At 67.3% G+C, this 43,075-nt stretch carries 37 protein-coding genes (1 of these 37 cut by a window edge); 22 read left to right on the top strand and 15 right to left on the bottom strand.

All coding sequences use genetic code 11. The annotated features are described in order from the left end of the window. Positions 1-115 precede the first annotated feature (115 nt). Complete coding sequence (locus ACX9OT_RS11835) at positions 116-661, bottom strand: GNAT family N-acetyltransferase (RefSeq protein WP_004150340.1); 546 nt, start codon at positions 659-661, stop codon at positions 116-118. A gap of 95 nt (positions 662-756) precedes the next feature. Then, the gene (locus ACX9OT_RS11830) at positions 757-1,614 is read right to left on the bottom strand and encodes a 23S rRNA (adenine(2030)-N(6))-methyltransferase RlmJ (RefSeq protein WP_024958156.1); all 858 of its coding nucleotides are present in this window, start codon (positions 1,612-1,614) and stop codon (positions 757-759) included. Positions 1,615-1,649: 35 nt separating this feature from the next. On the opposite strand from ACX9OT_RS11830, the gene creB reads away from it, so the two are divergent. The 7 genes from creB to ACX9OT_RS11795 all read left to right on the top strand — a co-directional run bounded on the left by creB (position 1,650) and on the right by ACX9OT_RS11795 (position 9,464). Further along, complete coding sequence (gene creB, locus ACX9OT_RS11825) at positions 1,650-2,375, top strand: two-component system response regulator CreB (RefSeq protein WP_107433386.1); 726 nt, start codon at positions 1,650-1,652, stop codon at positions 2,373-2,375. 3 nt (positions 2,376-2,378) lie between these two features. After that, positions 2,379-3,839: a two-component system sensor histidine kinase CreC gene (gene creC / locus ACX9OT_RS11820; RefSeq protein ID WP_459002207.1), complete on the top strand. Its 1,461-nt coding sequence runs from the start codon at positions 2,379-2,381 to the stop codon at positions 3,837-3,839. Positions 3,840-3,920: 81 nt separating this feature from the next. Then, positions 3,921-5,240 carry a cell envelope integrity protein CreD gene (creD, locus tag ACX9OT_RS11815; RefSeq protein WP_134952231.1) on the top strand — a complete coding sequence of 440 codons (1,320 nt, stop codon included), beginning with the start codon at positions 3,921-3,923 and terminating at the stop codon, positions 5,238-5,240. 10 nt (positions 5,241-5,250) lie between these two features. Then, the gene (locus ACX9OT_RS11810; protein WP_189719856.1) at positions 5,251-5,661 is read left to right on the top strand and encodes a hypothetical protein; all 411 of its coding nucleotides are present in this window, start codon (positions 5,251-5,253) and stop codon (positions 5,659-5,661) included. 142 nt (positions 5,662-5,803) lie between these two features. Further along, positions 5,804-7,381 carry a M20/M25/M40 family metallo-hydrolase gene (locus tag ACX9OT_RS11805; protein WP_049424552.1) on the top strand — a complete coding sequence of 526 codons (1,578 nt, stop codon included), beginning with the start codon at positions 5,804-5,806 and terminating at the stop codon, positions 7,379-7,381. A gap of 153 nt (positions 7,382-7,534) precedes the next feature. Then, a complete protein-coding gene (gltX, locus tag ACX9OT_RS11800) occupies positions 7,535-8,938 on the top strand; it encodes a glutamate--tRNA ligase (protein WP_049399599.1) in 1,404 nt (467 codons plus the stop codon). Between the two features lie 34 nt (positions 8,939-8,972). Then, the gene (locus ACX9OT_RS11795) at positions 8,973-9,464 is read left to right on the top strand and encodes a Fur family transcriptional regulator (RefSeq protein WP_004150412.1); all 492 of its coding nucleotides are present in this window, start codon (positions 8,973-8,975) and stop codon (positions 9,462-9,464) included. A 32-nt stretch (positions 9,465-9,496) separates the two neighbouring features. On the opposite strand, the gene ACX9OT_RS11790 is transcribed toward ACX9OT_RS11795, so the two are convergent. The 5 genes from ACX9OT_RS11790 to ACX9OT_RS11770 form a co-directional block, all read right to left on the bottom strand. Continuing rightward, on the bottom strand, positions 9,497-10,150 hold the full coding sequence (locus ACX9OT_RS11790; RefSeq protein ID WP_459002203.1) for a hypothetical protein: 654 nt from the start codon (positions 10,148-10,150) through the stop codon (positions 9,497-9,499). A gap of 75 nt (positions 10,151-10,225) precedes the next feature. Next, complete coding sequence (locus tag ACX9OT_RS11785) at positions 10,226-11,386, bottom strand: HlyD family secretion protein (RefSeq protein WP_459002201.1); 1,161 nt, start codon at positions 11,384-11,386, stop codon at positions 10,226-10,228. Between the two features lie 10 nt (positions 11,387-11,396). Continuing rightward, positions 11,397-13,070 (bottom strand): MFS transporter, encoded by a 1,674-nt coding sequence (locus tag ACX9OT_RS11780; RefSeq protein WP_164079473.1) that lies wholly within the window; start codon positions 13,068-13,070, stop codon positions 11,397-11,399. Next, the gene (locus ACX9OT_RS11775; protein WP_459002199.1) at positions 13,070-13,636 is read right to left on the bottom strand and encodes a TetR/AcrR family transcriptional regulator; all 567 of its coding nucleotides are present in this window, start codon (positions 13,634-13,636) and stop codon (positions 13,070-13,072) included. The genes ACX9OT_RS11780 and ACX9OT_RS11775 overlap by 1 nt, the downstream gene beginning before the upstream one ends. A 229-nt stretch (positions 13,637-13,865) precedes the next feature. Then, the gene (locus ACX9OT_RS11770; protein ID WP_329810577.1) at positions 13,866-16,076 is read right to left on the bottom strand and encodes a TonB-dependent receptor; all 2,211 of its coding nucleotides are present in this window, start codon (positions 16,074-16,076) and stop codon (positions 13,866-13,868) included. Between the two features lie 135 nt (positions 16,077-16,211). Here ACX9OT_RS11770 and ACX9OT_RS11765 point away from each other — a divergent pair, with 135 nt between their 5' ends. Further along, positions 16,212-16,625 carry a MerC domain-containing protein gene (locus ACX9OT_RS11765; protein ID WP_008264835.1) on the top strand — a complete coding sequence of 138 codons (414 nt, stop codon included), beginning with the start codon at positions 16,212-16,214 and terminating at the stop codon, positions 16,623-16,625. A gap of 110 nt (positions 16,626-16,735) precedes the next feature. Further along, the gene (locus ACX9OT_RS11760; protein ID WP_004150462.1) at positions 16,736-16,915 is read left to right on the top strand and encodes a 30S ribosomal protein THX; all 180 of its coding nucleotides are present in this window, start codon (positions 16,736-16,738) and stop codon (positions 16,913-16,915) included. A 110-nt stretch (positions 16,916-17,025) separates the two neighbouring features. Here ACX9OT_RS11760 and ACX9OT_RS11755 read toward each other — a convergent pair whose 3' ends face one another. The 3 genes from ACX9OT_RS11755 to ACX9OT_RS11745 all read right to left on the bottom strand — a co-directional run bounded on the left by ACX9OT_RS11755 (position 17,026) and on the right by ACX9OT_RS11745 (position 20,665). After that, positions 17,026-18,276, bottom strand: a complete 1,251-nt coding sequence (locus tag ACX9OT_RS11755) for an alkaline phosphatase family protein (RefSeq protein ID WP_125895774.1) — start codon at positions 18,274-18,276, stop codon at positions 17,026-17,028. 422 nt (positions 18,277-18,698) lie between these two features. After that, positions 18,699-19,190 carry a methylated-DNA--[protein]-cysteine S-methyltransferase gene (locus ACX9OT_RS11750; RefSeq protein WP_012510484.1) on the bottom strand — a complete coding sequence of 164 codons (492 nt, stop codon included), beginning with the start codon at positions 19,188-19,190 and terminating at the stop codon, positions 18,699-18,701. Further along, entirely contained in the window at positions 19,187-20,665 is a 1,479-nt protein-coding gene (locus ACX9OT_RS11745) for an AlkA N-terminal domain-containing protein (protein WP_459002195.1), read from the bottom strand. The genes ACX9OT_RS11750 and ACX9OT_RS11745 overlap by 4 nt, the downstream gene beginning before the upstream one ends. Before the next feature lie 429 nt (positions 20,666-21,094). Here ACX9OT_RS11745 and ACX9OT_RS11740 point away from each other — a divergent pair, with 429 nt between their 5' ends. The 4 genes from ACX9OT_RS11740 to ubiM all read left to right on the top strand — a co-directional run bounded on the left by ACX9OT_RS11740 (position 21,095) and on the right by ubiM (position 24,522). Then, positions 21,095-22,258: a COG3904 family protein gene (locus ACX9OT_RS11740; RefSeq protein ID WP_459002193.1), complete on the top strand. Its 1,164-nt coding sequence runs from the start codon at positions 21,095-21,097 to the stop codon at positions 22,256-22,258. 58 nt (positions 22,259-22,316) lie between these two features. Further along, entirely contained in the window at positions 22,317-22,862 is a 546-nt protein-coding gene (locus tag ACX9OT_RS11735; RefSeq protein WP_032128358.1) for a DUF4019 domain-containing protein, read from the top strand. Positions 22,863-22,873: 11 nt separating this feature from the next. Further along, positions 22,874-23,263 carry an MAPEG family protein gene (locus ACX9OT_RS11730; protein WP_071228465.1) on the top strand — a complete coding sequence of 130 codons (390 nt, stop codon included), beginning with the start codon at positions 22,874-22,876 and terminating at the stop codon, positions 23,261-23,263. A gap of 80 nt (positions 23,264-23,343) precedes the next feature. After that, a complete protein-coding gene (ubiM, locus tag ACX9OT_RS11725) occupies positions 23,344-24,522 on the top strand; it encodes a 5-demethoxyubiquinol-8 5-hydroxylase UbiM (protein WP_121503863.1) in 1,179 nt (392 codons plus the stop codon). A gap of 25 nt (positions 24,523-24,547) precedes the next feature. On the opposite strand, the gene ACX9OT_RS11720 is transcribed toward ubiM, so the two are convergent. Then, positions 24,548-24,769, bottom strand: coding sequence for an RNA-binding S4 domain-containing protein (locus ACX9OT_RS11720; RefSeq protein ID WP_010486399.1), 222 nt, complete (start codon positions 24,767-24,769; stop codon positions 24,548-24,550). Positions 24,770-25,035: 266 nt separating this feature from the next. Between ACX9OT_RS11720 and ACX9OT_RS11715 the strand changes: the two genes are divergently transcribed. The 6 genes from ACX9OT_RS11715 (at position 25,036) to ACX9OT_RS11690 (ending at position 34,656) form a co-directional block, all read left to right on the top strand. Beyond that, complete coding sequence (locus ACX9OT_RS11715) at positions 25,036-26,982, top strand: DEAD/DEAH box helicase (protein ID WP_032128355.1); 1,947 nt, start codon at positions 25,036-25,038, stop codon at positions 26,980-26,982. Between the two features lie 227 nt (positions 26,983-27,209). Continuing rightward, positions 27,210-29,633, top strand: coding sequence for a putative bifunctional diguanylate cyclase/phosphodiesterase (locus ACX9OT_RS11710; protein ID WP_049424576.1), 2,424 nt, complete (start codon positions 27,210-27,212; stop codon positions 29,631-29,633). A 109-nt stretch (positions 29,634-29,742) separates the two neighbouring features. Continuing rightward, positions 29,743-31,407: a sensor domain-containing diguanylate cyclase gene (locus ACX9OT_RS11705; RefSeq protein ID WP_459002188.1), complete on the top strand. Its 1,665-nt coding sequence runs from the start codon at positions 29,743-29,745 to the stop codon at positions 31,405-31,407. Between the two features lie 34 nt (positions 31,408-31,441). Next, positions 31,442-32,164, top strand: coding sequence for a pseudouridine synthase (locus ACX9OT_RS11700; protein ID WP_049424580.1), 723 nt, complete (start codon positions 31,442-31,444; stop codon positions 32,162-32,164). Between the two features lie 144 nt (positions 32,165-32,308). Beyond that, positions 32,309-33,379 carry a sensor domain-containing diguanylate cyclase gene (locus ACX9OT_RS11695; protein ID WP_180844843.1) on the top strand — a complete coding sequence of 357 codons (1,071 nt, stop codon included), beginning with the start codon at positions 32,309-32,311 and terminating at the stop codon, positions 33,377-33,379. 116 nt (positions 33,380-33,495) lie between these two features. Beyond that, positions 33,496-34,656, top strand: a complete 1,161-nt coding sequence (locus tag ACX9OT_RS11690; RefSeq protein ID WP_180844844.1) for an AAA family ATPase — start codon at positions 33,496-33,498, stop codon at positions 34,654-34,656. Between the two features lie 30 nt (positions 34,657-34,686). Here ACX9OT_RS11690 and ACX9OT_RS11685 read toward each other — a convergent pair whose 3' ends face one another. From ACX9OT_RS11685 to ACX9OT_RS11675, 3 genes are read right to left on the bottom strand one after another with little or no spacing between them, the layout of a single operon-like run. Further along, entirely contained in the window at positions 34,687-35,634 is a 948-nt protein-coding gene (locus tag ACX9OT_RS11685; RefSeq protein WP_049461762.1) for a DMT family transporter, read from the bottom strand. A 34-nt stretch (positions 35,635-35,668) separates the two neighbouring features. Continuing rightward, positions 35,669-36,499 (bottom strand): DUF72 domain-containing protein, encoded by an 831-nt coding sequence (locus ACX9OT_RS11680; protein WP_459002185.1) that lies wholly within the window; start codon positions 36,497-36,499, stop codon positions 35,669-35,671. Then, entirely contained in the window at positions 36,496-36,939 is a 444-nt protein-coding gene (locus ACX9OT_RS11675) for a VOC family protein (RefSeq protein WP_032128347.1), read from the bottom strand. Before ACX9OT_RS11675 ends, ACX9OT_RS11680 begins: the two co-directional genes overlap by 4 nt. 110 nt (positions 36,940-37,049) lie before the next feature. Here ACX9OT_RS11675 and ACX9OT_RS11670 point away from each other — a divergent pair, with 110 nt between their 5' ends. The 3 genes from ACX9OT_RS11670 (at position 37,050) to agp (ending at position 41,915) form a co-directional block, all read left to right on the top strand. Next, positions 37,050-38,609, top strand: coding sequence for a serine hydrolase (locus tag ACX9OT_RS11670; RefSeq protein ID WP_121503858.1), 1,560 nt, complete (start codon positions 37,050-37,052; stop codon positions 38,607-38,609). Between the two features lie 199 nt (positions 38,610-38,808). After that, a complete protein-coding gene (gene smrA, locus ACX9OT_RS11665) occupies positions 38,809-40,641 on the top strand; it encodes a multidrug efflux ABC transporter SmrA (RefSeq protein WP_459002182.1) in 1,833 nt (610 codons plus the stop codon). 44 nt (positions 40,642-40,685) lie between these two features. Next, positions 40,686-41,915, top strand: a complete 1,230-nt coding sequence (agp, locus tag ACX9OT_RS11660; protein ID WP_459002180.1) for a bifunctional glucose-1-phosphatase/inositol phosphatase — start codon at positions 40,686-40,688, stop codon at positions 41,913-41,915. Positions 41,916-42,057: 142 nt separating this feature from the next. Here agp and ACX9OT_RS11655 read toward each other — a convergent pair whose 3' ends face one another. After that, positions 42,058-43,075, bottom strand: partial view of a DUF885 domain-containing protein gene (locus tag ACX9OT_RS11655; protein ID WP_459002178.1) — the 3' portion only. 791 nt of this gene lie beyond the right edge of the window; only the last 1,018 of its 1,809 coding nucleotides appear in the window; the start codon falls outside the window, past its right edge; it ends in the stop codon at positions 42,058-42,060.

Genomic DNA, 43,075 nt, shown 5'->3' with positions numbered 1-43,075 from the left:
GGACTTCGATCCGGCCATGCTGAAGGTGGGTCAAGCCTGCTTCCAGCAGGCTTGACCACGAACATAGGATCTCGACTGTTGAAGCATGCGTCGCCGGGCACGCCCGGCGCATCCTTCAGTTGTCCAGCTCCAGCACCATCCGCACCAGGCCTTCGGCACCGGTCGGGTGCGGGACCGGCTTGAAGCCCAGCGAGGCGGCCAGCTGCTTCATCGGCTCGTTCTCGGCGGCAACGTCGCCGTACAGGCGGTCCAGGTACTTGCCGCGGCCCCACTTCACCAGCTTGCGCATCAGCTGCCGGCCGAGGCCCTGGCCTATCAGGAAGCGGCTGATCAGGATCGCGTACTCGGCTTCACGGGTACCGGGGATGATCGAGGCCCGGGCGACCGCGCCGACCACCGCTTCGCCAGCGGGCAGGGATTCGGCAGCGACCAGGGTGATCTCGGTCTTGGGATTCGGGTGGGTCAGGCGCTGGGTGGTTTCCGGCGACAGCTCGGTCACCGCCTGCAGGAAACGATCACGGATTTCTTCCGGCCCGAACAGGCTGAACGCCGCTTGCAGCGGCGCGCCATCTTCCGGGCGGATGGGGCGGATCAGCAGCTCGTGGCCGCTGGGAGCCTTGAAGATCTCATGCCAGGGCGGCATGCGGTTGCGAGTGGCCATACCGGGTGATTCCTTGGTGGTCCATCGATTGTGGCATCACCGGGGCTGCATTCCGTGAACGAAAGGCTCACGGCGGTACAGCCTCGTGAAGGCCGTTATTCGGGGGCTTTGAGCCAATCCAGGCGGGTGCTGGCCCCGGGTTCGCCCAGGTGCTGGCGCAGCGCCGGCAGGGCCGGGCCAACCACCCGGTCGAACTGCCAGGGCGGGTTGAGCAGCAGCATGCCGCTGCCGTTGAGGCGCAGCGGCGAGTCGTCCGGGCGCACCAGGAACTCGATCGTCATCGCCGACTTGACCGGCAGGGCGGTGGCCTTGCGCAGGAAGTGCAGGATGGTGCGGCGCTGCTTGATCGGGAACCAGACGGCACACGTGGCCTGCGGCCAGCGCGCCAGGGTTTCGGCCAGGGCGGCCAGAACGGCCTGGTATTCGGCGTCCTGGGCCTCGTAGGGCGGGTCGATCAGGACCAGGCCACGGCCGATCTTGCTGCCGTTGAACTTCGGCGGCAGCAGCGAACGCAGCAGCGCATAGCCATCGCCCGCCCGCACGTCGACACGGCTGTCATGGGCGAACAGAGCCTTCAGCGTGGCCGTTTCGGCTTCCTGCAGCTCACAGACCGCCATCCGGTCCTGCGCGCGCATCGCCTGCGCGCTCAGCAGCGGCGATCCCGGGTAGTTGGTCAGGGCGCCCACCGGATTATCGGCCTGCACCGCCTTCAGATAGCGCTCGACCACCTCGGGCAGCTTGGGCTGGGCCATCAGCCGCATGATCCCGGATTCAGCCTCGAGGGTCTTGCGGCTCTCTTCGCTGGCCAGCAGGTAGCGGCCGGCGCCGCCGTGGGTGTCGAGCACGAAGAACGGGCTGTCCTTGCGCTTGAAGCTGTCGATCAGGGCCAGCTGCACGATGTGCTTGAGCACATCGGCATGGTTGCCGGCATGGAAGGCGTGGCGATAGTTCATGGGCGGCAGTGTACGGGGCGGCGGCCGCAGCGGCTATGCTGCGCGCCATGACAGCTCCCGTTGCCCATGTCCTGGTGGTCGAGGACGAAGCCGCCATCGCCGAAACCGTGCTCTATGCGCTGCGCAGCGAAGGCTATGCCGCCAGCCATTGCCTGCTGGGCGGCGAGGCCCTGCAACGGCTGCAGGACGGAGATATCGACGTGGTGGTGCTGGACGTGGGCCTGCCGGACCTGGGCGGTTTCGAGGTCTGCCGGCGGCTGCGTGCGCAGGCCGGGCCGGCGGCGCAGCTGCCGGTGATCTTCCTGACCGCGCGCAACGACGAAGTGGACCGCGTGCTCGGCCTGGAACTGGGCGCCGACGACTACATGACCAAGCCGTTCTCGCCGCGCGAACTGGTGGCAAGGGTGCGTGCGCGCCTGCGCCGTGCGGCGCCGGTCGTCGCAGCGCCCAGCGCCGATGCGGGCTGGCAGGAGCATGGCGCGTTCGCCATTGACCGCGAGGGCCGGCGCATCCGCTTCCGCGGCCATGCGCTGGACCTGACCCGCTATGAGTACGCACTGCTGGAAGCGCTGCTGCAGCGCCCGGGTGCCATCCTCAGCCGCGCGCAGCTGATGGACCGGGGCTGGGACAGCAGTGCCGACAGTGCCGACCGCACCGTCGACACCCATGTAAAGACGTTGCGCGCCAAGCTGCGCGCGGCCGGTGCCAGCGACGACCCGATCCGCACCCACCGTGGCCTCGGCTACGCGCTGGAGGTCTAGCCGATGCGCCTGGTACTGAAGCTGTTCCTCGGCTTCTTCCTGATCACCGGCATCGCCGCGTTCTTCGTGATGCGCGTGTTCGTCAACGAGGTGAAGCCCGGTGTGCGCCAGGCGATGGAATCGACCCTGGTCGATGCGGCCAACGTGCTGGCCGAGATGGCCGCCGCCGACGTCAAGGACGGCACCATCCGCAGCGGCAGCTTCACCCGCAACCTGGCCAAGGCGCGGCAGCGCGACCTGAAGGCGATGGTCTGGCGTTTCCCCAAGCGCTCGCTGGATTACCGGGTGACCATCACCGACGCCAAGGGCATCGTCATCTACGATTCGCTGGGCCGTGATCTCGGCCGCGACAACTCGCGCTGGAATGATGTCTACCGCACCCTGCGCGGTGAGTACGGCGCACGTTCCAGCCCCGAGATTCCGGGCGAGGAAGGCGATACGGTGATGCATGTGGCAGCGCCGGTGTACGACCCGGCCGACGGCCGCACGCTGATCGGCGTGCTCAGCCTGGCCCAGCCGAACCGCAGCATCGATCCGTTCATCGCCGCCAGCCAGCGCGCCATCATCGAGCGCGGTGCGTGGCTGATCGGGTTGTCGGCGCTGGTCGGCGTGCTGGTGACGATGTGGCTGACCACCGGCCTCGGCCAGCTCAGCCGCTATGCACGCGCGGTCAGCGCGGGCGAACCGGTGCCACCACCACGGCGCCGTCGCGACGAGATCGGCGATCTCGGCCAGGCGCTGGAAACGATGCGCCGCAAGCTGGAGGGCAAGGCCTACGTCGAGCAGTACGTGCAGTCGCTGACGCACGAGATGAAGAGCCCGCTGGCGGCGATCCGCGGTGCCGCCGAGCTGCTGCAGGAGCCGCTGCCGGAAGCCGATCGCGTGCATTTCGCGCGCAGCATCGTCGACCAGCAGGAGCGGCTGACCGAGACCATCGACAAGCTGCTGGCGCTGGCCGAAGTGGAACAGCACGGCTGGCTGCAGACCCGCGATCCGATCGCGCTGCCGGCATTGCTGGCCGATGCGGCGGCCGCCGCGCAGGTGCGTGCGCAGGCGGCCGGCGTGCAGGTCCGCATCGGCAACGTGCCCGACCTGCGTGTGCAGGGCGACGGCTACCTGCTGCGGCAGGCACTGCACAACCTGATCGACAACGCGATTGCCTTCTCGCCAGCCGGCGCGGAGATCGCGCTGCAGGCCGAGGTGGACGGGCAGGGCGTGCGCCTGCAGGTGGCCGACCGTGGCGCCGGCATTCCCGACTACGCGCGTGAGCGGGTGTTCGAGCGCTTCTATTCGTTGGCCCGCCCCGGCAGCGGGCGGCGCAGCTCCGGCCTGGGCCTGCCGTTCGTGCAGGAGGTCGCGCGCCTGCATGATGGGCGCGCCAGCGTGGATATCCGCGAGGGCGGCGGCACCGTGGCCAGCCTGTGGCTGCCTTTGGGTGTGCCAGGCCAGCGCCCGCGCCGCTGACTTCACACTCGCTTCAAATTCGCCACAAACCCTGCTCACCGCGGCGGTCCATCCTGCAGCCCTCTCCAACGAGGATGGACCATGAAATCCCTGAAGATGCTGCTGCGGTTCGCCATTGTCGGCGGGCTGATCCTGCTGCTGCTGGTGCCGCTGACGATGATCCGCGGGGTCATCAACGAACGTAGCGCGTACCGCGACGAGGCCTTCTCACGGGTGGCCGACAGCCGCGCCGGTGCACAGCAGCTGGTGGGCCCGGTGCGGGTGGTGCCGTGGGTGGAACGCAAGCAGGTTGAACTGGTCGACCCGCTGGGCGTCAAGAAGACCGAGGTGCAGGTCACCGAGGGGCACTGGCTGCAGATGCCAGCGTCGCTGGAGGTGGGCGGCGAGATGCTGCCGAGCCAGCGTGAGGTCGGCCTGTTCAAGGTGCCGGTATACAGCTGGAACGGCCAGATGAAGGCGACGTTCGCTGCAGACGACTATCCGGTGAAGGCCGGCCGCAGCTACGGCCAGCCGTATGTGGCGGTGGGCATTTCCGATGTGCGTGGTCTGGTCGGTACGCCGAACCTGCGCGTGGATGGCAAGCAGCTGCGCCTGCTGCCGGGGGTTGGTGCGGCCAGCGAGGTGGGGCGAGGCCTGCATGCGCCGGTGGCCGGTTTTGCTGCGGAACAGGGCGGCACGCTGGCTGCCAGCACCGTCGAACTCGAGCTGCGCCTGGATGGCAGTCGCATGCTGTCGGTGGTGCCGGTGGGCGATGACACCAAGATCGCACTGCGTTCGAGCTGGCCGCATCCGTCGTTCAGCGGCGCCTTCCTGCCCAACGAACGTCGCGTCGACGCACAGGGCTTCGATGCGCGCTGGGCGGTGTCTTCGCTGGCCTCCGATGCACAGCGACAGCTGCGCAATGATGGTTCGGTCGAGTCGCAGGCGGTGACGGTGTCGCTGGTTGATCCGGTCGATGCCTACACCCAGGCCGACCGTGCCTCGAAATACGGCGTGCTGTTCGTGCTGCTCACCTTCGTCGGCTTCATCCTGTTCGAGCTGATCAGGTCACTGCGCATCCACCCGCTGCAGTACCTCATGGTGGGCCTGGCGCTGGCGATCTTCTTCCTGCTGCTGATCAGCCTGTCCGAGCACATCGCGTTCTGGAAGGCCTACCTGGTTTCGGCGGTGGCCTGTATCGGCCTGCAGGCGGTGTACCTGGCCAACGTGCTGGGCCACTGGAAGCGCGGCCTCGGCTTCGCTGCGCTGCTGACCGTGTTGTATGGCGCGCTGTATGGCCTGCTGGTGTCGGAGAACAACGCGCTGCTGATGGGTTCGCTGCTGCTGTTCGTGATCCTGGCGCTGGCGATGTGGGTGACCCGCCGGGTGGACTGGTACGCGCTTGGTGCGGAACTGAAGTAAGGAGTACGCCATGGGCTGGCGCCAGGGATTGCGGCAACGGGCACGGCAGGGGATTCCGGCCCTGCTGGAAGTGGATGCACTGCTGCAGGCACATGGCGTGCTGGCGGCCCTGCCGGGGGCACGGATCGCCCCCGGCCTGGTCCGCTTCCAGCTGGCGGCGGTGACCTGCGAGGGATTGCGGGGTCAGGGATTGCGCTGGCTGCAGGGCGCGCGGCAGGGACGCGGCGCGGTGGCAGGCCGGGTGCCGCGCTACCGGCCATGGAAGGCCGGGGCGGAGGCGCTGGCCGAGATCGGCATCGGCGGCCTGCCCGAGGACTGGCCTGCGCATGCGGCGGTGTACGGCTGCAGCAGCATCGACCGGCGGCACTGGTTGCTGCTGCTGCCGGAACGGGCGCAGTTGTGGCTGGGATGGAGTGGATGATTCGGTTGTTCATCCACGCCTGGTGTGGCTCTACTGTCGCTGTCCATGACCGATGGGACGGTATCGGCGCGCCCCTGCTGGCTAGACTCGATGGGTTGATGATCGAGCCGAAGGGCAGGGGTGCGATGTGTTGAAGTGGGGCATGCTGGCCGCAGCGCTGGCGATGGGTGGCAATGCAGGCGCGCAGCAGCGCGAGCCGGTGGACCTGGACATGGTCAGCCGCATCCGCCAGGAGGCCTTCCACCGTTCGCAGGTGATGGACACCTTCAGCTACCTCACCGAACGCATCGGCCCGCGACTGACCAACTCGCCGGCGATGGGCCGCGCCAATGCCTGGACCCGCGGCAAGTTCAACGAATGGAAGCTGGACAACGTCCACGACGAAGCCTTCGACGACTTCGGGCGCGGCTGGGAGTTCACCTCGGCCAGCGTGGAGATGCTGGGGGACCGTGTACAGCCGCTGCATGCACTGCCGAAGGCGTGGACGCCGGGCACCAAGGGACCGGTTGAAGGCGAACTGGTGCAGGTCGAGATCAAGAAGCCCGAGGACATCGAGAAGTACCGCGGCAAGCTGCGCGGCAAGATCCTGCTGCTGGGCGAGGCGCGCGAGTACAAGCGCGGCACCGAGGCGGATTCGCACCGCCACGACGCCACCTCGCTGGAGGGCCTGCAGGAGTTCACCCTGCCCAAGGACAAGGACGCCACCGCCGAGCGTGCGAAGCGGGTCAAGGAATACCAGGAACGCCAGCAGCTGGCGACCAGGGTCAATGCGTTCTTCGTGGAAGAAGGCGCGCTGGCCTCGATCAGCATCAGCAGCTGGGACAACGGCATCATCCGCGTTGCCGGCGGCGGCTCGCGCAAGGCCGGTGAGTCGGTGGGCATTCCCGAGCTGGCGATGATCAGCGAGCACTTCAATCCGCTGGTGCGCGCGCTGGAGGCCAAGCAGACCGTGCGCTTGCGCGTGGATGTGGCTGCGCGCTTCACCGACGAGGCCGACCAGCCCGGCTACAACACGCTGGCGGAGATCCGTGGCAGCAGCAGGCCCGATGAAGTGGTGATGATCGGCGCGCACCTGGATTCCTGGCACAGTGGTACCGGTGCGGCCGACAACGCGGCCGGCGTGGCGGTGATGATGGAAGCGATGCGCATCCTCAAGGCCACCGGCGCCAAGCCCAGGCGCACCATCCGCGTGGCGCTGTGGAGCGGCGAGGAACAGGGCCTGATCGGCTCGCAGGCCTATGTGGCCAAGCACTTCGGCCGTTTCCCGGAACCCACCGACCCGGCGCAGAAGGCGCTGCCGGCCTCGCTGCGCGAACCAACCGGCGCGCTGCAGAAGACCCGCGACTACGGCAAGTTCCAGGTCTACTTCAACATGGACAACGGCTCGGGCCGCTTCCGTGGCATCTATGCACAGGAAAACCTGGCGGCGATGCCGATCTTCGAAGCCTGGCTGGCCCCGTTCCATGACGTCGGCGCTACCACCGTGGCCACCCGCAACACCGGCAGCACCGACCACATCAGCTTCGACCGCATCGGCCTGCCGGGCTTCCAGTTCATCCAGGACCGGCTGGACTACTTCACCAATGTCCACCACAGCCACCTGGACACCTGGGACCACGCCGAACCGGAAGACCTGAAGCAGGCCGCGGCCATCGTCGCCTCGTTCGCCTACAACGCCGCAATGCGCGAGCAGTCCTTCCCGCGCAAGGTAGAACCGTAAAAGGGGACGGAGGGGATTAAGTCGTTTCTCCCCTCCGTTTCCGGGTTGCAGGCCCAGCGGCTGGGCAATCGCGACTTAATCCCCTCCGTCCCCTTTTTCCGTCGGGGGCGGCGGGCTGGTAAAATCGGGGGATTCCCGTTCCTCGAGCCGTCCATGACCTGCCGCACCCGCTTCGCCCCCAGCCCCACCGGTTACCTGCACATCGGCGGTGCCCGCACCGCGCTGTACTGCTGGCTGGAGGCCCGCCACCGTGGCGGCGAGTTCGTGCTGCGCATCGAGGACACCGACCGTGAACGCAGCACCCAGGGCGCGATCGACGCGATCCTGGAGGCGATGGAGTGGCTGGGCCTGGACTATGACGAAGGCCCGATCTACCAGACCGACCGTGTCGCCCGTTACCTGGAAGTGGCCGAGCAGCTGGTGGCCGACGGCAAGGCCTACTACGCCTATGAGACCCGCGAAGAGCTGGACGCGATGCGCGAGGCCGCCATGGCCAGGCAGGAAAAGCCGCGCTACAACGGCGCTGCACGCGAACTGGGCCTGCCGCGCAAGGACGACCCGAACCGCGTCATCCGCTTCAAGAACCCGCTGGAAGGCACGGTGGTGTTCGACGACCTGATCAAGGGCCGCATCGAGATCGCCAACAGCGAGCTGGATGACATGGTCATCTTCCGCCCGGACGGCTACCCCACCTACAACTTCGCGGTGGTGGTGGACGACTGGGACATGGGCATCACCGAGGTCATCCGCGGCGACGACCACATCAACAACACCCCGCGCCAGATCAACCTGTACGAAGGCATCGGCGCGCCGGTGCCGAAGTTCGGCCACATGCCGATGATCCTCGACGAGCAGGGCGCCAAGCTGTCCAAGCGCACCGGCGCGGCCGACGTGATGCAGTACAAGGACGCCGGCTACCTGCCCGATGCGCTGCTGAGCTACCTGGCCCGCCTGGGCTGGTCGCACGGTGACCAGGAGCTGTTCAGCCGCCAGGAGCTGATCGACCTGTTCGACGTGAAGGACTGCAACTCCAAGGCCTCGCGCCTGGACATGGCCAAGCTGGGCTGGGTCAACCAGCACTTCCTGAAGACCGAGGACGTGGCCGCGATCGTGCCGCACCTGGTCTACCAGCTGCAGAAGCTGGGCCTGGACGTGGCCGCCGGCCCCGCCCCGGAGGATGTGGTGATCGCCCTGCGTGAACGCGTGCAGACCCTGAAGGAAATGGCCGAGAAGGCCGTGGTCTGGTACCAGCCGCTGACCGAGTACGACGAAGCGGCGGTGGCCAAGCACTTCAAGGCCGGTGCCGAAGTGGCGCTGGGCAAGGCCCGCGAGCTGCTGGCCGCCCTGCCGGAATGGACCGCCGAGTCGGTGGGCGTCGCCCTGCACGACGCGGCCGCCGCGCTGGAGATCGGCATGGGCAAGGTCGCCCAGCCGCTGCGCGTGGCCATCACCGGCACCCAGGTCAGTCCTGACATTTCCCATACCGTGTACCTGGCCGGCCGCGAGCAGGCCTTGAAACGCATTGATGTGGCCATCACCAAGGTAGCAACGGCCTGAGGCATCCTTGCCAGGCCCGAACCGGAGAACACGCATGCCCGCCAAGACCGCCACTGCCTGCACCGCCCCGCACCACCACGTCCACGACGCATCGGATTTCGTGGCGGTGGTCGAGCGCGTCTCGCGCGAACGCGGGCTGCGCCTGACCCCGATCCGCGCCAACGTGCTGAAGCTGATCGCCGAGGCCGGCAAGCCGGTCAAGGCCTACGAGCTGCTGGAATGGGTGCGCAACGGCAAGGGCGTGGGCGCTGATGCCCCGCCCACCGTGTACCGTGCGCTGGACTTCCTGATGGCCAATGGCTTCGTGCACAAGCTGGAATCGGTCAATGCCTTCGTGGCCTGCCACCATCCCAGCAGTGCCGCGCACTCGGTGCCGTTCCTGATCTGCAACAGCTGCCACAGCGCGGTGGAGCTGGAAGACCGCGAGATCGTCACCCAGCTGGAGAAGCGTGCCAAGGAGCTGGGCTTCCAGCCGCAGGCGCAGACCCTGGAAGTGCACGGCCTCTGCGCGCGCTGCGCGGGCTGAGTCGCGGCGCGTACCCGGACTGGGCCGCTCGCTCAGTGCCGGGCGGCGTGCTCTTTCAGACGCTTCAGGACGCTGCGCTGTGCGTCGACCAGTACAGGGTCGTCCACCCGCAACTGCTCGACCCAGGCGAGCGCTGGTACCGGGTCGGCATGGCGCACGAAATACAGTGCCTGCGCCAGGAAATGCACATTGGGCACCCTGGCGTCCCAGATGAGCTTGGCGATACGCAGCATCGACGCCTGCATGCCGGGTGTAACCTCAACGCCGGTCTTCCCTGAAAGCGCGGTATTGAGGCAGTAAAGCGCCTGGCAGGGCAGATCACGCGGTGTGCCCGCACGCGACCAGTCAGCGCGTTCGGCAAAGTCCAGCAGGACGGCAATGGCTGCGGGGCCACCCACATCGGCCAGTGTGCCGAGCGCGAACACTGCCAGCTGGGGGTCACCCAGCATATCGCGCAGGCCTTCAACGCCCTGGCGTCCCCAGGCGGTACAGGCCTTGGCCCAGCCGCCGAACGGTACGACCCGGCTACCATCGCCCAGCAGGCCATCATCCGGCCAACCGTGCAGTATCCGCAGCCGCTCAATCTCCTCGCCACCTTCGGCGCCGTGCTCCTGCACGAAGGCGATCAGATCTTCCGCTTCCAGCATGTCCTTGGCCGCCCGCTTGGCCAGTGTCGTGAATTTCATCGTCTTCCAGCGATCCTGATACAGATCCGCAACGGTAGCGGATCAATGGGGTGAAGGCAGTCAGCAGCCTGCACCCTAGTCCATCGGCTTGGACCGCGTATCCACCCGCACGATCACTGACATGCCGGGCCGCAGCTGCTCTGCCAGCTTCTGACCTTCATTGATCGATATCCGCACCGGTAGCCGCTGCACCACCTTGGTGAAGTTGCCGCTGGCATTGTCCGGGCGCAGCACGCTGAATTCCGACCCGGTGGCTGGGGCGATCTCCTGCACGCGGCCGCGCAGCACCTGGCCCTGGAACGCGTCCACCGAGAACGTGGCCGGCTGGCCGATCGCCATGCCCCAGGTCTGGCCTTCCTTGTAGTTGGCCACCACCCACAGCGTGTCAGGTACCAGGAACAGCAGCTGCGAACCGGCGGCGACGTACTGGCCCACGCGCACGCTGGCTTCGCTGATCTGGCCGTCGCGCGGTGCGTGGATCACCGTGTTGGCCAGGTCGATGCGCGCCAGCTCCAGCTGCGCCTGCGCGCTTTCCACCTGGGCCTCCAGGCTCTTGCGCGCCACCTGGGTCGAGACCAGCGTTTCCTCGGCGATGCGGATCTGCGCCTGCGACTGCTGCACGCTGGCCTGTGCCGAGGCCTGGGTGGTGCGGAACTTGTCGCGGTCGTTGACCGACACCAGTTGCTGCGCAGCCAGTTCCTCGTAGCGTTTCAATTCATTGCGCGAACGCTGCAGCTCGGCCTGGCCGGCCGACAGCGTGGCGTGCGCCGAAGCGATCTGCGCACGATTCTGTGCCTGCGATTGGTCCGAGTTGGCCAGTGCCGCACGTGCGCTGTCCAGCGTTGCCTGCGCCTGGGCGACACGCTGCGTGTAGATGCGGTCATCGATGCGCAGCAGCGGCTCGCCCTCCCTCACGTGCTGGAAGTCCTTCACCAGCACCTCGGTCACGTAGCCGTTCACCTGTGGCGCCATCACCGTGATCTGCCCGCGCACATAGGCGTTGTCGGTCACCATCACGCTGCTGGTGAACGGCCACAGGTGCCAGGCGCGCAGGATCAGCGCGATGCCCAGCAAGGCCACCACCACCATCACCACCACGCTGCGCGCGCTGGGCTTGAGGTACTTCGGCGCGGCAGCCGGTGTCGCGGGCGTGGGCGCAGGCGCCGCATCGGTCGGCGGCGGTGGAGTGACGTTGTCGGCGTCGATGTCGTCGGGGCGGGGCGGGACGGGAGGCATGGAGGAGGACTCAGCGGGGCGCGGCCGGCGTGACCGCAGCGGGGGAAGTGGGGTGGCGCTTGCGCCATTGCTTGAGCACGGCGGTGCGCAGCGACAGCAGCAGCAACCAGCCCAGGAAGCCGATCGCCAGCCAACCGCTCAGCGTGAACACATCATTGAAGCCACGCACGTTGGCTTCGCGGCGCGTGGTCTGCGCCAGCTGCGCGCTGCCCTGCGCGCTGCGCAGCACCGGGTCGGTGATCTGTGCGCTGTACAGCTGCTGCTGGAGGCGCAGGCGTTGTGCCACCACCGGGTCGGCCGGGTCGAGCTGGCTGGTCAATGCACTGGAGTACAGCTGCTCGCGGTGCAGCTGGAAGGTACCCAGCACCGCCGAACCGGCCAGGCCGCCCAGCGTCTGTGTGATCGACAGCGTCACCAGGAAGGTGATCATGTGGTCCACACCCTGCTTCAGCGCCGCGGAAATGCCGAGCATGATCAACGGGCCCATGAACATGCCGGCACCGACCGAGGCCAGGAACTGGCTGACATAGAAATCGTGCGGTCGATCCATGCTGGTGCGGTGCTGATCGAAGAAGGCGGCAGCGCCGAGCAGCAGGATCGCCATCAGCAGCTGCGCGATCAGCCGCTTCGGGCCGAAGGTCAGCGAGGCACCGGCGATGCCGGTGACCACGCCCGCGAGGATCACTACGAACAGCGGGCGCATCTGGTCCGGGCCCATGCCCAGCGTGCGCATCAGGTTGACCACGCCATAGGACTGTTCGGTGGTCAGGAAGCGGATCAGGAACGCGCCGACGATGAAGTGCAGCACCGGCAACTTCGACAGCCAGCGGATCTGCAGCAGCGGATTGCGCCGGTAGTGTTCGATGATGAAGGCAGTGGTGGAGAGCACGATCGAGGCGACCAGCGCCCAGCCCAGCCATGGTGTGTTGAGCCACCAGCGGGTGTAGCCCTGCGCCAGTACGATCACCAGCAGGGCAACGGCGGGGGCGAGCAGGGCGAAGGTGAGGAAGTCCAGCGGCTCGAAGGCTTTCACCTGGATGCCGGGCGGCAGCTTCAGCACCACCACTGCCGCGAACGCGCACAGGGCCAGCCCGGCTTCAAACGAGTAGAGCTGGTGCCACTGGCCGGTATCGACCAGGCCCGGCGAGACGATCCAGGCGATCGGCACCGCCAGCTGCGAGAGGCCCACGCCAACCACCAGCAGATTGCCGGTGAACCGTCGTGGCAGCGCCTGCAGCATGTACAGCGTGCCCAGTGTCGAACAGGCGGCGCCAGCGAAGCCGCTGGCGGCACGGGTCAGCATCGTGGTCTCGAAGCTGCCAACGAACAGGTGCAGCACCGCCAGTGCTGCGTACAGGCCCAGGCCGATCTCGGCGAACAGGCGGATGCCGTACTGCTGGCGGAACTTGAAGGCCAGCAGGTTGGCCGTGACGTTGACCATTGCATAGGCCGCCACCAGCCAGCTGCCCTGGGTCGGCGTCAGTGCCAGCTGGCCCTGCAGGAAGGGCAGGTTGGCGGTGACCAGTGCATTGCCAAGACCGCCGGTAATCGCCACCAGCAGCGACACCAGTGCATAGGCCACGCGTCGATACGGTGGGTGCCAGGGCATCGACGCCGAACCGGGCATGGTCGGCTTCTCGTGCTCCTCCCAATCCGGAACCGGCTTCAGATACGGCTGGACCATCAGCGGGCCTCGCTGGTTGCTCGCTGGAGACCCCCGCGCAGCAGCTGCAGGGCACGCCCGGCCAGGTGGGCGCGCTCGTCGCGGGTCTTGCCGCGCAGGGCTGCGCCCAGCATGCCCGAGATCAGTGAAATGTCCGTCTTCTCCAGGTCGGCACGGCACAGTCCGGCGGCCTTGGCACGGGCGATCGGTGCTTCCAGCAGATCGCGCACGGTCTCGCGCGCGGTGCGCATGGCTGGCACGTCCGAATCCACCGCGCGCCAGTAATCGGCCAGTGCCGGCGAATCGATGATGCGCTGGGCCATGCCTTCGAACACCTCGAACAGGGCATCGTCGCGGTCGCCGAGCTGCTCGACCTGGCGCCGGATACGGTCGACCGTACGTTGCAGCAGTGCCTGGATCAGCGCGGTGCGGTCGGGGAAGTTGCGGTACAGGGTGGCGCGGCCCACCTGGGCGCGTTCGACCACCAGGTCCAGCGGGGCGGTGACACCGTGTTGGCCGAACACATGATCGGCGGCGTCGAGGATGAGGGCACGGCGGGCAGCAGCATCGGCACGTTGGGCAGTCATGGAGTTATTTTCGGACAAAAGTGTCCGATTGGCGAGACTTTGAGTGACGGGATTGTCCGCTTGTTGTGGTACGCACATCTTTGTGACGAATGCGTGATGGATGCTGCACAAAGAGATGGGGGCCAGAAGGCCCCCATCGGATCTGCTTGCATTGGATCCACGCCATGCGTGGGCTAAGGCTGGGGTCAGAACCCATTCCTCTGGAATGGGATCCGACTCCACTACGCGATCAGAAGAACGCGCGGATGCCGAATGCGACACCACGGCCCGGCAGCGGCGAGTAATCACGCAGCAGCGAGGTATGCGGACGCACTTCGCGGTTGGTCAGGTTGCTGCCATCCAGGAACACTTCGTAGCTGTTGCTCGCGTTGCGATCCCAGCGGTAGGCCAGATGCGCGTCGACCAGGGTGTAGCCGTCGCTCGGCGCTTCGTTCTGGGCGACATCCTTCTGGCGGCTGTAGCGGACCGCACCGACCGAGGCGCGCCAGCCGTCCTTCGACCAGCGCAGGTCGGCGCCGACGCGGGCCGGGGCGATGCGCGGCAGGTAGCCGGTGTTGGCCAGCTCCACGCTGTAGTTGTGGTTGTGGTCGCCATGCGGCACGGCGATGTCGAGGTTGCGGCTGCCGTTGCCATCCAGCTTGGCCTTCACGTAGTCGCCGAACACGCGCAGGTCCCAATCACCGGCGCCGCCTTCGAACAGGTGCACCAGCGCTTCGGCTTCGGCACCGCGGAACACCGCATCCTGCTGCGTCCAAGCGCGGACCGGCAGGCCCTCGGTGACGCCGGTGTCGGCCAGGTAGATGAAGTCCTTGAACCTGGTCTGGTAGACCGACGCGGAGAAGTCCAGGCGTTCGCTGTGGGTGTGGATACCCAGTTCCACGCGCTGGCCGCGCTCGGTCTTCAGGTTGGCGTCGCCGATTTCCAGCGAGCGGGTGGCGATGTGTGCGCCGGCGGCATACAGCTCTTCGTTGGTCGGTGCACGCTCGGAGCTGTCCACGCCGATGCGCAGGTCGACGGTGTCGTTGAGCTTCCAGATGCCGGCCGCAGACAGGTTGGTGGCGCCGAAGGTGCGGCGGCGATAGTCGCCGGTCGGGTCCAGCTTGACCTGGTCGTGGCGGCCGCCCAGTTCCAGCTTGAACGGGCCGAACTGCTTTTCCTGCAGTACGAACAGTCCGATGTTCTTGGTGCCGGTATCCGGAACGAACGCCTCTTCGCCCTTGGCACCGAAATCACTGTTGCCGAACTGCAGGCCGAACGCGCCGTCCCAGCCGCCGATCTGCTGCTGCACCGCTTCCAGGCGCGCCTCGATGCCACGGTTGGTAAAGCGGGTGGACGGCGTGCCGGCTTCCAGCTCCACGTGTTCGTAGTCGGTGTAGGCCACGCGTGCATTGATGTTCTTCAGGAACGAGACCGGGTTGTAGATGCCGGCCTTGGTCTCGAAGCGGTTCTGCACCATGTCGATGCGCACGTCATGCTCGTCGCCGCCTTCCTCTTCATCGCCATGGTCGTGGCCGTGGTCATGGCCATGATCATCGCCATCGGCATGCACGTGCGCGCCATTGGGAATGCCGTAGTTGGTGCGGTAGGTGCTGGCTGACAGACCGAAGTAGCCGCCGTCGCCCAGCCACGTTGCGCCGACGCCGCCGGCGCGGGTACGGATCGAACTGTTGTCCAGGCGGCCGCGGCGCGGTTCCTCGCCCTCGGCTGCATCGTGATCATGGTCGTGATCGTGGTCATGGTGGTCTTCAAGACTGTCGATCACCGCGTAGCCGGGAATGCGGTAGTCGTCGCCATTGCGCACCAGACCATCCACGTGCAGCACGACATTGCCGCTGACACCATCGAGGCGGAACATGCCGCTGCGTTCGTTGTTCACCGAGTTGCCGCGCAGTTCGGCACGGCCGCTGAGCGGGCGCTCCGGCAGCTCGCGCGCGATGCGGCCATCGACCACATTGACCGCGCCACCGATGGCGCCGCTGCCGAACAGCAGCGTGGCCGGGCCCTTCAGTACTTCAATCTGGTCGGCCAGGAACGGCTCGATGCTGGTGGCATGGTCGGCACTGACGGTGGAGGCATCCATGTTGCCCATGCCATTGGACAGCACGGCCACGCGAGGGCCTTCCTGGCCGCGGATGATCGGGCGGCCGACGCCAGGGCCGAAGAAGGTGCTCTGCACGCCGGGCAGTTTGGCCACGGTATCGCCGAGGGTGCCGGCCTTCTGCTCGTCCAGGCGCTCACCGGCCAGCACGTCCACCGGGCGCGCCAGCGATTCGGCATCGCCCTGCAGCGGCGACGCGGTGACCTGCACCGACGACAGTTCAGTCAGGTGGCGGTCACGATGGGAATCGTCTTCGCTGGCGGCGAAGGCAGCGGTCGGAAGCAGGGCGGTCAGGGCCAGGGCGAGGGAATGCGGCTTCAACCGCGGGGTACGGGCGGGCATCGGTGGGTCCTTTGTTACACTGTATCAATCGCTGGGCGCACGAATCCCGTCAGCGGGACAGGGGGAGGGAAACCGTGCGGGTCGGGGAGGGATGTTATATTATTCCATAACGATTCGCCGACCCTGCTGGAAGTCATGTCCCTGTCCTCACGCCTGCGCCACCTGCTCGACCGTTTCGGCGCCACTGGTTCGATGCTGTGCGCGGTGCACTGCGCGGTGATCCCCGTGCTGCTGGCCGCGGCGCCGTCGCTGGGCCTGTCGTTCTGGCTGAGCGATGGGGTGGAACAGGCGCTGGTGGTGTTCGTGACCCTGCTCGGATTGTTCAGCCTGGTCTGGGGCTACCGCCGGCACGGTGCGCTGCGTGCGCTGGGCTTCCTGATTCCCGGCCTGGTCGCGTTGTGGGCCGGCGTGCTGTACGACCCGCTGCACCACAATGCGGTGCCACACGCGGTGGTGATGACCATCGGCGGCCTGCTGGTGGGGGTCGCCCATCTGGTCAACCTGCGCCTCAACCACGGTCACGTGCACGACGCCAGCTGCGCGCACTAGGCGCTCCGTGATAGGATTTTCGATCGTGCGCGGGGGCGCCCAGCAAGGCGGCCCCGCCGAACCCGTGTCAGTACGGGGTAACCAGATTTCACATTTGAGGAGTTGAAGACATGGGTAAGGGTGACCGCAAGACCGCCAAGGGCAAGCGCTACAACGCCAGCTACGGCAACGCCCGTTCGCACACCGCGAGCAAGGTCGCCGTAGGCGCCGCTGCTCCGGTTGCCAAGAAGACCGTGGCCAAGGCTCCGGCGAAGAAGGCTGTGGCGAAGAAGGCCGTCGCCAAGGCCTGATCCGGCCTGGACCGGTTCAACGAAAAACGCGGCGCCTGGCGCCGCGTTTTTTTGTGCTCGTCGTTCCGCTTGCTGCGTTCGCCGGGCCATGCCCGGCGGAAGACGTACGATCAGCGCAGGGTTTTCTTCAGCGTTTCCGGATTGCCGTCGTTCGGTGCGGCCGGCACCTGCAGCAGGTGCGCCAGCAGCGGGTAGACGTCGACATTGTCGAAGCCATCGATCACCAGGCCCTGGCGGAACGACGGGCCGCTGGCCACGAATACCGCGCGCATGGAGGGCAGGGCATTGTCGTAGCCATGCGAGCCACGATCCTGATGGTCTCGCTTGGCGATCTTCTCCTGGTGCAGGGCATCCCAGCCTTCATCCATCATGCAGACAATGGCGGGAATGCGCGGGTGGGTGCCGTAGTGCAGGCGCGGCGGCAGGTTCTCTTTCTTCCAGCACTCGTAGTGCGCGTGACGACCGAGCAGGGCGCGCTCGGCTGCGGCTTCGTGACCGGCCAACGGCGCAAAACCCACCGACTGGCCCTGGCTGACGTTGCGAGCGATGGCCGGGGCGGCCATTGATTCGGTGGAGATCACCTGGCCGACCGGGACGCTGGCCATGCCATGGTCGGAGACCACGATCACGTTGGTGGTCGCGGCCAGGCCGCGCTGCTGCAGTCCATCGAGCACCTGGCCGACGATCTGGTCGGCGCGCACGATGGCGTCGGCGTACTGCTTCGATTCGGGGCCGTAGTTGTGGCCGGCCTTGTCCACGTGCTCCATGTACAGCGTGGTCAGGCGGGGGGCGTCGGCATCGGTCTGTGCAAGCCAGTCCAGCACGGTGCCCGCGCGTTGTTCCAGCGGTTCCTTGCCGTCGTACACGCGCCATTGGCTTGGGCGCACACCGCGGATTTCCGATTCACTGCCCGGCCACGAGGTGGTGGCCGAACGCACCCCGGCGTTCTCGGCGCCGACCCAGATCGGTTCGCCGCCCCACCAGCCGCTGGTGGTGACCGCCTCACGGTTGCTCAGCTCGAACCGCCCTAGGGCTTCATCGTCCATGCTGTTGTTGACGATGCCGTGGTGGTCCGGGCGCAGGCCGGTGACGATGGTGTAGTGGTTGGGGAAGGTCAGCGACGGATAGGACGGGGTCATCCAGCGTGCACGCACGCCGCCGTCGATCAGGCGCTGCAGGTTCGGGGTCAGGCCGCGGTCCAGCGCATCGGCGCGCAGTCCGTCGATCGAGATCAGCAGCAGCTTCGGCGGCGCAGCCGCAGCGACAGCGGTGGGAGCGGAGGCGGAAGGGGCGGGCGCGGTGGTGCAGGCGGCCAATGGCAGCAGCAGCGCCAGCGCGCAGGTCAGGCGTACGGAAGTCATCCGCCCATGATAAGCCGGTGCAATGACGCGCCCAAGACACGCTGCGCCGAAGGGCGCAGCGTGTCCGCGCATTTTTCCTTATCCCCGCGCCTGTCGGCGCGCCCCCTTCAACAAGAAGGGGGCTTTTCTCCAGACATGTTCCCGATGCTTCCATCCACGCATGGCGTGGATCTACCGTGTCGACCAAGGTCGACACCTACCAGCAGCCGCGTAGTGCGCCGTCCCGACAGATCGCAGGAACCTGTCGAAGGCGGGGTGGGTCCGGTTGCAGGGGCGTGAGCGCCATGGATGGCGCGACCGAGCTTACAGGGACGTACTTGCAGCGTCCCCTGCAACCGGACCCACCCTGCCTCCGCGCAGGAAGCCCGCTGTTGCTGTTGCTCTAGCCTCTGCGGGTGCCGGGCGCAGCCCGGCCAGCCCTCTCAGGCGAACAGCGGGGCCTGGCGTTGTTCCAGTCGCAGCAGTGCGGCCTTGGTTTCCAGGCCGCCACCGAAGCCGGTCAGCGCGCCGTTGCTGCCGATCACTCGATGGCAGGGCAGGATGATCGGCAGCGGATTGCGCCCATTGGCAGCGCCGACGGCGCGGGTCGCACTGGGCTGGCCCAGGTGCTGCGCCAGCTGCAGGTAGCTCCAGGTCTGGCCGAACGGGATCAACGCCAGCGCCTGCCACACGCGCAGCTGGAACGGCGTGCCGCGTGGCGCAAGCTCCAGGTCAAAGCTGCTGCGTTCACCGTGCAGGAACTGCAGCAGCTGCTCGCGCGCTTCCGGCAGCGCATCCGGCGCGTAGTGCCAGTCGTCGCGGCCGCGTGCCGGGTGGCGGTTTTCCGGGAACAGCACGTGGGACAGGCCACGCTCGTCACCGGCGATGGTCAGCACGCCGATCGGGCTGTCGAAACGGTCGAACAACAAGGTCATGTCGGTTCTCCAACGAAAGTGCCGGACAGGTGCCACAGGTGCAGCACGGCATAGGCACGCCAGGGGCGCCACGGTTGCGAGCGCGCTTCGGTCGCGCGTTCGCTCAGGCGTTGGCCCTGCGCATGGCCGAGCACCTGCTGCAGTACCAGGTCACCGGCCGGGAAGGCATCGGGCTGGCCGAGCCCGCGCAAGGCGATGTACTGCGCGGTCCACGGACCGATGCCGGGTAGTGCCACGCAGCGGGAAACGAACTCTTCCAGCGCCTGGCCCGGGCCGAAGTCGAGCGCGCCACTGGCACAGGCGGCGGCAAGCGCACGCACGGTGGCGGCGCGGCTGCGCGGCAGGCCGATTGATTCCAGCGGCGCTTCGGCCAGCAGCTCGGGGGCCGGGAACTGGCGATCGAATTCCGATGGCATGCCCGGCAGGTGCGCGCCATAGGCATCCACCAGCCGCCGCGCGAAGGTCGTGGCCGCAGCGACGCTGACCTGTTGGCCGAGCACCGCGCGCACGCCCACTTCGAAGCCATCCCAGCCGCCCGGGACGCGCAGTCCGGGACGTTCGGCAATGCCGCGCGCCAGCAGCGGCTCTTCGCCGAGCGCGGCGTGGACCTGCTGCAGGTCGGCATCCAGATCGAACACGCGACGCACGCGGCGCACGATGTCCGGAATCAGGCGCGGATCGACCGCGCCCAGCTGCAGGCGCAGTTCCGGGCGCTTCGGGTCGGCGGTGACGCGCAGCAGGGTGGGGCGCTCCGGCGTGCCGAGCACGCGCTGGTAGCTGTCTTCGCCGATCAGCTCGATGCCGGGCAGGCTGCGCTTGCGCAGGAAGGCCAGCATGCGTGGGAAATCCAACGGCGGGCGGTACGCCAGGCGCAGTACCAGGCAGCCGTCATCGGCGGCCAGCGGCTGGTGCTGGCGACGCAGTGCTGTCGGTGCCATGCCGCAGCCCTGCAGGAAGGCCGTATTGAAACGGCGCAGGCTGTTGTAGCCGGCGGCCAGCGCGACGTCGGTCACCGGCAGCGTGGTCTCGGTCAGCAGCTGCTTGGCCAGCAGCAGCCGATGGGTGGCGTGGATCTGCCCTGGCGTTGCGCCCAGATGTTCGACGAACAGGCGCTGCAGCTGGCGCGCGCTGAGTCCGATCTTCTCTGCGAGGTCGGCTACCGGCTGTTCCTGCAGGAAGCCACCATGGATCAGGGCCAGTGCGCGCTGCACGGTCTGCCCGGCCAGTGCCTGCTGCGCCTGCGGTGCCAGCTCGGGGCGGCAGCGCAGGCACGGGCGGTAACCGGCTGCCGCAGCAGCGGCCGCAGTCGGGTAGTAAGCGATGTTGCGCGGCTTCGGCGGCGGTGCCGGGCACACGGGGCGGCAATAGATGCCGGTGCTGCGCACGGCGGTGAAGAACACGCCGTCGAAGCGTGCGTCGCGGGCCAGGCGGGCGCGGTCGCAGGCGGCGGTGTCGAGGGCGAGGGCGGTGTCCATGGCGCCAGTCTAGGCGTGTGCGGGCGGGGATACTCGCCGGATTCGGACATGGATGTTGGAGGGGGTTCTGGCAGGGCTTGCAGCCCTGCACCCGCAACGTCAACGTCAACGTCTCAATCAAAAGCTGGCAGTCCGTGGGATGGCGGGGCGGTGTGGGCTGGCAGGACACGCCGTAAACCCGTCCATGGGGGCTCGATGGCGCCATCCATGGCGCCAACGGTCCTGTCAGCCCACACCGCCCCACCTCTGACAGTTTGTCGCTGCAGTTGGTGGGTGCCGACCGTTGGTCGGCACGCTTTTGCTGTTGGTGGGTGTCGACCTTGGTCGACACACTCTCCCAAGGGTCAGAAGGGGTTCAGTGCCACGCGCTGAATGCGCGGCCTGGGCGGGTAGACTGTGGCTCTTGCTCCCATGAATCCCGGTTGCCCGATGTCCGCCAAATTCCGCTGGTTGCCCCTGTTGTGCCTGGCCCTGGCGGGCTGCAGTCAGTTGGAGAATCCGGGCAATGTGACCGCTGCCGACAAGGCGGCGCGGGCGCCGGCAAGTGATGGCGAGAACATGGTGTCGATCAATGCGGCTGACGCACCGCCACCGCCGGCGCCGCCGCGCAGCCGGGCGGATCGGCCTTGGCCGCAGGCGCAGTTGGAGAATGGCCGCGCCTGGGTCAGCTGCAGCACCGAGTATGCCGGTGATGCGGGCGATGGCGTCGAGCTGGAGGGCCTGCAGCGCGAGCAGATTTCCCAGGCCCTGGCGCCGTGTGCCGAGCGTGGCCTGATGCGTGTGCGTTACGCCGGCAAGATCAATCCGGGCTTCGCCGAAATGATGTGGCGACTTGCCGTGGTCGCCGATGAACAGAAGATCCACAAGCGCATCCTCGATCTGGACTCCAGCGGCGGCCAGGTGGAATCGGCGATCGTCGCCGGTGACAGCATCGGTGAATCGGGCTGGACCATCTGGGTGCGCGAGGGCTCGATCTGCCACAGCGCCTGCGTGTTCGTGCTGGCCGCCGGTGACAACCGGCTGCTGTCGGGCAAGGTCGGCATCCACCGCATGATGCGCATCAGTTCCAAGGCCACCTCGCGCGCCGAGCTCAACCGCGAGCTGCACGAGGTCTACGACAACGTGAAGGACTACCTGCAGCGCAACGGCGTGGCGGTGGGCGTGGCCGATCTGATGATGACGGTGCCCAACCGCAGCCTGCGCCTGCTGACGCCGGACGAACTACGCCAGTACGGTCTGGATGGCACCAACGCGGTGCAGGACGATCTGGAACGGATCAAGCAGATGCGCGCCTGCGGCGATGACTTCGTGCAGCGCAAGGATGCGTTCCTGATCGCCTTCGACCAGCAGTGCAAGCACGAAGGCGCCGACATGGAATCGATCAACAGCTGCGGCCAGGCGTTGAAGCAGCGCTTCGGCTTCCCCGATGCGGTGTGCCCGGAAGAAAGCCCGCTGTCGGAGATCGATGTGGCAACGCTGCCGCCTGCGCCTTCGGAGCCGCCGCCGGTGGCCGAACAGGCGCCAGCAGACGCCGGCACGCCTGCCGCGCAGGCCGATGCCGCAGCGGTGGAAGGCAGCGCCCACGCGCGCTGACGAACAGCTCACCGCGCTGGCGTAGACTGCGGTTCTTTCCCGAGAACCGGCGGTGTCCATGAAGCGCGTGCTCCTGCTGCTGTCCCTGCTGCCCTTGACCGCATTGGCGCAGGCACCCGCGCCGGCCACGCCTGCACCGGCACCCGCGCGCCCCGCACCGGCATCGCCGGCGGCTGCGAAACCGGCCACGGCCGGCGCTCCGGCGTTGACTGCCGCGCAGCAGGCGCAGGTGCAGAAGCAGGATGCGGAAATGGGCGCGGCCGCAGTGAAGGCGGCGCAGCTGGTCGATGCCAACCGCGCAGGCGAGTTGTGGGATGGCGCTTCGGCCGTCGCGCGCCGTGCAGTACCGAAGGCCGCCTTCGTCAGCCAGTTGACTGCCGAGCGCACGCGCCTGGGCGCGCTGGCCGGGCGTGGCCAGCCGACCATCACCCGGGTCAAGTACAGCGCCGGTGCCGCGGTGCCGGAGGGGCTGTACATCAACGTCAGCTTCCCGACCCGTTTCGCCAACAGCGCGCAGCCGGTACGCGAGCTCGTCTCGTTCCGTTTCGACGAGGACCAGGTGTGGCGCCTGGCCGGTTACAGCCTGCGTGCGTCGGCACCCTGAGGAGATGATCGATGGCAACTGAACTGACGATGCTGGCCTGGTCGGTGCTGCTGGGCTTTGTCTACATCTTCGCTACCTCCACCGTGGTCACCCGCGAGCGCGGGATGAAGTGGAATGCCTCGGCGCGTGATGGCGAAGCCGGGCCACTCAGCCCGCTGGCCGGGCGCCTGCAGCGTGCGCAGGCCAACTTCCTGGAGACGTTCCCGTTCTTCGCTGCCGCCGCCATCGCAGTGGTCGTGGCCGGGCGCGGCAACGACACCACGGCGCTGGCGGCGCAGGCCTACTTCTGGGCGCGCGTGGTCTACCTGCCGCTGTATGCCGCGGGCGTGCCCTACGTGCGCAGCCTGGTCTGGGCAGTGTCGCTGCTGTCGATCCTGGCGCTGGTGTTCGCGTTGTTGTGATCCCGGCCTGATCCAGATCAAGGCCGGTCAGGTGCGCGGCGCTATGCTGGCGCGGACTGAATCAACGGCAGGAGGCGCGCATGCGCAGGATGGACGTGGTGGTGGTCGGCGCCGGACCGGCGGGGCTGTGTTTCGCGCGTGCGCTGGCCGGTAGCGGCCTGCAGGTCGGGCTGGTCGAAGTTCAACCGCGCCAGGCCCTTGCCGAGGCCGCCTTCGATGGCCGTGAGATCGCGCTGACCCATGCCTCGCGGCAGAGCATGGAGCAGCTGGGGCTGTGGCAGCGCCTGCCGCAGGCCGAAGTCGCTGAACTGCGCGATGCCAAGGTGATGAACGGCGGCTCGCCGTTCGCGCTGACCTTCGCCAGCAGCCAGGTGGACGGTCAGCCGCTGGGTTGGCTGGTGCCCAACCATCTGATCCGCCGCGCTGCATGGGATGCCGTGCAGGGGCAGGACGGCCTGGAGCTGTTCGACGGGCGCAAGGTGCTGGGCGTGCAGGCCGATGCGCAGGGCCACGTGGTCAAACTCGATGACGGCAGCCAACTTCATGCGCGCCTGCTGGTCGCCGCTGACAGCCGCTTCTCCGCAACCCGCCGCATGCTCGGCATCGGCGCGCAGATGCGCGACTTCGGCAAGTCGATGCTGGTGTGCCGCATGCAGGTCGAGCGCGACCATCACCACACTGCCTGGGAATGGTTCGGCTACGGCCGCACGATGGCGCTGCTGCCACTCAACGAGGGCCAGGCATCAGCAGTGATCACGCTGCCACCGCGGCAGATTGAAGAACTGCTGGCGATGGACGAGGTGGCCTTCGGTGAGGCCATCGGTGCCTGCTTCGAACACCGTCTTGGCCGCATGCAGCCAGTGGCCACGCCGCAGGCGTATCCGCTGGTGGGTGTGTACGCGCACCGTTTCGTCGGCGAGCGTTCGGCGTTGATCGGCGATGCCGCGGTGGGCATGCATCCGGTCACCGCACATGGCTTCAATCTGGGCCTGGCCAGCGCGCAGCGGCTGGCGCAGGGCATCGTCGCGCAGCAGCGCCGCGGTGCCGACATCGCTGCCGCCGGCATGCTGGCCAGCTACCAGCGTGGTCACCGGCTGGCGTCGCGGCCGCTGTACGAGGCCACCAATGCGATCGCCAGCCTGTACACCGACGATCGCCGCCCGGCGCGGCTGCTGCGGGCGGCCGGCCTGCGCCTGGCGCAGGGCGTGGCACCGTTCAGGCAGCTGATCGCCTCGCACCTGACCCAGCGCGTGGCCTGAACCGGTTCAGATCAGCCCGTTCAGATCAGCCGGCGGCCAGCACCCGGATCTGGCTGTCGGCGAACTCGACCACCTGGCCTGCGCGGATCTTGCAGGCCTTGCGCAGTTCGACTTCGCCGTCGACCCGCACCTGGCCATCGCCGATGACCATCTTGGCCTCGCCGCCGCTGGTGACCAGGTCGGCCAGCTTGAGCAGCTGCTTGAGTTCGACGTAGTCACCGTCGAGGTCGAATTCGAGAATCTGCATGGAGCGGGGTTCCTGGGGAAGGGCGCAGCCAGCGGCCGGGCCGGTGAAGAGGGCGCGTATTGTGCGCCAGCTTGGGGCATGACGGTACGCGCACGGCAAGCTGTACGCCTTGTTCAGGATCAATGCGGTATGATTCCGCTCTGAGCGAGTGAAATCTCCTCCAACCGAGCAGCGCCAGGGCACGCGATAAGAAGGGCGCCCAAAGCGCGGACCATCACCTTTTTTATCGCACTGCCAGGAAGACGGCAGTGTCTTCGGAGTTCCCCATGTCCCAAGATTCCCAAGCGCCGCTGCAGTTCGCGCAGCTCGGCCTGTCCGAGCCCGTGATGCAGGCGGTCACCGCCATCGGCTACGAAACCCCGTCGCCGATCCAGGCCGCCACCATCCCGGCGATGCTGGAAGGCCGCGACGTGCTGGGCCAGGCCCAGACCGGCACCGGCAAGACCGCAGCGTTCGCGCTGCCGGTACTGTCCAACATCGATCTGCAGCAGATCAAGCCGCAGGCCCTGATCCTGGCGCCGACCCGCGAACTGGCCATCCAGGTTGCCGAGGCGTTCCAGTCCTATTCGTCGAAGATCCCGGGCTTCCGCGTGCTGCCGGTGTACGGCGGCCAGCCGTACGGCCAGCAGCTGTCGGCCCTGCGCCGCGGCGTGCACATCGTGGTCGGTACCCCCGGCCGCGTGATCGACCACCTGGACCGCAGCACCCTGGACCTGTCAGAGCTGAAGACGCTGGTGCTGGACGAAGCCGATGAAATGCTGCGCATGGGCTTCATCGACGACGTCGAAGCCGTGCTGAAGAAGCTGCCGGAGCAGCGCCAGGTGGCCCTGTTCTCGGCCACCATGCCGCCGCAGATCCGCCGCATCGCGCAGACCTACCTGCAGGACCCGGTGGAAGTGACCATCGCGGCCAAGACCACCACCTCGGCCAACATCCGCCAGCGTTACTGGTGGGTGAGCGGCATGCACAAGCTGGACGCGCTGACCCGCATCCTGGAAGTCGAGCCGTTCGACGCGATGATCATCTTCGCGCGCACCAAGGCCGGCACCGAGGAACTGGCCAGCAAGCTGCAGGCCCGTGGCCTGGCCGCTGCCGCCATCAACGGTGACATGCAGCAGGCCCAGCGTGAGCGCACCATCGCCATGCTGAAGGAAGGTAAGCTGGACATCCTGGTCGCCACCGACGTGGCTGCCCGCGGCCTGGACGTGGAGCGCATCAGCCACGTGCTGAACTACGACATCCCGTACGATACCGAAAGCTACGTGCACCGCATCGGCCGTACCGGTCGTGCCGGCCGCAGCGGCGAGGCGATCCTGTTCGCCACCCCGCGCGAGAAGGGCATGCTGCGCCAGATCGAGCGCGCCACCCGCCAGCCGATCGAAGAGATGCAGCTGCCGAGCGTGGAAGCGGTCAACGACACCCGCATCAACAAGTTCACCTCGCGCATCAGCGAAACCCTCGGCGCCGGTGGCCTGGACTTCTACCGCCAGCTGCTGGAGCGTTTCGAGAACGAGCAGAACGTGCCGGCCATCGAAGTGGCTGCCGCGCTGGCCAAGATGCTGCAGGGTGACACCCCGTTCCTGCTGCAGCCGCCGGTGCGTGCCCCGCGTGAAGAGCGCGCACCGCGCGAACGCTTCGACCGTGGTGACCGTCCGGAACGTGGCGATCGCTTCGACCGCAACGAGCGTGGTCCGCGCTTCGAGCGTGGCCCGCGCCGCGACGACGCCGAAGGTGGCTTCGAGCAGCGTCCGCGCCGTGAGGTTCCGCCGCGTGGTGCGCCGGAGCAGGGCATGGAGACCTACCGCATTTCGGTCGGCCACCAGCACGGCGTGAAGCCGGCCAACATCGTTGGCGCCATTGCCAACGAAGCCGGTCTGGAAAGCCGCTTCATCGGCCGCATCGACATCCACGACGACTTCTCGCTGCTGGACCTGCCGGCACAGATGCCGCCGGACGTGCTGTCGCACCTGCAGAAGGTGTGGGTGTCCGGCCAGCAGCTGCAGATGCGTGCGCTGGCTCCGGGTGAAGACACCAACCCGGCCCCGCGTCCGTTCAAGCCGCGCTTCGACAAGCGTGGTCCGGGCGGCCCGGGTGGCCCGCGTCGCGGTGGCCCGGGCGGTCCGGGTGGCCACGGTGGCGACCGCGGCGGTGACCGCGACAGCCGCCCGCCGCGTCGTGACGGCTTCAAGCCGCGCGGCCCGCGCAGCTTCTAAGCCGCACCTGCGGTCCTGAACAACGCCAGCCTCCGGGCTGGCGTTGTCCGTTATGGGCCTGGAAAAGGGGACGGAGGGGATTAAGTCGTTTATGCCCGGCAGTGCGCTTATGCCGAAAACGACTTAATCCCCTCCGTCCCCTTTTCGCATGGCAAACACATTGCCGGTCATAGGCTGGGCCGGTTCCAAGGGAGGTTGTCACCGCAGCACATTCGGGGGGATCCGGGATGGGTAGAAGTGGCACGGACCAGCAGAGCCGGCGGGTGCCGATGACCCGTGGCCTGGGATTGCGCTTTGCGTTGTTGACGGGCATGGCGATCGGGTTGGTCGCGCTGTCCGCGTTGATCCAGGAACTGCAGGCGGCCTCGACGGCCTGGATTGCCGGCCAGGGCTACTGGTCGCGAGGGCAGCAGGATGCGACCGCTGCGCTGAGCCGCTACCTGGCGCGTGGCGATGCGCAGGACCTGGATGACGCGCGCCAGGCCCTGCGGATTCCGTTGGGGGATCTGCAGGCCCGGCTGGCGCTGGAACAGGCGGTACCGGACGAGGAGAAGGCCCGGCAGGGTTTCCTGCAGGGCGGCAACGCGCGCGCCGATATTCCACGCCTGGTGTTCTCGTTCCGCTACGCCCGTGACCTGGGAGCATTCCGCGAAGCCACTGCACTGTGGCGGCAGACCGATGGTGATCTGGAGGCTGTGCAGGCCCTGGTCGCCGAGCTGCAACGGAGGCATGCGGCAGGTGAACTGCCCGTGGCCGACCGCAATCGCTACCTGCAGCAGCTGCGGGATCTCGACCGCCGCCTGCAGGTGCAGGCCCAGGCGTTCTCGCAGGCGCTGCTGAGGATGGCCACCATGGTCCGGATCGCCACGCTGATGGTTGGTGGCCTGTCGGTGCTGGTGATCAGCCTGATGGCAGTGGCGCTGGCGCGTCGTGTAGGCAAGGACCTGACCGAGCACGAGAGCCGCTTCCGCGCGGCGTTCTACCAGGCCAATGTCGGCATGCTGAAGCTCGACACCGATGGCCGCGTGGTCGAGGCCAACCAGGCGATGGCGGATATCCTCGACTATCGGCGCGATGTGCTGCTGCAGATGCTGCTGGGTGACCTGCTGATGGAGGGGGAACTGGTCCTCGATGGTGTCGGCCGCATCGACTGGGACCGGCAGCTGCGGCCGAGCGAGCTGCGTTTCCGCCGGCGCGATGGCAGCCTCGTCTGGGGACGCTGGAGCGGTACCGCGGTTCGCAGCTCGGGCGGTGGATTGTCGGTGTTCGCGATCATCGAGGATGTCAGCCAGAACCATGCACTGGCGCGCGAGATCGAGCATCACGCCAGCCACGATCCGCTGACCGGCCTGATCAACCGCCGCGAGATCGAACGCCTGCTGGAACGCGCGTTGCTGCAGGTCCGGACCGACGGTGGTACGCATGCGCTGTGCTACATCAACCTGGACCACTTCAAGCTGGTCAACGACAGCTTCGGTCATGCCGCCGGCGACCAGATGCTGCGCGGTTTCGCCGACTATCTGGTGGCGGCGGTGCGTGATGGCGACTGGGTCGGCCGCCTGGGGGCCGATGAGTTCGCGGTGTTTCTCGCCCACGCCGGCCAGGATGAAGCCAAGCGGGTACTGCAGCGGGTGATCCGCAACCTGGGCCAGGCCACGTTCCCGATCAGCGAGGGCAGCCCGCAGTTGAGCTGCAGCATCGGCGTGGTCGAGGTCAGTGCCGAGGCGCCGGACGCGAACTGGTTGATGAGCGCCGCCGACAGCGCCTGCTATGCGGCCAAGCAGGCCGGTCGCAACCGTGTGCACTGCTTCAACGAGAACCGCATGGCGCTGGAGGAGCGGCGGCAGGAGGCCGAGCGTCTGCAGGGTGTCAGCCTGGCCATGGCGGAGAATCGCATGCTGCTGTACGCGCAGCGCATCGCCCGCGTGGGCGATCCGTCCTACCTGCATTACGAGGTGCTGGTGCGCATGCGTGGTACCGATGGCAGCCTGCATCTGCCCGGTCAGTTCATGCCGGCGGTGGAGCGCTATGGCATGGCGGTGGCGCTGGACCGGCACGTGCTCGGGCTGCTGTTCCGCCACCTGCAGGTCTGCCCGGCACACGTGCGCCAGCTGGGCCTGTGCAACGTCAACGTTTCGGCGCAGTCGATCGCCGAGCCGGGATTCCTCGCCTTCGTCTGCGACCTGCTCGAGCGCAACCGCGCGCTGGCCTCGAAACTGTGTTTCGAGATCACCGAGACCGCGGCGATCAGCAACCTCAGCCAGGCACGCGCTTTCATCGATGCGGTCAAAGCGCGTGGCTGCCGGATGGCACTGGATGACTTCGGCTCCGGCCTGTCCTCGTTCGGCTATCTGCGCCAGCTGCCTGCGGACATCCTGAAGATCGACGGCACCTTCGTGCGTGACATGGACACCGACCCGGTCAGCCACGCCACGGTGCGGGCGATCAGCGAGCTCGGGCGGGAACTGCAGATGGAGGTGGTGGCCGAATGGGTGGAAACCGCCGAGGTGGCTGGCGCACTGACCCGGCTCGGCGTGCAGGGCCTGCAGGGCTACGCGATCGAGCGGCCGCAGCCGCTGGAACGGATGACCCTGAGTGACCTGAGGCCGGTCCGCCTGGTGGCGGTGAAGGGGCCTCCGGCCGCTGGCTGAACGGCGCACGGCGACTTTGGTCTACACATGCGTGGCGTGCCCGGCTGCGATAATGCGCGCCAGGGGCGACGCGCAGTGGGCGCGGACGTAAGCAGGAACAGGATGTGGCGTGGGCGTCAGGCAGTGGCGGTACGAAACAGGGGCGCTGCTGGTCGTCCTGCTGATGGGAGTGTTGCTTCCCGGTCTGGTGCACGCGCGCCTGGCCGAGGCCGGCCGGGATTTCCTGCTGGTTGGCGCACCGACGGACGAACCGACACCCCATCGTAGCTGTACGCCCACGATGCTGGCCGGGCCGCGCGAGCAGGTAGAGGTACCGGCGCCGCCCGGGGGCTGGTCGGGGCAACCCCAGGCGCTGGTTGTGTTCAACGTGTTCGCTGGCGAAGTCCGCGTACAGCATGGTGACCGCGAGATCTGCGGCAACATGCACGATGCGCGCACCCGTGATTCGCGCTTCCGCGCCGGCATCGGCCTGGTGGCGGTGCCAGCGGCAGGCAGCCATGAGCCGTTCCTGGTGTCGTGGCAGGCGCCGCTGAAAGCGCGCTGGGTGCCAACCTTGCGGCTGGGGGCGCCCAGTCCGGTCCAGCAGAACGATACCGCCCGCCTGCTGGTGCGCGCGGCCTGCATCGCGGTGGCGATCGCGCTGGCGCTGTCGGCATTGATGGCCTACCTGACCACCCGTGACCGCAGCTTCCTGGTCTACATCGGCGCGACGATCGTGGTGGTGGTGTGGCAGGCGGTTCTTGGCGGCTTGAGCGGTTATCCCGAACCGTGGCTGCCGGTGGGCGAGCGCGGCGCATGGTGGCTGCTGGCGCTGACCGCCGCGACCCAGGCGCTGGTACTGCCCGCTCTGTGGCGCCTCAACGGCGGGGACCGCTTGCTGCCACGCTCGCGGCCGGCACAGCAGGCTGTGCTGTGGGGCCTGATGGGACTGGCCGCGCTGGTGCCGTGGCTGCGCTGGGACACCCTGGCGCTGGTCGCGCAGAGCCTGCAGCTGACCTTCATCCTCGGTTGCCTGTTGTCACTGGCCGCTGGCATGCGTGCCTGGTTGCGCGGTGACTGCTGGGCGTTGGCGGGCCTGGCGGCGCTGGTGCCACTGCTGGTGATGATCGCAGCCGATGCCAGCAGTGCGGGGTGGCTGCTGGAGTACCGGGTGGAAGCACTGCAGCTGTCGGTGACCTGGCTGCTGATGATGGCCGCCTATGCCATGAACCAGCGGTTGGGCCGGCTGCGCCAGCAGCGCGATGAACTGCGCCAGCTGGCCGAAACCGACGGCCTGACCGGGCTGCCCAACCGCCGGGCCGGCCTGCAGCAGCTGGCCCGTCACCTGGCACAGGTCGACCGTGAGCGCGGCCCGCTGGTGATCGGCTTTCTCGACATCGACCTGTTCAAGGACATCAACGACCGCCATGGCCACGCGGTGGGCGACCAGGTGCTGGTGGCGGTAGCGCGAGCCCTGCGCACGGCAGTCCGCAGCCAGGACGAAGTGGTGAGGATGGGCGGCGAGGAGTTCCTGCTGCTGATGCCGGGCATGCCGCGCGAGGCGGCGTCGGCGCGCTTGGACCGCCTGCGCCAGCGCATCACCGAAGCCGGCCAGGCCCTGCAGGTGCCGGGCCTGGAAGTGACCGCCAGCATCGGACTGGCGCAGTGGCGGCCGGGTGAGGATGACCTGGCCGGGCTGCTGCGGCGGGCCGACCATGCCATGTACGTGGCCAAGCGGGCGGGTCGCAACCGGGTGTTCGACGGCGAAGAGCTCGATCCGCCGGCCCCGGCATGAAGCGTAGCGGGCGGCGATGCCGGATAATAGGGAGATGACCACCCGACTCAACAAACATATCGCCGACACCGGCTTCTGCTCCCGCCGCGAGGCCGATCGCCTGATCGCCGCCCGCCGCGTCACCGTCAACGGCCACGCGGCCGGCACCGGTGCGGTGGTGGGCGAGGAAGACCAGGTGCTGGTCGACGGCCAGCCGCTGCGCGCGCGCGTGGCACGCAAGCCCGGCGCCCGCCGCCACGTCTACATCGCGCTGAACAAGCCGGTGGGCGTGACCTGCACCACCGAAACCTCGGTCAAGGGCAACATCGTCGACTTCGTCGGCCACGAACAGCGCATCTTCCCGATCGGGCGCCTGGACAAGGAGTCCGAGGGACTGATCCTGATGACCAGCAACGGCGACATCGTCAACCAGATCCTGCGTGCCGAGAACGGCCACCAGAAGGAGTACCTGGTGGCGGTGAACAAGCCGGTCACCGACGAGTTCCTGCGTGGCATGGCGCGCGGCGTGCGCATCCACGACCAGATGACGCTGCCGTGCAAGACCTCGCGCATCGCCAAGTTCGGATTCCGCATCACCCTGCAGCAGGGACTGAACCGGCAGATCCGCCTGATGGCCGCCGAATTCGGCTATCGCGTGACCCAGCTGCGCCGCGTGCGCATCGACAACATCAAGATCGGTGCGCTGAAGCCGGGCCAGTGGCGCAACCTGACCGAGCAGGAGCTGCAGGGCCTGCTGCCGAAGCAGCTGGACTGGTAACGCGCGGTAGCGCCGGCCGCTGGCCGGCTGCACCAGGCATCGAATGAGCGCGGGATGCCGGCCAGCGGCCGGCACTCCCCGTTGTGCGGATTGCGCACCGGCATCAGCTAGACTCCGCAGTGACCTGCCGGAACGTGACGCTGCATGATCAAGCCCGACAAGCCTGCCAACGAAGCCCTGCGGCTCGAGGCGCTGTACCGCTACCGGATCCTGGATTCGCAGCGTGAGAAATCCTTCGACGACCTGGTCGCGATCGCCAAGGCAGTCTGCGGTACCTCGATGGCGGCGGTGACCCTGATCGACGTCGAACGGCAGTGGTTCAAGTCGATCCAGGGCATCGACGCGGCGGAAAACCTGCGCAGCGAATCGATGTGTGGCCACGCCATCCTGCAGCCGCAGGAAATCATGGTGGTCGAGGACGCGTTGCAGGACATCCGCTTCCACGATAATCCGGTAGTGACCGGCGACCCGCACATCCGCTTCTACGCCGGTGCGCCACTGATCAGTTCCGATGGCCTGCCTCTGGGCACGCTGTGCGTGTTCGATGCACATCCGCAGCACCTGCCCAGCGACAAGGCCGAGGCACTGGCCGCGCTGTCACGGCAGGTGATGCTGGTGATGGAGCTGCGCCGTTTCGCGCTCGACATCCAGAAGCACATGCTGGAACGCGATGACTACGAGCGCCTGCTGTCGGAGTACCAGGACGTGCTGCTGGCGCAGAATGCCGACCTGGCCGAGCAGAGCCGCACCGATGCGCTGACCGGCCTGCCCAACCGCCGCGCAATGGCGGCGGCACTGGAAGAGGCGGTGGTGAAGATCGATGGGCAACCGGGCGTCGCCTGCGTTGCGTTGCTCGACATCGATCATTTCAAGCACATCAATGATTTCCAGGGCCACGCTACAGGCGACCGGGTGCTGGCCGAGCTGGGCGTGCTGCTGCGCTCGCACTTCGCCGGCCGCGGCATGGCGGCGCGCTACGGCGGTGAGGAGTTCGTGGCGGTAATGCCGGGCACCGACCTGCATACGGCCGAACTGCAATGCGAGTTCCTGCGCCTGGCCGTGGCTGACCTGCCGCTTGGATTCCCGGTCACGGTCAGCATCGGTGTTGCCCAGCACCAGCCAGGTGAAAGCGTGGATGACATGCTGGCGCGCGCCGACAAGGCGCTGTACCGGGCCAAGGGCAATGGTCGCAACCGGGTGGAACGGGCGGGCTGAAGCACCCCCAGGTAGATCCACGCCATGCGTGGATGCAGTTTCCGATTCACATCGCGTCGCAGTTCCTGCGATCAGAACCGGGCAGCATGACCTCTCTGTTTCCCCGGATGCCAACCATGCTGCAGACCCTGGCCATCGCCCACTATCGCTCGCTGCACGGGCTGGTACTGCCGCTGCAGCAGTTGAATGTGGTGACCGGCGACAATGGCAGTGGCAAATCCAGCCTGTACCGCGCGCTGCGCCTGCTTGCGGAGACCGCGCAGGGCGGCGTCGCGGCGGTTCTGGCCCGCGAAGGTGGGCTCGGTTCGGCGCTGTGGGCGGGGCCGGAAAAAATGGACCGTCGGGTTGCTGCCGGCGAAATCCCCTTGCAGGGCGGCCCACGTCAGGAATCGGTGGGATTGAAGCTGGGCTTCACCACCGACGAGTTCGGCTATGCCATCGACCTGGGCTACCCACCGCCCAGCCGTTCGGCCTTCGCACTGGACCCTCAGATCAAGGCCGAGGCGATCTGGGCCGGGCCGTTCCTGCGCAGCGCCAACCTGCTGGTCGACCGACGTGGGGCAATGGTGCGGCAACGCCATGCGCGCGGTTGGGATCTGGTCGATGACCGGTTGTCGCTGTTCGACAGTCTGTTCACCCAGGTTGGCGATCCGCAGCGCATGCCGGAAACCATCGCCCTGCGCGAGTACATCCGTCGCTGGCGCTTCTACGACCATTTCCGCAGCGACGCCGATGCCCCGGCACGGCAACCGGCGATGGCCACGCGCACGCCGGTGCTGCATCACGACGGTCGCGATCTGGCGGCGGCCTGGGTGACCATCCTCGAGATCGGTGATCCGGGCGCACTGGCGCGCAGCGTGGACGATGCGTTCCCGGGCGCCACGGTGGGGTTCGAGGAACTGGACGGTCGACTCGCCCTGCGCTTCCACCAGCCGGGGCTGCTGCGGCCGTTGTCGATGGCCGAGCTGTCCGACGGCACGCTGCGCTTCCTGCTGCTGGCCGCGGCACTGCACACGCCGCGCCCGCCGCCGCTGCTGGTGCTCAACGAACCGGAGACCAGCCTGCATCCTGACCTGCTGCCGGCGCTGGCGCGGCTGATCATCGCGGCCAGTGCGCGCAGCCAGGTGTGGGTGGTCTCACACGCCAGCCGACTGATCGCAGCACTGGAGCAGGCGCCCGGCTGTCATTCGCTGCATCTGCACAAGGAACAGGGGCGCACGCTGTTGAGCGGGCAGGGCCTGCTGGATGCCCCGGCATGGCACTGGCCGCAGCGCTGACAAGGCGATTCGCACCCTGCGCGGATACGCTCAATCGGCGATGTTGCGTGCTTCCGACGTACCGAGAATCTCCGGGTGCTGCACCGGCTTGCGGCGGTTCAACAACGGATGCAGGAACACCGCGCCGACGATGATCGCCACGCCCAGGTAGAACCACGGCGTGACTTCGTGCTGCTCGCGCAGCAGCACCACCGCCAGCACCACCGCGTAGACCGGTTCCAGGTTGGTCACCAGCTGCACGGTGTAGGCGCTCAGGTGGCGTAGCGCGACCAAGGCCAGGGCGAACGGCAGCAGCGTGCAGAACCCGGCCAGTACCAGTAGCAGGATGCCGTCGTGCAGGTCCGGAACCACCCATAGTGGGCTGGCCAGCGCCGGCAGCAGGTAGGGCATCAGCGGTGCCAGCAGGGTCAGGGTGAGGGTGCCGGCGCCCAGCTCCAGTGCGGTGACCGTAAGCGGATCGGCGTGGCTGACCATGCGCTTGTTGAGCGAGCCGAACACCGCCACCAGCAGCGCCGATATCGCGCCGATCAACACACCCAGGCGCATGCCATCGGGCACGCCACCGACCACCAGTGCAACACCCGGCAGCACCGCCAGGCCGAAGGCGAGTTCACGCAGCTGGAACGGTCGCTTGGCTACCCACGGTTCGATGATCGAGGTGAATACCGGCGCCAGCGCGATGCAGGTGGCGGCCACCGAGGCGTTGGCCAGCTTTACCGCGCCGTAGAACGTCAGCCAGTGCAGGGCGACTAGCGCGCCGATGCCGGCGTAGCCCGCCACCAGGCGCAGTGGCAGGGTACGCAATCCGCGCCAGACCCGCGGCAGCAGCGCCAGCATCGCCGTCACCAGCAGCATGCGCCACCACACCAGCGGCAGCGCCGGCAGGGTGATCAACTTGCCGAGGATGGCGGTGACGCCCCACAGCAGGACACAGAAGTGGATCTGCCACAGCGCTTTGCGGGTGTCGGGTGTGCTCATCCGCCTATTGTGAGGCAAGGCGATGACCGCAGCGCTATCCGCGTGAGGATTTGCTGGCCCCATCTACCCGCCGCTGCAGGGCCATCGCCGCCGCCGGGTTGCGTGCCTTGCCCGCACCAATGCACAGCAGGTAGACCTCGCGCGGCTCTGACGGTGCCGGCGCGGCCTGGCAGGGCAGGTCGTCCACCGGCTCGCCGCGTGACCAGCGTCGTGCGCGCTCCGCCCAGCGCTGCTGCACCGGGGCCGGCAGGCCCTCGTTCAAGCGGGCCTGGCTGCGCTTGATCCTGGCGTAGACGAAGCCGGCACTGACATCGCCGTGTAGTGGCGCCTCGTCGCTGTCCTCGATCACCAGCGCCACGCCGTGTCGACGGGCGGCAGCAACCAGTGCCGGGCCATGTGCCTCGGCATTGCGGACCTCCAGCGCATGCTGCAGCGTCACCCCTTCCAATTGCTTCGGTAGCTGCGCCATCAGGGCACCCAACGCATCGGCATCGGCCGGATGGCGCGGATCGAACTGCCACAGCAACGGGCCGAGCCGGTCACCGAGTGCCAACGCCGCCTCAAGGAACGGTGCGGCGGCCTCCACGGTGCTGGACAGGTCACGGCGCTGTACCAGGTAGCGTGGCGCCTTCATCGAAAACCGGAAACCGTGGGGTGTCTGTGCGGCCCACTGCGCGCACTGCGCCGCGGTGGGCGTGCGGTAGAACGTGCCGTTGATTTCGATGCAGCGCAGGGCCCGGCTGGCATGGGCCAGCTCTTCGCGCTGCGGCAGGCCTGGCGGATAGAACATGCCGCCACGCCATTCGGGAAACACCCAGCCACCAATGCCGCAGCGGATCTCCGCCGGACGGGCGGTCGCGGTCACTGGCCGTGGTCCGCGCGCCACGGGTCGTAGCTGCCGAACCACCACAGATAGCCTTCCGGGTCGGCGCAGGCGTAACCGCGTCCGCCATAGTCCTGGTCGGCGATGTCGATGACAATGCGGGCACCGGCGGCCTTGGCCCGTGCATAGTGCGCATCGGCATCGGTGACGATCACGCAGGCGTTCTGGGTCTGGCGGCCGCCGACCTCATCAGGCATCGCCGCATGCTGGTTCCACTCGCTTTCCTTGTCGGCCGAGCCGAGCATGATCATGCCGGTGCCGAAGGTCAGCTGTGCATGGAACACCGTATCGCCATCGGCGTAGACGGCCTGGGCATGGAAGCCGAAGGCGCGCTGCAGCCAGTCGATGGCGGCCTGCGCGTCGCGATAGCGCAGGCATGGAATGATGGTGGAGCCGTTGCTCGGTTGGCCGTTCCCGCCCATGACACCCCTCCTATGGCACAGGGCAGGGTGCGCTGCAGACCGTTACCATCGCGCGAAACCCCGGTGACGGCCTGCACATGGCCGCCACCCCTGTTCGGAGATCGTGCTGGATGAAACCCTGGATTGGAGGAGCCGTGCTGCTGGCGTGCACGACCATGGCGAGTGCTGCCACCCCGGCGCAGCTGCAGGACCTGGATGCGACCGTCGAGCGCGTGCGCGCGCAGTTCGACGTGCCCGGCATTGCCGTGGCAGTGGTCAAGGATGGCGAGGTGGTGCTGGAACGCGGCTGGGGCGTGCGCGAGCAGGGCAAGCCGGAACCGGTGCAGGCCGATACGCTGTTCGCCATTGCTTCCAACACCAAGGCGTTCACCGCCACCTCGCTGAACCTGCTGGCCGAGGACGGCAAGCTGAAGATGGACGACAAGGTGATCGACCACCTGCCGTCGTTCCGCATGTCCGATCCGTTCGTGACCGGGCAGATGACGATCCGCGACCTGCTGTCGCATCGCAGCGGGCTGAGCCTGGGCGCAGGTGACCTGCTGTTCTGGCCGACCACCTCCTACAGCAATGCCGAAGTGGTGGAGCGGCTGGGCAAGGTGCCGCTGAAGGGCGGATTCCGCGAGAGCTATGCGTACGACAACATCCTGTACGCGGTTGCCCAGCAGGTGATCGAGCATGTCTCCGGCATGAGCTACCAGCAGTTCCTGCAGACCCGCATCTTCGACAAGGTGGGCATGGCCGGCACACGCTACAACGCCGATCACCTGAAGCCGGGCGACAAGGCCGCGGTCGGCCACGCCAAGTACGATTTCAAGGACCTGCGTACCGTTGCACCGCTGACCTGGTCGAACAATGCCGGTGCCGGTGGCATCTATTCCAGTGCGCACGACATGGCGCGCTGGATGCAGGTGCAGTTGGCCGAAGGCAAGCTCGCCGATGGCACTGCGCTGTTCAGCGACAAGAGCCAGCAGCAGATGTGGCGGATGATCACGCCGCAGTCGATTCCGGCGCCGAGCGTGCCGGAGCTGGCGCCGGCGCGGGCCAACTTTGCCGGCTACGGCGAAGGCTGGAGCCTGAGTGACTACCGCGGCCGGAAACTGGTCTGGCATACCGGTGGCTGGCCGGGCATGGTCTCGCGTTTGACCCTGGTGCCAGGCGAGAAGCTGGGCGTGGTGGTGCTGACCAACCAGGAAGTAGGCGCGGCGTTCAACGCGATCACCCTGAGCGTGCTTGATGCTTACCTGGGCGGTGAGAAGCACGACTGGGTGGACGCCTATGCCAAGGCCGTGACCAAGGGCCAGGACAAGGCCGACGAGGCCTGGGCCAAGCACCAGAGCGCGCGCGACAAGGGCAGCAAGCCATCGCTGGCACTGGCCGGCTACACCGGCACGTTCCGCGACCGCTGGTATGGCGACATGCAGGTCAGTGCCGAGGGCAAGGGACTGCGCCTGCGCTTCATGAAGACCGCGCAGCTGAGCGGGCGCCTGGAGCATTGGCAGCATGACACCTTCATCGTGCGCTGGGACGACCGTTCGCTCAACGCCGACGCGTTCGTGAACTTCAGCCTGGATCCGGACGGCAAGGTGCGCGAGGTGCGCATGCAGTCGATCTCCGACCTGACCGATTTCAGCTTCGATTTCCAGGACCTGCTGTTCACCCCGGTGAAATGACGCCGCCGGGCGTGGCCCGGCGCTGCCGTTTGACGAATCCCATCGGTAGTGCCGGCCGCTGGCCGGCAACCTGATGATCCCCGGAAGCGTCGCGAGGGGGCCGGCCAGCGGCCGGCACTACCGGAACCGCGGCGATCATCGGCTGGCGTACACACGCGGCGTGGGATACTCCGCCGGCTATTGATGGCGAGGGAATGCGATGTTCCGTTGGTTTGAATCCCTGATTCCGGTGTTCCCGCCCGTGGACGGGCGCATGCCGCCGCGCAAGGTGGTGCCGTTCTACCTGCATTACTTGCGCCCGGTGTGGCCGGTGCTGCTGGCCACCCTGATCGCCGGCCTGCTGCTGGCGCTGGTGGAAGTGGCAATGTTCGATTATCTGGGCCGCATCGTCGACATGGTCGCCGAGCAGCCGGGGGCCGATTTCTTCAAGCGCCATGCCAACGAGCTGGGCTGGATGCTGTTCATCACGGTCATCGCGCGGCCGATACTGGTCGGCCTGCACAACCTGCTGGTCAACCAGGCCATCGTGCCTGGCCTGAGCAACCGCTCGCGCTGGCTGATGCACAACTACGTGGTGCGGCAGAGCCTGAACTTCTTCCAGAACGACTTCGCCGGCAGCGTGGCCAACCGGGTGATGCAGACCGGTACCTCGCTGCGCGAGTCGGCGGTGCAGATGGTCGACTCGCTCTGGTACATCGTGGTCTACACCGGCACCGCGCTGTACCTGTTCGCGCAGGCCGACTGGCGGCTGATGGTGCCGTTGATCCTGTGGCTGCTGGCCTATGCAGTGATCCTGGCCTACTTCGTTCCGCGCGCGAAGGAACGCGCATGGATCGCCTCCGAAGCGCGTTCCAAGGCGATGGGCCGCATCGTTGATGGCTACACCAACATTCCCACGTTGAAGCTGTTCGCCCATGGCGGACGCGAGCAGGCCTATGTGGCCGAGTCGATCCAGGAACTGGCGGTCAAGCACCGTGCGCAGACCCGCATCACCACCGGCATGGACCTGACCATCGCCATCGTCAACGGTTTCCTGATTGCCGGTACCTGTGGGCTCGCGCTGTGGCTGTGGAACGGTGGCCACATCACTGTTGGCGCGATCACGCTGGCGACCGGCCTGGTGATCCGCATCCACAACATGTCCGGCTGGATCATGTGGACCATCAACGGCATCTTCGAGGACATCGGTACGGTGCAGGATGGCATCACTACCATCGCCCAGCCGCTGACCGTGCAGGACCGCGAGGATGCGGTGCCGTTGCAGGTGATCCGTGGTGGCGTGCACTTCCAGGACATCCACTTCCACTACGGCAAGAAGGGCGGCGTGATCGCCGGACTGGACCTGGTGGTGAAGCCGGGCGAGAAGATCGGCCTGGTCGGTCCTTCCGGTGCCGGCAAGTCGACCCTGGTCAACGTGCTGCTGCGCCTGTACGACCTGGAAAGCGGCCGTATCCTGATCGATGATCAGGACATTGCGTACGTTACGCAGGAAAGCCTGCGCCGGCAGATCGGCGTGGTCACCCAGGACACCTCGCTGTTGCATCGTTCGATCCGCGACAACCTGCTGTATGGCCGCCCCGATGCCACTGACGAGCAGCTGCATGCCGCCGTGGCCAAGGCGCGCGCCGCAGCCTTCATCGATACGCTGGTGGACGGGCAGGGCCGGCGTGGCTACGACGCGCACGTGGGCGAGCGCGGCGTGAAGCTGTCCGGTGGTCAGCGCCAGCGCATCGCCATCGCCCGCGTGCTGCTGAAGGACGCACCGATCCTGGTGCTGGATGAGGCGACCTCGGCACTGGACTCGGAAGTGGAAGCGGCGATCCAGGACAGCCTGGACCAGCTGATGGGCGGCAAGACGGTGATCGCGATCGCGCACCGGCTGTCGACCATCGCACGCATGGACCGGCTGGTGGTGATGGACCGGGGCCGCATCGTCGAGACCGGCACCCATGCCGAGCTCATTGCGGCCGGTGGCCTGTACGCGCGCTTGTGGGCGCGGCAGACCGGTGGTTTTGTGGCTGCAGACCAGTAGACCCACGCCATGCGTGGATGCATTCCTTGGGGTCGGAGGCCCGCATGATTCGTTCTCTACGCCCCCTGCTGCTGGCGCTGGTGCTGGCACTGGTCGCCACTGCCGCAGCCGCTGCATCGCCATCAGTGGAAGGCGAAGCCCTCGAGCAGGTCATCCTTCTCAGCCGCCACAACCTGCGCGCACCGGTGGTGGCATCGGGCGCGTTGGCCAATGCGACTCCGGAGCGCTGGCCGAGCTGGGACGTAGGCGCCGGCGAGCTGACCAACAAGGGCGGCGTGCTGGAGGTCTACATGGGCCGTTACATCGGCCAGTGGCTGCGGCAGGCAAAGTTGCTGCCGGCAACGGGCTGCCCGCAGCCGAGCGACTTCCACGCGCACGCCAACAGCCTGCAGCGCACCCAGGCCACCGCGCAGTTTTTCGTTGCCGGTGCGTTCCCGGGCTGCCACGTGACGGTGGAACAGCGCATGCCGCTGGGCACGATGGATCCGTTGTTCAATCCGGTGATCCACAACGGTGATGCGGCCTTCCGCGAACGCGCGTTGTCGGCGATGCAACAGGCGCAGGCCGCATCGGATCTGGCACCGGCGCTGGCGACGGTGGAGGCGATCACCCGTTACCCGCAGTCGGCTGCGTGCGCAGGCCGCAGCGAATGCCACCTGACGCCGGCCGATTCCATTTTCAGCGCAGAGCCGGGCAAAGAACCGCGTACTTCCGGTTCACTGGCCCTGGCCAGCGGGCTGGTCGATGCCTTGTTGATGGAGCACTACCAGGGAAGTGGCATCCCCCGCGAAGGCTGGGGCCGATTGAACACGGACGCCCAATGGCAGGCGCTGGCGCAGATCCGCAACCGCTACCAGGACATCCTGTTCGGAACACCCGAGGTGGCGCGGGACGTGGCCGCGCCGCTTTTGGCAAGAATAGACGGGCTGTTCGAAGATCCGGCGTCACCGAAGGTGAGCCTGCTGGTCGGCCACGATTCCAACATCGGTTCCGTGCTGGCGGCGCTGGGAATCACGGACTACACGTTGCCGGGCCAGTATGAGAAGACGCCGATCGGCGGCCTGCTGCAGTTTGAACGCTGGCGTGATCGTGGGGCCGGCGAAGTGCGCTTCCGCCTGGCCTACGTCTACCCGACCACCGCGCAACTGCGAGATGCGCTGCCGCTGAGCGATGTACAGCCACCCGGTCGGGTGGAGCTCGCGCTTCCCGGGTGTGGGCAGAATGGATGCAGTGACGTGCAGTTCGAGCGCCTGCTTCATCGCGCGCTGAATTGAATGCCATCCACGCATGGCGTGGATCTACTGGCAGGCGGGTAGTAGATCCACGCCATGCGTGGATGGGTCCATCCCGGGACGCCGAACAGAAAACGGCCCGGGTTTCCCCGGGCCGTTCCGTTTCCAACTCACACCTGCGCGATCACTCGATCGGCTGGTCCAGCATCAGCTGGCGTGCGAAACGCACCGGCGGGGCGCCGTAGGACAGCATCTGGTCGTGATAGGCCTTGAGGTTGAACTTGTCACCCAGCTTGTCCTGCATCGCCTTGCGGGTGTCGAAGTGTTCCTGCGCACCGACGAAGTAGGTCGGCAGCTGTGCCGAGGTCAGCTGCGCGCGCACCCACTTGCCCGAGGCTTCGCTTTCCTGCTGGAATGCGTCATGGGTCATCAGGTGCATCGCCTTTTCGCGATCCCAGTTGTCCACGTGCACGCCCTGGTCGAGGATCGCGTTGGAGATCGTGCGCAGGTAGAACTTCAGCTGCACCAGGTGGAACAGCGGGTCGTTGTTGAGGTAACCCTGCTCCTGCATCATGCGCTCGGTGTAGACCGCCCAGCCTTCGGCGAACAGGCCTGAACGCAGCACCGCACGCAGGGTGGAGGGGAACTTGGCCGAATGCCAGCCTTCCAGGTAGTGGCCCGGGGTGCCTTCGTGGATGCTCAGCAGGTGGATCATGCGCGAGTTGTACTCACGCAGGAACGAGTCGACCTGCTTGTCGTTCCAGTCGTCCGGAATCGGCGACACGGCGTAGAAGGTCTTCAGGTTCTTGTCCAGCGGACCCGGTGAATCACAGTAGGCCACGGCCACGCCACGCTGGAATTCCGGCATCAGGATGATGTCCACCGGCGCGTCGGGCAGCGTCATCAGATCGTGCTCGCGCACGAACGCGGTGGACTGCTCCAGTGCGGCCTTGGCATCGTCGACGACCTTGTCGCGTGCCGGCTTGTCGGCGTAGGCCAGCTCCAGCGCGGCCTCGATCGCCTTCTGCTGCTGCTCGTCGGTCGGCTGTGCCGGCATCTCCGGTGCGCCCGGCTTGTCCTTCAGCACGGTCTGCGCGATGCCGTACATGTCTTCGCGCACGCGCTTGAGTTCGGCGCGTGCTCGCTCACCGATCTCCTGGCGCGACAGCGACGAGTTCAGCGCGAATTTCAGCTTCTGGTCG

This window comes from Stenotrophomonas genospecies 3 (assembly GCF_054473855.1).
This window is presented reverse-complemented; position numbering and strand designations above follow the sequence as displayed.

Excerpts from the sequence above, each read along its gene's own strand:
- ACX9OT_RS11835 (WP_004150340.1), bottom strand. The coding sequence starts at position 661 with ATGGCCACTCGCAACCGCATGCCGCCCTGGCATGAGATCTTCAAGGCT.
- ACX9OT_RS11830 (WP_024958156.1), bottom strand. The coding sequence starts at position 1,614 with ATGAACTATCGCCACGCCTTCCATGCCGGCAACCATGCCGATGTGCTC.
- creB (WP_107433386.1), top strand. The coding sequence starts at position 1,650 with ATGCTGCGCGCCATGACAGCTCCCGTTGCCCATGTCCTGGTGGTCGAG.
- creC (WP_459002207.1), top strand. The coding sequence starts at position 2,379 with ATGCGCCTGGTACTGAAGCTGTTCCTCGGCTTCTTCCTGATCACCGGC.
- creD (WP_134952231.1), top strand. The coding sequence starts at position 3,921 with ATGAAATCCCTGAAGATGCTGCTGCGGTTCGCCATTGTCGGCGGGCTG.
- ACX9OT_RS11810 (WP_189719856.1), top strand. The coding sequence starts at position 5,251 with ATGGGCTGGCGCCAGGGATTGCGGCAACGGGCACGGCAGGGGATTCCG.
- ACX9OT_RS11805 (WP_049424552.1), top strand. The coding sequence starts at position 5,804 with ATGCTGGCCGCAGCGCTGGCGATGGGTGGCAATGCAGGCGCGCAGCAG.
- gltX (WP_049399599.1), top strand. The coding sequence starts at position 7,535 with ATGACCTGCCGCACCCGCTTCGCCCCCAGCCCCACCGGTTACCTGCAC.
- ACX9OT_RS11795 (WP_004150412.1), top strand. The coding sequence starts at position 8,973 with ATGCCCGCCAAGACCGCCACTGCCTGCACCGCCCCGCACCACCACGTC.
- ACX9OT_RS11790 (WP_459002203.1), bottom strand. The coding sequence starts at position 10,150 with ATGAAATTCACGACACTGGCCAAGCGGGCGGCCAAGGACATGCTGGAA.
- ACX9OT_RS11785 (WP_459002201.1), bottom strand. The coding sequence starts at position 11,386 with ATGCCTCCCGTCCCGCCCCGCCCCGACGACATCGACGCCGACAACGTC.
- ACX9OT_RS11780 (WP_164079473.1), bottom strand. The coding sequence starts at position 13,070 with ATGGTCCAGCCGTATCTGAAGCCGGTTCCGGATTGGGAGGAGCACGAG.
- ACX9OT_RS11775 (WP_459002199.1), bottom strand. The coding sequence starts at position 13,636 with ATGACTGCCCAACGTGCCGATGCTGCTGCCCGCCGTGCCCTCATCCTC.
- ACX9OT_RS11770 (WP_329810577.1), bottom strand. The coding sequence starts at position 16,076 with ATGCCCGCCCGTACCCCGCGGTTGAAGCCGCATTCCCTCGCCCTGGCC.
- ACX9OT_RS11765 (WP_008264835.1), top strand. The coding sequence starts at position 16,212 with ATGTCCCTGTCCTCACGCCTGCGCCACCTGCTCGACCGTTTCGGCGCC.
- ACX9OT_RS11760 (WP_004150462.1), top strand. The coding sequence starts at position 16,736 with ATGGGTAAGGGTGACCGCAAGACCGCCAAGGGCAAGCGCTACAACGCC.
- ACX9OT_RS11755 (WP_125895774.1), bottom strand. The coding sequence starts at position 18,276 with ATGACTTCCGTACGCCTGACCTGCGCGCTGGCGCTGCTGCTGCCATTG.
- ACX9OT_RS11750 (WP_012510484.1), bottom strand. The coding sequence starts at position 19,190 with ATGACCTTGTTGTTCGACCGTTTCGACAGCCCGATCGGCGTGCTGACC.
- ACX9OT_RS11745 (WP_459002195.1), bottom strand. The coding sequence starts at position 20,665 with ATGGACACCGCCCTCGCCCTCGACACCGCCGCCTGCGACCGCGCCCGC.
- ACX9OT_RS11740 (WP_459002193.1), top strand. The coding sequence starts at position 21,095 with ATGTCCGCCAAATTCCGCTGGTTGCCCCTGTTGTGCCTGGCCCTGGCG.
- ACX9OT_RS11735 (WP_032128358.1), top strand. The coding sequence starts at position 22,317 with ATGAAGCGCGTGCTCCTGCTGCTGTCCCTGCTGCCCTTGACCGCATTG.
- ACX9OT_RS11730 (WP_071228465.1), top strand. The coding sequence starts at position 22,874 with ATGGCAACTGAACTGACGATGCTGGCCTGGTCGGTGCTGCTGGGCTTT.
- ubiM (WP_121503863.1), top strand. The coding sequence starts at position 23,344 with ATGCGCAGGATGGACGTGGTGGTGGTCGGCGCCGGACCGGCGGGGCTG.
- ACX9OT_RS11720 (WP_010486399.1), bottom strand. The coding sequence starts at position 24,769 with ATGCAGATTCTCGAATTCGACCTCGACGGTGACTACGTCGAACTCAAG.
- ACX9OT_RS11715 (WP_032128355.1), top strand. The coding sequence starts at position 25,036 with ATGTCCCAAGATTCCCAAGCGCCGCTGCAGTTCGCGCAGCTCGGCCTG.
- ACX9OT_RS11710 (WP_049424576.1), top strand. The coding sequence starts at position 27,210 with ATGGGTAGAAGTGGCACGGACCAGCAGAGCCGGCGGGTGCCGATGACC.
- ACX9OT_RS11700 (WP_049424580.1), top strand. The coding sequence starts at position 31,442 with ATGACCACCCGACTCAACAAACATATCGCCGACACCGGCTTCTGCTCC.
- ACX9OT_RS11695 (WP_180844843.1), top strand. The coding sequence starts at position 32,309 with ATGATCAAGCCCGACAAGCCTGCCAACGAAGCCCTGCGGCTCGAGGCG.
- ACX9OT_RS11690 (WP_180844844.1), top strand. The coding sequence starts at position 33,496 with ATGCTGCAGACCCTGGCCATCGCCCACTATCGCTCGCTGCACGGGCTG.
- ACX9OT_RS11685 (WP_049461762.1), bottom strand. The coding sequence starts at position 35,634 with ATGAGCACACCCGACACCCGCAAAGCGCTGTGGCAGATCCACTTCTGT.
- ACX9OT_RS11675 (WP_032128347.1), bottom strand. The coding sequence starts at position 36,939 with ATGGGCGGGAACGGCCAACCGAGCAACGGCTCCACCATCATTCCATGC.
- ACX9OT_RS11670 (WP_121503858.1), top strand. The coding sequence starts at position 37,050 with ATGAAACCCTGGATTGGAGGAGCCGTGCTGCTGGCGTGCACGACCATG.
- smrA (WP_459002182.1), top strand. The coding sequence starts at position 38,809 with ATGTTCCGTTGGTTTGAATCCCTGATTCCGGTGTTCCCGCCCGTGGAC.
- agp (WP_459002180.1), top strand. The coding sequence starts at position 40,686 with ATGATTCGTTCTCTACGCCCCCTGCTGCTGGCGCTGGTGCTGGCACTG.